The 57,671-nt window shown below is 51.8% G+C and carries 49 protein-coding genes and 1 tRNA gene (1 of these 50 running past the window's edge); 19 read left to right on the forward strand and 31 right to left on the reverse strand.

Annotation, left to right across the window (positions count from 1 at the left end; genetic code table 11):
* From NT239_07180 to NT239_07190, 3 genes are all read right to left on the reverse strand, one after another.
* Positions 1–5, reverse strand: partial view of a BLUF domain-containing protein gene (locus tag NT239_07180; GenBank protein XGA72591.1) — the 5' portion only. The gene continues 415 nt to the left of window position 1, outside the view; only the first 5 of its 420 coding nucleotides appear in the window; the start codon lies at positions 3–5; its stop codon lies beyond the left edge, outside the window.
* A gap of 10 nt (positions 6–15) precedes the next feature.
* A complete protein-coding gene (locus NT239_07185) occupies positions 16–717 on the reverse strand; it encodes a GTP cyclohydrolase I (protein XGA72592.1) in 702 nt (233 codons plus the stop codon).
* 189 nt (positions 718–906) lie between these two features.
* Positions 907–982: transfer RNA gene (locus NT239_07190), tRNA-Phe, on the reverse strand.
* 187 nt (positions 983–1,169) lie between these two features.
* Between NT239_07190 and NT239_07195 the strand changes: the two genes are divergently transcribed.
* Positions 1,170–1,649, forward strand: a complete 480-nt coding sequence (locus NT239_07195) for a DUF456 family protein (protein ID XGA72593.1) — start codon at positions 1,170–1,172, stop codon at positions 1,647–1,649.
* Positions 1,650–1,704: 55 nt separating this feature from the next.
* On the opposite strand, the gene corA is transcribed toward NT239_07195, so the two are convergent.
* The 4 genes from corA to rpiA form a co-directional block, all read right to left on the reverse strand.
* The gene (gene corA, locus NT239_07200; protein XGA72594.1) at positions 1,705–2,823 is read right to left on the reverse strand and encodes a magnesium/cobalt transporter CorA; all 1,119 of its coding nucleotides are present in this window, start codon (positions 2,821–2,823) and stop codon (positions 1,705–1,707) included.
* On the reverse strand, positions 2,772–4,265 hold the full coding sequence (locus tag NT239_07205) for a Ppx/GppA family phosphatase (GenBank protein XGA72595.1): 1,494 nt from the start codon (positions 4,263–4,265) through the stop codon (positions 2,772–2,774). The genes corA and NT239_07205 overlap by 52 nt, the downstream gene beginning before the upstream one ends.
* 136 nt (positions 4,266–4,401) lie before the next feature.
* On the reverse strand, positions 4,402–5,115 hold the full coding sequence (gene phoU / locus NT239_07210) for a phosphate signaling complex protein PhoU (protein XGA72596.1): 714 nt from the start codon (positions 5,113–5,115) through the stop codon (positions 4,402–4,404).
* Positions 5,116–5,234: 119 nt separating this feature from the next.
* The gene (rpiA, locus tag NT239_07215) at positions 5,235–5,891 is read right to left on the reverse strand and encodes a ribose-5-phosphate isomerase RpiA (GenBank protein ID XGA72597.1); all 657 of its coding nucleotides are present in this window, start codon (positions 5,889–5,891) and stop codon (positions 5,235–5,237) included.
* A gap of 338 nt (positions 5,892–6,229) precedes the next feature.
* On the opposite strand from rpiA, the gene rarD reads away from it, so the two are divergent.
* A complete protein-coding gene (gene rarD, locus NT239_07220; GenBank protein XGA72598.1) occupies positions 6,230–7,105 on the forward strand; it encodes an EamA family transporter RarD in 876 nt (291 codons plus the stop codon).
* Here the strand turns inward: rarD and NT239_07225 are convergent.
* From NT239_07225 to NT239_07250, 6 genes are all read right to left on the reverse strand, one after another.
* Entirely contained in the window at positions 7,102–7,701 is a 600-nt protein-coding gene (locus NT239_07225; GenBank protein XGA72599.1) for a MarC family protein, read from the reverse strand. The two genes, rarD and NT239_07225, sit on opposite strands and share 4 nt — an antisense overlap.
* A 52-nt stretch (positions 7,702–7,753) precedes the next feature.
* Complete coding sequence (locus tag NT239_07230) at positions 7,754–8,803, reverse strand: tetratricopeptide repeat protein (protein XGA72600.1); 1,050 nt, start codon at positions 8,801–8,803, stop codon at positions 7,754–7,756.
* On the reverse strand, positions 8,803–10,035 hold the full coding sequence (locus NT239_07235) for a diguanylate cyclase (protein XGA72601.1): 1,233 nt from the start codon (positions 10,033–10,035) through the stop codon (positions 8,803–8,805). The genes NT239_07230 and NT239_07235 overlap by 1 nt, the downstream gene beginning before the upstream one ends.
* Positions 10,036–10,168: 133 nt before the next feature.
* Positions 10,169–11,581: an FAD-dependent oxidoreductase gene (locus NT239_07240; protein XGA72602.1), complete on the reverse strand. Its 1,413-nt coding sequence runs from the start codon at positions 11,579–11,581 to the stop codon at positions 10,169–10,171.
* Between the two features lie 109 nt (positions 11,582–11,690).
* On the reverse strand, positions 11,691–16,139 hold the full coding sequence (gltB, locus tag NT239_07245; GenBank protein ID XGA72603.1) for a glutamate synthase large subunit: 4,449 nt from the start codon (positions 16,137–16,139) through the stop codon (positions 11,691–11,693).
* A 284-nt stretch (positions 16,140–16,423) separates the two neighbouring features.
* Entirely contained in the window at positions 16,424–16,744 is a 321-nt protein-coding gene (locus tag NT239_07250; protein XGA72604.1) for a hypothetical protein, read from the reverse strand.
* A gap of 186 nt (positions 16,745–16,930) precedes the next feature.
* On the opposite strand from NT239_07250, the gene NT239_07255 reads away from it, so the two are divergent.
* The gene (locus tag NT239_07255; protein XGA72605.1) at positions 16,931–17,344 is read left to right on the forward strand and encodes a BLUF domain-containing protein; all 414 of its coding nucleotides are present in this window, start codon (positions 16,931–16,933) and stop codon (positions 17,342–17,344) included.
* 56 nt (positions 17,345–17,400) lie between these two features.
* Here NT239_07255 and NT239_07260 read toward each other — a convergent pair whose 3' ends face one another.
* The 3 genes from NT239_07260 to hemF all read right to left on the reverse strand — a co-directional run bounded on the left by NT239_07260 (position 17,401) and on the right by hemF (position 24,692).
* Positions 17,401–18,864 (reverse strand): glutamate synthase subunit beta, encoded by a 1,464-nt coding sequence (locus NT239_07260; GenBank protein XGA72606.1) that lies wholly within the window; start codon positions 18,862–18,864, stop codon positions 17,401–17,403.
* Entirely contained in the window at positions 18,864–23,504 is a 4,641-nt protein-coding gene (gene gltB / locus NT239_07265) for a glutamate synthase large subunit (protein ID XGA72607.1), read from the reverse strand. The genes NT239_07260 and gltB (NT239_07265) overlap by 1 nt, the downstream gene beginning before the upstream one ends.
* A 279-nt stretch (positions 23,505–23,783) precedes the next feature.
* Positions 23,784–24,692: an oxygen-dependent coproporphyrinogen oxidase gene (gene hemF, locus NT239_07270; GenBank protein ID XGA72608.1), complete on the reverse strand. Its 909-nt coding sequence runs from the start codon at positions 24,690–24,692 to the stop codon at positions 23,784–23,786.
* Between the two features lie 243 nt (positions 24,693–24,935).
* Here hemF and dusB point away from each other — a divergent pair, with 243 nt between their 5' ends.
* The 10 genes from dusB to prfA all read left to right on the forward strand — a co-directional run bounded on the left by dusB (position 24,936) and on the right by prfA (position 36,438).
* Positions 24,936–25,937 (forward strand): tRNA dihydrouridine synthase DusB, encoded by a 1,002-nt coding sequence (gene dusB / locus NT239_07275; GenBank protein ID XGA72609.1) that lies wholly within the window; start codon positions 24,936–24,938, stop codon positions 25,935–25,937.
* Between the two features lie 163 nt (positions 25,938–26,100).
* Complete coding sequence (locus NT239_07280) at positions 26,101–26,340, forward strand: Fis family transcriptional regulator (protein ID XGA72610.1); 240 nt, start codon at positions 26,101–26,103, stop codon at positions 26,338–26,340.
* Positions 26,341–26,383: 43 nt separating this feature from the next.
* Positions 26,384–27,946 carry a bifunctional phosphoribosylaminoimidazolecarboxamide formyltransferase/IMP cyclohydrolase gene (purH, locus tag NT239_07285; GenBank protein XGA72611.1) on the forward strand — a complete coding sequence of 521 codons (1,563 nt, stop codon included), beginning with the start codon at positions 26,384–26,386 and terminating at the stop codon, positions 27,944–27,946.
* Positions 27,947–28,345: 399 nt separating this feature from the next.
* Positions 28,346–28,900, forward strand: coding sequence for a lipid IV(A) palmitoyltransferase PagP (gene pagP, locus NT239_07290; GenBank protein XGA72612.1), 555 nt, complete (start codon positions 28,346–28,348; stop codon positions 28,898–28,900).
* A gap of 47 nt (positions 28,901–28,947) precedes the next feature.
* Positions 28,948–30,222, forward strand: coding sequence for a phosphoribosylamine--glycine ligase (purD, locus tag NT239_07295; GenBank protein XGA72613.1), 1,275 nt, complete (start codon positions 28,948–28,950; stop codon positions 30,220–30,222).
* A 167-nt stretch (positions 30,223–30,389) separates the two neighbouring features.
* A complete protein-coding gene (locus NT239_07300; protein ID XGA72614.1) occupies positions 30,390–30,659 on the forward strand; it encodes a ferrous iron transport protein A in 270 nt (89 codons plus the stop codon).
* Positions 30,656–32,419, forward strand: a complete 1,764-nt coding sequence (gene feoB, locus NT239_07305; GenBank protein XGA72615.1) for a ferrous iron transport protein B — start codon at positions 30,656–30,658, stop codon at positions 32,417–32,419. Before NT239_07300 ends, feoB begins: the two co-directional genes overlap by 4 nt.
* 136 nt (positions 32,420–32,555) lie before the next feature.
* Positions 32,556–33,860 carry an NAD(P)/FAD-dependent oxidoreductase gene (locus NT239_07310; protein ID XGA72616.1) on the forward strand — a complete coding sequence of 435 codons (1,305 nt, stop codon included), beginning with the start codon at positions 32,556–32,558 and terminating at the stop codon, positions 33,858–33,860.
* 157 nt (positions 33,861–34,017) lie between these two features.
* Entirely contained in the window at positions 34,018–35,271 is a 1,254-nt protein-coding gene (hemA, locus tag NT239_07315; protein XGA72617.1) for a glutamyl-tRNA reductase, read from the forward strand.
* 87 nt (positions 35,272–35,358) lie between these two features.
* On the forward strand, positions 35,359–36,438 hold the full coding sequence (gene prfA / locus NT239_07320) for a peptide chain release factor 1 (protein ID XGA72618.1): 1,080 nt from the start codon (positions 35,359–35,361) through the stop codon (positions 36,436–36,438).
* Positions 36,439–36,525: 87 nt separating this feature from the next.
* On the opposite strand, the gene NT239_07325 is transcribed toward prfA, so the two are convergent.
* The gene (locus NT239_07325) at positions 36,526–39,360 is read right to left on the reverse strand and encodes an AAA family ATPase (GenBank protein ID XGA72619.1); all 2,835 of its coding nucleotides are present in this window, start codon (positions 39,358–39,360) and stop codon (positions 36,526–36,528) included.
* Positions 39,361–39,580: 220 nt separating this feature from the next.
* Here NT239_07325 and NT239_07330 point away from each other — a divergent pair, with 220 nt between their 5' ends.
* From NT239_07330 to NT239_07340, 3 genes are all read left to right on the forward strand, one after another.
* The gene (locus NT239_07330; GenBank protein ID XGA72620.1) at positions 39,581–41,437 is read left to right on the forward strand and encodes an RNB domain-containing ribonuclease; all 1,857 of its coding nucleotides are present in this window, start codon (positions 39,581–39,583) and stop codon (positions 41,435–41,437) included.
* An 82-nt stretch (positions 41,438–41,519) separates the two neighbouring features.
* Positions 41,520–42,104, forward strand: coding sequence for a hypothetical protein (locus NT239_07335; GenBank protein XGA72621.1), 585 nt, complete (start codon positions 41,520–41,522; stop codon positions 42,102–42,104).
* Positions 42,105–42,179: 75 nt separating this feature from the next.
* Entirely contained in the window at positions 42,180–42,560 is a 381-nt protein-coding gene (locus tag NT239_07340) for an aspartate 1-decarboxylase (protein XGA72622.1), read from the forward strand.
* A 33-nt stretch (positions 42,561–42,593) separates the two neighbouring features.
* Here the strand turns inward: NT239_07340 and NT239_07345 are convergent, their stop codons facing one another.
* The 5 genes from NT239_07345 to NT239_07365 form a co-directional block, all read right to left on the reverse strand.
* Positions 42,594–43,301 (reverse strand): transporter substrate-binding domain-containing protein, encoded by a 708-nt coding sequence (locus NT239_07345; protein XGA72623.1) that lies wholly within the window; start codon positions 43,299–43,301, stop codon positions 42,594–42,596.
* A gap of 65 nt (positions 43,302–43,366) precedes the next feature.
* Complete coding sequence (locus tag NT239_07350) at positions 43,367–43,705, reverse strand: 4a-hydroxytetrahydrobiopterin dehydratase (protein ID XGA72624.1); 339 nt, start codon at positions 43,703–43,705, stop codon at positions 43,367–43,369.
* Positions 43,706–43,707: 2 nt separating this feature from the next.
* A complete protein-coding gene (locus NT239_07355) occupies positions 43,708–44,601 on the reverse strand; it encodes a histone deacetylase (protein ID XGA72625.1) in 894 nt (297 codons plus the stop codon).
* A gap of 3 nt (positions 44,602–44,604) precedes the next feature.
* A complete protein-coding gene (locus NT239_07360; GenBank protein XGA72626.1) occupies positions 44,605–44,940 on the reverse strand; it encodes a YkgJ family cysteine cluster protein in 336 nt (111 codons plus the stop codon).
* A 150-nt stretch (positions 44,941–45,090) separates the two neighbouring features.
* Entirely contained in the window at positions 45,091–45,600 is a 510-nt protein-coding gene (locus NT239_07365) for an SRPBCC family protein (protein ID XGA72627.1), read from the reverse strand.
* A gap of 162 nt (positions 45,601–45,762) precedes the next feature.
* Between NT239_07365 and NT239_07370 the strand changes: the two genes are divergently transcribed.
* Positions 45,763–46,383, forward strand: coding sequence for a hypothetical protein (locus NT239_07370; protein ID XGA72628.1), 621 nt, complete (start codon positions 45,763–45,765; stop codon positions 46,381–46,383).
* A 94-nt stretch (positions 46,384–46,477) separates the two neighbouring features.
* Here the strand turns inward: NT239_07370 and NT239_07375 are convergent, their stop codons facing one another.
* The 4 genes from NT239_07375 to NT239_07390 all read right to left on the reverse strand — a co-directional run bounded on the left by NT239_07375 (position 46,478) and on the right by NT239_07390 (position 49,828).
* Positions 46,478–47,278, reverse strand: coding sequence for a hypothetical protein (locus tag NT239_07375; GenBank protein ID XGA72629.1), 801 nt, complete (start codon positions 47,276–47,278; stop codon positions 46,478–46,480).
* A 283-nt stretch (positions 47,279–47,561) separates the two neighbouring features.
* The gene (locus tag NT239_07380; protein XGA72630.1) at positions 47,562–47,816 is read right to left on the reverse strand and encodes a hypothetical protein; all 255 of its coding nucleotides are present in this window, start codon (positions 47,814–47,816) and stop codon (positions 47,562–47,564) included.
* A gap of 492 nt (positions 47,817–48,308) precedes the next feature.
* The gene (locus tag NT239_07385; GenBank protein XGA72631.1) at positions 48,309–48,773 is read right to left on the reverse strand and encodes a hypothetical protein; all 465 of its coding nucleotides are present in this window, start codon (positions 48,771–48,773) and stop codon (positions 48,309–48,311) included.
* A gap of 659 nt (positions 48,774–49,432) precedes the next feature.
* A complete protein-coding gene (locus tag NT239_07390; protein ID XGA72632.1) occupies positions 49,433–49,828 on the reverse strand; it encodes a VOC family protein in 396 nt (131 codons plus the stop codon).
* Positions 49,829–50,004: 176 nt separating this feature from the next.
* Between NT239_07390 and NT239_07395 the strand changes: the two genes are divergently transcribed.
* Positions 50,005–50,196, forward strand: coding sequence for a hypothetical protein (locus NT239_07395; GenBank protein XGA72633.1), 192 nt, complete (start codon positions 50,005–50,007; stop codon positions 50,194–50,196).
* 1,320 nt (positions 50,197–51,516) lie between these two features.
* On the opposite strand, the gene NT239_07400 is transcribed toward NT239_07395, so the two are convergent.
* The 5 genes from NT239_07400 to gatC all read right to left on the reverse strand — a co-directional run bounded on the left by NT239_07400 (position 51,517) and on the right by gatC (position 56,371).
* Positions 51,517–52,266, reverse strand: coding sequence for an NYN domain-containing protein (locus tag NT239_07400; protein ID XGA72634.1), 750 nt, complete (start codon positions 52,264–52,266; stop codon positions 51,517–51,519).
* Between the two features lie 86 nt (positions 52,267–52,352).
* Positions 52,353–53,795 carry an Asp-tRNA(Asn)/Glu-tRNA(Gln) amidotransferase subunit GatB gene (gatB, locus tag NT239_07405; protein XGA72635.1) on the reverse strand — a complete coding sequence of 481 codons (1,443 nt, stop codon included), beginning with the start codon at positions 53,793–53,795 and terminating at the stop codon, positions 52,353–52,355.
* A 31-nt stretch (positions 53,796–53,826) separates the two neighbouring features.
* Positions 53,827–54,570 (reverse strand): GNAT family N-acetyltransferase, encoded by a 744-nt coding sequence (locus NT239_07410; protein XGA72636.1) that lies wholly within the window; start codon positions 54,568–54,570, stop codon positions 53,827–53,829.
* Positions 54,571–54,582: 12 nt separating this feature from the next.
* Positions 54,583–56,028 (reverse strand): Asp-tRNA(Asn)/Glu-tRNA(Gln) amidotransferase subunit GatA, encoded by a 1,446-nt coding sequence (gene gatA / locus NT239_07415; protein ID XGA72637.1) that lies wholly within the window; start codon positions 56,026–56,028, stop codon positions 54,583–54,585.
* Between the two features lie 55 nt (positions 56,029–56,083).
* The gene (gene gatC / locus NT239_07420) at positions 56,084–56,371 is read right to left on the reverse strand and encodes an Asp-tRNA(Asn)/Glu-tRNA(Gln) amidotransferase subunit GatC (GenBank protein ID XGA72638.1); all 288 of its coding nucleotides are present in this window, start codon (positions 56,369–56,371) and stop codon (positions 56,084–56,086) included.
* A gap of 231 nt (positions 56,372–56,602) precedes the next feature.
* Between gatC and NT239_07425 the strand changes: the two genes are divergently transcribed.
* A complete protein-coding gene (locus NT239_07425) occupies positions 56,603–57,649 on the forward strand; it encodes a rod shape-determining protein (GenBank protein XGA72639.1) in 1,047 nt (348 codons plus the stop codon).
* Positions 57,650–57,671: the final 22 nt, after the last annotated feature.

The raw sequence follows: 57,671 nt of genomic DNA on the forward strand, positions 1-57,671 counted from the left end.
AGCATGGAAACCCTCTTAGCGTTTATTGTTAATTAAAGACAAAAACTCAAGGCGCAAATGCGTATCTTTCAAGAAAATCCCACGCATTACGCTGTTAATCATTTTAGAATCCGAGTCCTTCACGCCACGCCAGTGCATGCAAAAATGATCGGCCTCCATCACAATGGCCAAACCGTCTGGCTTAACCTTACTTTGCAATAAGTCCGCCATCTGCGTTACCGCTTCTTCCTGAATTTGCGGACGAGACATCACCCATTCAGCCAAGCGTGCGTATTTTGATAAACCAATCAAGTTCGAATGCTGGTTAGGCAAAATACCAATCCATAATTTGCCAATAATCGGGCAAAAATGATGCGAACAGGCACTACGCACCGTAATCGGGCCAACAATCATCAATTCGTTCAAATGCTCAACATTGGGAAACTCTGTTACCGCAGGCTGGGCAACGTAGCGACCACGAAAAACTTCATTGAGATACATTTTAGCCACTCGACGCGCAGTATCTTGCGTGTTGTGATCATTCTCGGTATCGATCACCAAGCTTTGCAAAACACCGACCATTTTTTCTTGCACTTCATCGAGCAATTCGGTCATTTCGCCTTCTTCGATAAAGTCGGCAATATTGTCATTCGCATGAAAACGTCGGCCCGCCTGATGCAAGCGATAACGAATCCGTTGTGACACGGGCGGCTGTACGGGAAGGTCAGATTGGCTCAAGATAAATCCTTAGCTTGATACAGAGTGAATACAGCAAAATAGCACAAGCGGCGACAGTTCACCGCTCAGACGCCTTCAGCGTACCACAAACACAGAAGGGAGAAAAACAAGCGCAATTCATCACTTTGCAGTGAGTTGCGCTACAAAGCAAAAAGCCCAATCCGAGGATTGGGCTTAGCTGAAATTCTGTGGTGGCCAATCGCGGAATCGAACCACGGACACGCGGATTTTCAATCCGCTGCTCTACCAACTGAGCTAATTGGCCACTTCTCTGACTGACGTCGATCAGCGAGAAGCGGAATTAAACACTATCTCAACAAGGCCGTCAAATATTTGCTCAGCAATTATTTCACTCTTTGCATAGAAGACTGATTTAATTCAGATTATATTTGCGAACATTTTTTCATTTTTATAGTCAAACTGGCTTCAAATCAACGAATTTAGGATGGGCCATGGATACAATTTGGTGGGTATTAAGTATTGGCCTGATGCTATTGGGCGTGGCAGGCATTATTTTGCCCCTGTTGCCATCAACCCCTTTGGTATTTGCCGGCATGATGATTATTGCTTGGCAACAAGATTTCCAAACCGTCAGCGGCTACACCATGCTAGCACTGGCGGCGATCGCCATATTTGCCAGCGCACTCGATTACATAGCAGGCGCGATGGGTGCTAAAGTCGCAGGGGCCAGCAAACAAGCCGTTTGGGGTGCGACGCTAGGCGCAATTTTAGGCATTTTTGCAGGGCCAGTTGGTTTGATTTTTGGTCCACTATTTGGCGCAGCAGCAGGTGAATATTATGCAACGCGTGAAACAGTAAAAGCCGGCAAAGTAGGCATCGCAAGTTGGCTGGGGATGATTGCGGGCGCGATTGCCAAGATTGGTCTTGTTTTTGCCATGCTGGGTATTTTCTGGCTTGCCTACTGGCTTTAACCAAGCAGTATCGGCCTGTAGCGCTTATTTATAAAGCACTACAGGCCGATACCTATCAAACAGGATCAATCCAGCGCCGCAACCAGAAAAACAACCCCAAACCCACACCCAATATACCCATCAAGGCCAGCACCGCAAAATACCCCCACTCCCAATGTAGTTCAGGCATATTGTCAAAGTTCATCCCATAGACGCCGGCAATCAACGTTAAGGGGCTGAAAATAATGGTGAATACCGTCAATGTGCGCATTTGGGTGTTCATCGTTTGCGATTGCAAAGCCAGATAAATATCTTGCAAGCCCGATACCGCCTCGCGCAAAGCCTCAACACTTTCGATCAATTGCACGGTGTGATCATACGCATCGCGCAAATACAGCTGTGTTTCATCTTTGAAAAAATCAGCATCGTCGCGTTGCAACAAATTAATCACCTCGCGCAGCGGCCATAAGCCGCGCTTCAAGGACTGCAGCGAGCGACGTAACTGCTGTACTTCCTGCATCTGGTCGGGGTTCAGCTCCTCAATAATTTCATCTTCTAAATCATCAACCCGCTCGCCAATTTGTTCAAGCACTGCAAAATACCGATCAACGATTTTATCAAGCAAGGCATAGACCAAATAATCCGCACCAAATTTACGCAGTTGCGATTCTGTATTGCGCAAGGATTCACGAATACTGGCAAACGTTCCGGTCGATTTTTCTTGGAATGTGAGCAAAAAATTTCGCCCCACCACCAAGCTGATCTGCTCAGAATCAACCACGCCATCATCATCGCGAAAGATCAGTCGTGACGTAATAAACAAATAGCCGGGATAGGTTTCCACCTTAGGGCGTTGCTGCGTATTAAGAATATCTTCCAGCACCAAGGGATGAAGATGAAAGCGACGACCGATCAGCTTGAGCAACTCTTGATCTTCTAAGCCATGCAAATTCAGCCAGTAGTGGCTGTAGGTTGGTCGAAACTCACGCCCCTGATCGAGGTCAGTGAATTTGGTTTCCAGAAACTCGCCTTCATTTTGACCAAATTCGATCAAGGTCGCCAAGGTTGGCATCGGCTCGGTAGCACCAACATATTGTAACGAACCCGGCGCTAGCCCGGCTTTGGCTGACTTAAGGTGCGCCTTTATTCGGCGGCGATGGCCTGCACTTGTAGCGTCACGCCGATGTTTTGCCATGCAATTGTTTCCTCGTTGAGCGCAAACGCAGTCAGTGGATGCGAGGCCAACCAGTTTGCATCAATCGTTAAGATATAACCTTCAGTCTGACGAATTAAATCAAATGGGGGCGGCGTTTCATCCAGCCGCGAGCGATAAAACACCACAGCCAAACGCAGCGCCAAGATGGCATCCCACTCCGCGGGCAAAATCGTTTCACCCGCTAGTTTGGTCAAACTGCCCGCATGCGCCAACACCAAACGCGCCAGCCACAACTGCTCACGCTTCGAAAAGCCCGGCATATCGGCATGCTGCAAAATATACGCCGAATGTTTGTGATAACTGGCATGGGCAATGGAGCGCCCTACTTCGTGCAAACCCGCCGCCATATGCAAATGCCGCGCCAACACGGCATCTTCGGGCACGCTTTCGCCGCGCAGCGATTCAAACAGCTGCATCGCCAAGGCGGTGACGCGATTCGCTTGCAAACCATCAACGTGGTAGCGGCGCTGAAAGAAATCGACCGTACGGTCGCGTACATCATACTGCGTTTGCCGCTGCATCAAGTCGTACAGCACGCCATCACGCAGCGCGCCATAGGTGATATTCATGCGCTCAATGCCCAGCATATCAAACGCCGCTTGCATAATTGCAAAACCACCGGCCAACACCGCGCGCCTATCATCACGCAAACCATTCAGTACGATCTTATCGACATGACCAGCGGCGAGCATTTTTTCGCGTAGCGCGGCCATCCCCGAACGAGTAATACCCAAGGGGGATAAGTCGTTCAACTCCAAGATATCCGCCAGCGAGCGGGCAGTACCCGAGGTTCCGATGGCTCGTTGCCATTCGCTGGTATGGAAATCGGGTACCAAAGGTAGAAAAGCGCCCCGCGCCGCCAGCTCAGCCGTTTCCAGTCTCTCGCGCGTAATCACGCCATCAGGGAAGTAGCGCATACTCCAACCAACACAACCGAGCTGTATGCTTTCGGTGCGGAAGGAGCGGTATTGACTACCAATAATCAATTCGGTCGAACCGCCGCCAATATCAACAACGAGGCGACGTTCGCGCGTGCTGGGCAAACTATGCGCCGCGCCAATATAGATCAGCCGCGCTTCTTCGCGGCCAGCGATAATTTCGATCGGAAAACCCAAAGCCGCTTCGGCAGCAGGCAAAAAATCAGCGACATTGCGCGCGATGCGGAAGGTGTTGGTCGCCACGGCGCGTACACATTGCGGCGGCAAGCCGCTTAATCGTTCGCCAAAACGCGATAGTGCGGCGATCAACTCGTCGATGGCGCTCTCGCTTAAGCAGCCATGAGCATCCAACCCCGCCCCCAAGCGCACCGTTTCTTTTAAAGAATCGAGAGGAAATAAAGCGCCTTCGACCACTCGGGCAACTTGCAGGCGAAAACTATTCGAACCTAAATCAACCGCAGCGATGATCGAGTTATCGCTCATTTACAAAAACAGCTCCAAAATCTAAATCAGATTATTTTGTGTAGGTGCGTCAATTTACCGTAATCTGAACAAAAAAAACACGAAAAAAAGGGGGCACGTGAATTTGCCCCCTTTTTCTAGACCGTACAATCGCCAATTAGCTCTTGGCAATCGCGTCGACTTCGGCCTGTGTTTTGTGTCGCACATCGCGGCCTTTGACCAAGTAAACGACGTGTTCAGCCACGTTCACTGCCAAATCGCCGATGCGCTCGGTCGCTTTAGCGATCCATAAGATATCCAGTGTCAAAGAAATCGCACGTGGGTCTTCCATCATCACGGTGATCAACTGACGCTGCAAGGCGCGATATTCTTGATCGAGCTGCTCATCCGATGCGATGACTTCGGCAGCCGATGCTGAATCAAGACGCGCAAAAGCATCAAGCGCGCGCGTCAACATATCAAGCGCGAGCGTGGCGATATGGTTTAATTCATGAAATTTCGGTACTTGCATCTTGCCGCTGTCAAAAATCGACTTAGCGCGCAGGCAAATTTTATGCGCTTTATCGCCAATGCTTTCCAAGTCTTCAACCGACTTAATTACCGTCATCACCAAACGCAAATCAGAAGCCGCTGGCTGGCGACGGGCGATCATATGCACGCACATATCGTCGAGTTCAAGATGCATTGCGTTGACTTTTTGTTCTTGCGCAATCACTTGATTAATGATGCCCATATCGCCCGACGCGAGTGCCTTCATCGCCAAGCGTACTTGCTCTTCAACCAAGCCAGCCATCGCCATGACTTGGGTACGAATCGCATTCAGATCGGCATCAAACTGAGTCGAAATGTGTTCTGAGAAATGTTCAGGCATGCGCAATAACTCCAATGTAATTAACCACGCACGATAGCAGCAAAATATTACAAGCATGTTTCATCTTGCCAATCTCACTGCATTCGTGCGCTATGCCAGCATTGTAGAGGCTTTGCTGCTTATTTGATGGTTTTTACACCACTGGCGGTACCCAGTAACAACACATCGGCACGACGGTGCGCGAAAATGCCGTTGGTGACCACACCAACGATTTGGTTGAGCTTGGTTTCTAGCTCGGTGGCTTGGGTAATTTTCAAGCCGTGCACATCGATAATGATATTGCCATTATCGGTCACCACACCTTCACGATAAGCTGGATGACCGCCCAGTTTAACGATTTCGCGCGCCACATATGAGCGTGCCATTGGAATCACTTCAATCGGCAACGGGAAGTTACCCAATACGTCGACCAATTTGGATTCATCCGCAATACAAATAAATTGCTCGGCCACCGCAGCCACAATTTTTTCGCGCGTCAGCGCTGCGCCGCCGCCCTTGATCATTTGCAGTTGATGATTAATTTCATCGGCGCCATCAACATAGACGGGCAATTCATCAATCGTGTTGAGCTCATACACTGGAATACCGTGCGATTTCAGGCGTGTCACGCTCGCTTCCGATGAGGAAACCGCGCCTTTGATGCGGCCTTTGATTTCTGCCAAGGCATCAATAAAGTAATTGGCCGTCGAGCCCGTGCCCACGCCAACAATGCAATCATCAGGAATATAAGCAATCGCCGCGCGACCTACTGCTTCTTTCAGTTCGTTTTGTGTCATGGTAGCTCCTAGGTAAGGGTCAATTATATATCGCGAAGTCGCTGAACGTAGCCAGCAGAATATGCCTACGATTGTGCAGATCTTAGCAGCAAGGCAACTTGCCGCGCATCAAAAGCTGTGTAATTAGCAAGAACGTCGTTTGCGCTCTAACCCAAACTTGCTCACGCAATCATCCAACATACCCAATGACGTATACACCCAAGCCCTAATTCGCATAATTGCCAGACTCATATACCCTCAAGGAGAAACTGTGTGCATCTGCGCGAGCTGCAACTGTGGCTATTGCGGCGCGATGCGCAGCCTTATACTCAAAATCCATCCATGCGAGCCCTAACATCATGCATTCAGGCCTTTTCGCTGCCGTACTGGCCTACTTAATCTGGGGCTTGTTTCCGCTCTACTTTAAAACCATCCAATTTATGCCCGCCGGCGAAATTGTTTTACACCGTATCGTCTGGGCACTGCTGTTTCTGCTGGCGATTTTAGCGGTCCGCAAACAATGGGCTTGGCTAGCGCAACTCAAAAACCGCCGCCTGATCGGCGGCTTTGCCCTAAGCGCGGTGTTACTGTCGATTAATTGGTTGGTGTATATCTGGGCGGCTAATTCAGGCCGCGTAGTTGACGCGAGTTTGGGTTATTTTATTAACCCACTGATTAATGTCGTGCTCGGTGTTTTAATCTTGAAAGAACGTCTGCGCTCGTCGCAGTGGGTCTGCGTTGCGATTGCAACCGCAGGTGTGGCTTGGTTGACCATCGCCGCAGGCCAATTGCCGTGGATCGCGCTCACAGTGGCACTGAGCTTTGGGATTTACGGCTTGCTACGCAAAACAGCAAGTTTGGGCGCACTGGAAGGGCTGACCTTAGAAACGGCGATTCTGTTTCCGATCGCCGTACTCGGCATGTTGGTTCTCAGTGCGACAGGCGCAAATCATTTTAACCATGCCCCAACAGGTATGCAGATCAGCGTTATGCTAGCAGGGCCAATCACGGCAATACCCCTACTGCTGTTTGCTGGCGCAGCGCGCAAAATCAGCATGACGCAATTGGGCTTGCTGCAATATCTTGCACCAACTGTGCAGCTTATTTTGGCGATCTGGCTGTGGCACGAACCATTTGGTGTTGATCGAATGGTCGGCTTTGGCCTGATTTGGACTGCGCTAATTTTGTTTACCGTTGAAAGCATATGGCAACGGCAGCGCTATGTAGCAGCTTAAAGCCCTGCTAAATAGGTTTTGATACCATCGAGCAGCATTTGTACCGCAATTGCGGTCAAAATTAGTCCCATCAAGCGCTCAAAGGCGGTCGTCACCTGCTCGCCCAAGACTTGACTGATTTTCTCCGAAAACGCCAAGGTCAGCGCGCAGACCAACATCGTTAAAGCCAAAGCGCCAACCCATAGCCAAAAGCCACCGGGGTCGCGCGAAACCAGCAATAGCACCGTCGCCAAGGCCGAAGGCCCGGCCAGCAATGGGATCGCGAGCGGCACAATATATGGCTCGCCCTGCTGCGTATCGCCAAACACGCCATCCGGATGAGGAAACACCATGCGCAAGGCGATCAAAAACAAAATCACGCCGCCAGCAATGCCGAGCGAGGTTTGCGATAGGTGCATCACTTCGAGAAATTGCCGCCCGAAAATCATAAACAGCAGCAGCACCAAAAAAGCGACGCTAACTTCACGAATAATCATGCGCCAGCGCCGCTCTTTGGGCACTTGCTTCATCAGCGACACAAACAGCGGAATGCCGCCGAGCGGGTCGGTCACCAGTAGCAGCAAAATAAAGGCAGAGAGAAAAGTTGGGCTATCCATTTCGCCAGTCTAGCGATGCTGCGCCTAGCCAGCTATTCGGGAATACGCTCAGCTAGCTTGACGTTTGCAGCATCTGATCCAAGACGCGCACTCGGCTACGCGCCATTAAATGCTGAATTCGGTTCATATGCGTTGGCGAGATGCTCACGGTGGCGCGATGCTCACCTTGCAAGATCCAATTGTAATGCGGCAGTGTAGCCTCTAAATCTCCCTGCTCCTCATACCAAGCAATCAGCGCCAGACTTCCCCGCTGCACCAACGGATTTAATTTCGCCTCTACGGCCATGGCATGTGCGCGCTCCAGCACTTCCCCAGCGCTTGCATCGTTGAGTTTGAGCAGCACTTCGCCCAAGGCAATCAAGGCATGGGCTTTGCCCCATAAATTCTCGTTCTGCTCGCTCAATTGGAATGCAGTTTCTAATTCCAGCTTGGCCTGCAAGCAATGCCCTTGCTCAGCATGTACGCGGCCGCGGAAATACACCACTTCAGCCGACCAAATCTTATTACTAACAGATGTAGCGAGGATTTTTTCTGCCTCCGCCACACACTGCAAGGTATAGCTATAACGCCCTAAGCGAAAAGCATCGCTCGCCACATTCAATAACGCTTCGCACTTGCGTTCAGCATGCTTTAAGCGGCGAGCCATTTCTAAAGCCAACTCATTAAAACTAAGCGCGGAATGAAAGTCGCCAAAGCCGATATAAACCTGACTTACCCCTAAATAGACCCGAGTACACTGCTCACGATCATTAATTTTGCGCGCCAACAACAGCGCCGTAGACCAGCTATCAAGCGCGCGCAAAGGCTCGCCACTTTGTAAATACGACATACCCAGCAGGATGATTGCCTCTGTTTCATCCTTGGGTCGCTGCGCCTGTTTAAAGCCTTCGATGGCCGTACTAAATGCCATTTGCGCTTTATGATGTTCGCTCAAATGCTGCCAAGCATGACCTAAAATCACACTCGCTAAGGCGGTCAGTTGAACATCGCCTTGGGCAGATTTGAGTAAATCCAAAGCCGCAGCGGGGCTTGGTGGCGAACCACAAGCTGAGCGCCGCGCAATCGCCTCAAGCTCATGCAGCAATTGTTTTCTGTCCGACATTACACTTCACCGTCCCAGCAAATTTGCTGGCTTTCATTTCTTTGCGCCAAGAACAGCGCCAAATTGGCACGTAGTTGGAAAATATCCCGCGTTTCATCTTGCTCGTAAAATGCACCACCAGCACAAATAGAAAGTGGCTCAGGCAAGTAGGCCAGCTCCAGCGCGGCGATTTGTTCTCGAATTACCGCAATCATCGCGTCGATTTCGGCTTTGGGCTGATTAATCAGTAACAACTCAAAAGCACCAGTTCCCGAAGTCATTAAAATCGCCTGTTCGGGCAAATGGGCCTGCAAAATTTGGCCAATTTGAATATACGTCGTTAGAGCCAAATCTTTGCCCAGCACCTCGCTAATGCTGGCAAATAAATTAATGCCAATACTGAGCATGCACAGGTCATTACCCGCTTCAAATTGCTCAATTAAATCGGGCCAGCGCATCACGAGATAGCGCGCATTATATAAACCCGTGATTTCATCTCTAAAGCCAGCGCTTTCGAGCTGCTGCACATGCTGATGTTGTGCAGCATTTTTTTCGCGCAGCATTTCAATTTCGATATCGCTGGTAATTTGCTGCAATTTGTATTCGATTAGCGCCAAACGGCGTGGTTTCGCTTTTTTACTCGCCGTGGCATTTGGCATGCTCAATGCCTGTTTAAAGTACGCCGCAGCATCCGCCACGCGCCCTAAACTTTGGCACGCACGCGCCAGCTCAATGGTCATTTGTCGTGCCTGATCATCGAGCAAAGGCAAATGCCGATTGGCCACCTCACACGCACGACTCAAACGCTCTGGGTGCAGACCATTAATTTTGCTATACACCATTAACAGCGCCAGACTGCACTCAGCAATAGCTAAAACGTCATCGCCATACGTTGCAATCGCCAATTCAAGCGCGGCAGCAGCCGCATCAAACTGGCTGAGTGCAATATAAATCTGGCTCAGCAACTCTTGCAAAATCGGGCATTGCTGAAGCTTATCAAATTGAAGCGCCCTGCTCAGTGCACTGCTCGCTAGCGCTGCTTGCTCTAATGCCAGCAAATCAAGGCATAAATTCATTTCAAGCAAGCTACGTAAATAGCCGTCATCCCCGACCAAAGCATAGGCGTGCTGATGCAAAGACAGGGCTCGCTGGGCATGGTTGGCCTGTCGAAATTGCGCACCGATCGCGATCCAATAGGCAATCTCATCCGCAACGGTTTCACTGCGCTCTAAACCACTTAGCCACTCTTTCATCGCGAGGCTATAGCGCCCTTTTCGCGACCAAAGCCTGCCGCTACGTATACTTTGCTCTGCTATCACCACTACACCTTTCTTACTCACATATAAAAAAAGCCCCGCACGCGGAGCTTTTTCAATTTGGCTTCGATTACCACTCGCCCAAGTAGGCAAGTATACCCTCTGCCGCGTTGCGACCTTCATAAATCGCACGTACAACGAGATCTGCGCCACGAACTTGGTCACCACCGGCGAAAATTTTCGGGTTTGTCGTTTGGTGTTTGAATTCTTGCTTCTCAGCCGCAATTGTACGACCCCAGTCGTCGGTTTTCACGCCTTGCGCGTCAAACCAAGCTTCTGGTTCAACCGAGAAACCAAACGCCACGATCACGTGATCGCAGTTGATGACACGTTCAGAACCTGGCACCAATTCTGGACGACGACGGCCTTTTTCGTCCGGTGCGCCCAATTGCGTTGATACCAAGGTCAGCGCCAAGCTGCCATCGGCATTTTGCTCGATTTTCACTGGCTGGCTGTTCCACGCGAATTCAACGCCTTCTTCTTTGGCGTTCGCAACTTCGCGTTTTGAGCCTGGCATGTTTTCTTCGTCACGACGGTAAGCACAAATCACGCTTTCAGCGCCTTGGCGAATCGAGGTGCGGTTACAATCCATCGCCGTATCGCCACCGCCAAGCACAACCACGCGTTTGCCCTTCATGCTTTGGAATGGTGTATCGCCCAAAGTACCGAGCGTATTGCGCACGTTATTGATCAGGAACGGCAAGGCTTCGAGCACGCCTGGCAGGCTCTCACCTTCAATATCGCCCTTCATGTACTTGTACGCGCCCATGCCCATAAACACAGCATCGTAGTTCGCGAGCAATTCGTCGATTGATACGTCTTTACCGATTTCGGTATTCAGACGGAATTCAACGCCCATGCCTTCCATAATCTGGCGGCGAGTCGCGATCACGTCTTTTTCGAGTTTGAACTCAGGAATACCAAAGGTCAGCAAGCCGCCAATTTCTTCGTAGCGATCAAACACTACAGGTTGTACGCCATTGCGCACCAAGATGTCAGCACATGCCAAACCCGCAGGACCAGCGCCGATCACGGCCACTTTCTTGTCGGTTTTGATCACGCTCGACATATCTGGGCGCCAGCCCGCTTTGAACGCTTCGTCGGTGATGTATTTTTCAACCGAGCCAATTGAAACCGCGCCAAAACCGCCTTGGTTCAGCGTACACGCGCCTTCGCACAAGCGATCTTGCGGGCAAACGCGGCCGGTAATTTCTGGCAAAGAGTTGGTTTTGTGGCTTAATTCAGCCGCTTCAAACAATTTGCCTTCGTCAACCAATTGCAACCAGTGTGGAATGTGGTTGTGCACCGGACATTCCCATGAGCAATATGGATTACCACAGGACAGGCAACGGCCAGCTTGCTCGCCAGACGTTACTTTATCCAATGGGCTGTAGATTTCTTTAAAAATGAATTTACGCTTTTCAACCGCAACTTTGTCGCCAGGGTTGCGCGCTACATTCAGAAACTGAAACACGTCTGACATGGGTATAAACCTCAATGCGAATCAGATAGTGACTTACGGGCACATACCCTGCACTTCTAAATCAAAACTTATTCTGTAGCGCCAGCTCTGCCGGCGCTACCTCATACTCTTAGTCTTTCAACAAGGCATCGAGCTTGGCGACTTTTGGTTTCACCAACCAGAAGTAATCCACGGCTTCGTCGAAGTTCGCCAGCAGCTCAGCCGCTTTGCTAGAACCTGTCAGATCAGCGTGCGCTTTGATCTTGTCTTTCAAGAACGCACGAATCGCGCCATAAGCTTCGCCATTGATCAGATTCGTGTCGATCAATTCGTTGTTGTAGCGGTAAGCGAATTTCTGCGTTGGATCGTAAACCAGCGCAAAACCGCCAGTCATACCCGCGCCGAAGTTGTAGCCGGTTTCACCCAGTACCACTACGCAGCCGCCAGTCATGTATTCACAACCATGGTCGCCCACGCCTTCAACAATCGCTGTCGCGCCTGAGTTACGCACCGCGAAACGCTCGCCGGCCATACCTGCGGCGTACAACTCACCGCCGGTCGCGCCGTACAGACACGTGTTACCAACGATGGTTGCTTCGTGCGACGCAAACTCGCTGCCTTTTGGTGGGTAGATCACGACTTTACCGCCGTTCATACCTTTACCAACGTAGTCGTTAGCATCACCCGCCAATTCGATCGTCAGACCTTTGGCATTCCACACACCCAGCGATTGACCAGCAGAGCCATTCAGTTTGATGTGCAATGAACCATCAGCCAAACCCGCCGCGCCGTGCGCTTTAGCGATCTCGCCTGACAAACGCGCACCGATCGAGCGGTGAATATTGCGTACATCGTATTCAAAGCTCTGCTTAGTACCGGCTTTGATACCTGCCAATGCATCACGCACCATTTCTTCAGCCAACTCGCCTTTATCGAACGACGGGTTGCTCGCTTCAACGCAGAAGCGTGGCACTGAATCTGGCGTTGTACCTTGGCTCAGCAAGGCGCTCATCGCCAATTTTTTCTGTTTCTCAGTCGCGCCTTCGATCAAGCCGAGCAATTCAGTGCGGCCAACCAAGTCTTCGAATTTGCGGATACCCAAGGCAGCCATCAATTCGCGAGTTTCTTGCGCGATAAAGGTAAAGTAATTCACGACCATTTCTGGCAAACCGATGAAGTACTTGCTACGCAGTTTGATTTCTTGCGTTGCAACGCCGGTCGCGCAGTTGTTCAAGTGGCAAATCCGCAAGAATTTACAACCCAGCGCCACCATCGGGCCAGTACCGAAGCCGAAGCTCTCAGCACCCATGATCGCCGCTTTCACCACGTCCATACCGGTTTTCAGGCCACCATCAGCCTGAACGCGTACGCGGCCACGCAGACCATTAGCACGCAATACTTGCTGCGCTTCGGTCAAGCCCAACTCGAACGGCGAACCTGCGTATTTCACAGAGGCCAGAGGCGACGCAGCAGTACCGCCGTCATAACCCGAAATCGTGATCAAGTCAGCGTAGGCTTTCGCTACACCAGCCGCAATCGTACCCACGCCAGGCTCGGCAACCAGTTTCACCGATACCAGCGCTTCAGGATTTACTTGTTTCAAGTCGAAAATCAGCTGAGCCAAGTCTTCGATCGAGTAAATATCGTGGTGCGGCGGCGGAGAAATCAGGCTGATGCCTGGTTTGCTGTGACGCAGTTTCGCGATCAATGGCGATACTTTGTCGCCTGGCAACTGGCCACCTTCACCCGGTTTTGCACCTTGCGCCACTTTAATCTGCAGTACTTCAGCATTGACGAGGTAGTGCGGTGTAACACCGAAACGACCTGACGCAACCTGCTTGATTTTTGACATTTTCGGTGTGCCGTAGCGAGCTTCGTCCTCACCACCTTCACCCGAGTTAGAGCGCGCGCCCAAACGGTGCATACCTTCAGCCAAGGCTTCGTGCGCTTCAGGGCTCAAGGCACCCAAAGACATACCCGCCGAGTCAAAGCGCTTCACGATGCTTTCAAGCGGCTCAACTTCATCAAGCGAAATTGATTTGGCAGGGTCGATTTGCAGCGCCATCAGGTCGCGCAACATCGCCACTGGGCGTTTGTTCACCAGATCAGCGTATTGTTTGTACGCTTTGTAGTCGCCGTTTTGGACTGCCTTTTGCAGCGCCATCACCACGTCTGGGTTGTACGCGTGGTATTCCTCGCCGAACACATACTTGAGCAAACCACCTTGCGCCAATGGACGCATTGGGTTGAAGGCCAGCTTGTTCAATTTAGCTTGGTCGTCTTGGAAATCGCCGAAGTTCGCACCAGAAATACGCGATACCGTGCCAGTTAAGCACAGATCGATTACTTCTTCACCGATGCCTACGCCTTCAAACAATTGCGAGCCGCGGTATGAAGCGATGGTCGAAATACCCATCTTCGACAAGATCTTCATCAGACCTTTGTTGATACCTTTGCGGAAGTTATTCGCCGCTTTTTCCAGCGAGTATTCGATCTGGCCCATTTCGATCAATTCTTTGATCGTCTGGTAAGCCAAATATGGAACAACAGCTGTCGCACCGTAACCGATCAAACAAGCGAAGTGGTGCGGATCGCGTGTCGTCGCGGTTTCAACAATGATATTGGTTTTGCAACGCAAACCGGCGTTGATCAAGCCGTGGTGAACCGCGCCCACTGCAAACAGCGCAGGAATCGGCAAGCGGCCTTTAGCGATGTTTTTGTCTGACAACACTACAATCACGGTGCCGTCGTTTTTCACGCTAGCGAGCACATCAGCAGTCAATTTTTCAATCGCCGCTTTCAGCGTCAAGCTGGCTGCATCAAAACAGATTTCAAAACGCGCAGCTTTGAAGTCTGGGTCGTTCTGGCCAACGATGGCGTCGAATTTATCAGTCGACAAGACTGGCGACGTCACTTCCAAGCGTTTTGCATGGCTTGGGCCGTCTTCAAACAGATTGCGCTCTGGGCCAAAGCAAGTGTTCAGCGACATCACAATCGCTTCACGGATCGGGTCGATCGGTGGGTTGGTTACTTGCGCGAATTGCTGACGCAGGTAATCGAATGGAGAACGTACTTTTTCTGACAATACCGCCATTGGCGTGTCGTCACCCATCGAGCCAATCGCTTCTTGGCCATCTGCCGCCAAGACGCGCAGAATTTGGTCGCGCTCTTCAAACGTCAATTGGAATTGTTTTTGGTAGGTCAACAAAGTTGCCTTATCCATTTCTTCCAATGGTTTGTTGTCTTCAGCCATTTCCAAATGGTTGGCGTGCTCTTTGAGCCATGTGCGGTATGGCTGAGCAGATTTGAGTTTATTGTCGATGGTTTCGGTATCGATAAACTCGCCTGTTTTCAGGTTAACAGCAACGATTTGGCCCGGTTTTACGCGGCCTTTTTTCACTACGTCTTCAGGTTTGTAACCCCAAACGCCAATTTCCGATGCAATCGTGATGTGGCGATCTTTGGTGATTACATAGCGCGCTGGGCGCAAGCCGTTACGGTCAAGCGCACAACCAGCGTAGTCGCCAGCGGCCCAAACGATACCAGCTGGACCATCCCATGGCTCCATATGCAGCGAGTTGTATTCGTAGAACGCGCGCAGATCACGATCATTCGAGTCTACGTTTTGCCAAGCTGGAGGCACCAGCAAACGGAAGGCGCGGAATACATCCACACCGCCGAGCACGAGGCTTTCGAGCATATTGTCCAAACTCATCGAGTCTGAACCATTAGTTTGTACGATAGGGCGGATCGCGTCCATGTCCAGCTTATCGCTATCCATGATCGCTTCACGCGCTTTAGCCCACGCGCGGTTACCCGTCAGCGTGTTGATCTCGCCGTTGTGTGCGAGGAAACGGAATGGCTGAGCCAATTTCCATTGTGGCCAAGTATTGGTCGAGAAACGTTGGTGGTATACCGCCAAGCTTGAAGCGAAACGCTCGTCTTTCAAGTCGAGGTAGAACACAGGCAGGTTTTCAGGCGTCACCAAGCCTTTGTATGACATCACGTACGGGTTCAGCGTCGGGATGTAGAAATCTTTGTCGCCCGCGTTGGCTTTTTCGGCCAAGCGACGCGCTTGATAGAGTTTGCGCGCAAATTCCAGCTCATCCAGACCCGCTGGGGCATTCACGAAAATTTGCTTGATCGATGGCAATGAGGCCATCGCGGCTTCGCCGAGCGCATCTAGGTTCACAGGAACGTCACGTACACCTGCTACAGTCAGGCCTTGACTTTCAACCGCAGACACCAAGTTCGAAATTGATTGTGCACAGGTATCTTTATCCAGAGCAGCAAATACAAGGCCTGCAGTAAATTGCTCAGCCAGGGTATAGCCATTGTCTTGAGCTACGGCTTGCAAAAAACCTGTCGGCTTGCGGAACAAAAGACCACAGCCATCACCTGACTTGCCATCAGCAGCAACCGCACCGCGGTGTGTCAAACAGGCCAGAGAATTAATCGCAGTCGATACCAGCCAATGCGACGGTTTATCATCCATCTGCGCGATCAAACCGAAGCCGCAGCTATCTTGCTCGAACTGCGGGCGGTACAACGTGCCTTCTAACCAGCTTTGTCTATCCATCACAACGGAACCCTTAAAAGCCAAAAAACAAACCCACTAGGGATTGACCCTAGTCAAGCGAAAGGGCTTGATTCTAGCTTTTAAGAGTGCTAAACGCAACCCAAGAGAAGTCAAACTGGACAATCGGGAAAAACCCTGAACGGCTTTGAGATTTACTTTTACACACAAAGTAATAAATAGCGACAGCCCAGGTTAAGCCAAGCATCTACGACCGATCAACGCTAGGCAATTAGAGTTAAAACAAACACATCAAAAAAACAAAGCCCCCTTGCGGGGGTCTAGTTTTAGCGACGCTTAGTCGCTTCGCTGCGCTCAATCGCAATCGCGATCAGGTAATGCACCAAATCTCGATCGTGCCCGATCACATCCACACAGGCTTGGCGTAGGCGATCGACCAAAAATTTCTCAGGCGAATCGATCACGCGCTTGAAGCGGTTGTATTTGAATTTTGAATCGCCAACGATTTCTTCCAACTGCGCCAAACGCTCGGGCTGATTATTACGCAAGCGGTACAGCTTACTTTTGGCCGCCACTTTGCGATCGTGATTCGGGCGCAGAATCACATGCCAATTTGCAGGGATTTCTTGCTCTGTTTGCTCTGTCATTATCTTTACTCAATAGCGTTGATTAAGCATGTTACTTGATTCAACCCGACAAAAATAGCCTCAAAAATCCAGCAGCTCGATCATCCACGATACACCTGAAAGAATTCGGCTGAACTTAGTGTGAATTCAACTATGCTGTAATTCACCTACGGCAACCATACCATCTAGCGTTAGGGGACGATCAAAATGTATTTAATGCGTTTAATTTATGTCAGCCAAATCTCTGAACACTTTAAGCCCGAAGATATTGAGCATATTTTGCATAGCGCCAGAAAAAACAATGCACAATTTAATATCACTGGCGCTTTGTTTTTCAACCCAAAATTCTTTTTACAGTGCATTGAAGGTTCTCGCTCATCGGTCAACAAAACCTACAAAAACATCCTTAACGATGAACGGCACTGCAATATAATTCAGTTGCAATATCAAGAAATTGAACATCGCGATTTTTCGGCATGGTCAATGGGATATGTACCCGACTCAAGCAGACTCGCTCCCATCATCGCAAGCTACTCAAGTGGCAACGCACTTGACCCCTACACCATGAGCGGCGCAAGTTGCTACCAGCTATTGCTCGCCTTGAAAAACGCCATGTCATAAGCCATCTGGTAATAAAAAAGCGGGCATTCTGCCCGCTTTTTTCTGCGCCGCACCAATTAGCGGGGCAAATTACTGCTCCCCATTAAATAGGCATCAACCTCACGCGCAGCCTGACGGCCTTCACGAATCGCCCACACCACCAGCGATTGACCACGACGCACGTCACCCGCAGCGAATACTTTCGCGACGCTGGTTTGATAGCAACCCGCACCGTCCGTTGTCGCCTTGGCATTGCCACGTGCGTCTTTTTCCACACCGAAGCTATCGAGCAAACTCGTCACTGGATTAGTGAAACCCATCGCTAGGAACACCAAATCAGCTTTCAGTTCAAACTCGCTACCAGCGATTGGCGTCGGCTTGCCGTCTTTCCATTCCAAACGAACCAATTTCACCGCTTTCAGTACGCCATTCTCGCCAACGAACTCTTGCGTTTGCACGGCAAAATCGCGTTCAACGCCTTCTTCATGGCTGCTTGAGGTACGCAGTTTCACCGGCCAGTATGGCCACACGATGGATTTGTTTTCTTGCTCGGGCGGCATAGGCATCAGTTCAAGCTGAGTTACGCTGGCTGCGCCGTGGCGGTTGCTCGTACCCACGCAATCGCTCCCGGTATCACCACCACCGATTACGACAACATGCTTGTCCTTCGCATTGATCGGGTTCGCCGCGCCACCGACGTTTTGCTTGTTTTGCGCGATCAGCAATTCCAGCGCGAAATGCACGCCTTTGAGTTCACGACCCGGCACCGGCAAATCACGCGGCACTTCGGCACCACCGGCCAAAATCACCGCATCAAATTCAGCTTCCAACTCAGCAGGAGTAACGACCGTTTTAGCATCATTAACAATACCCTTAGGTATATCGTTAGAGCCAACTACCGTATTAGTCTTGAAGGCAATACCTTCGAACTGCATTTGCTCGATACGGCGATCAATCACTTCGGCTTCCAGTTTGAAATCCGGAATACCATAGCGTAGCAAGCCACCGACCGCGTCGTTTTTCTCGAAGACGGTCACCGAATGCCCCACGCGTGCAAGCTGCTGCGCTGCGGCCAAGCCAGCCGGGCCAGAGCCAACAATGGCAACCTTCTTGCCCGTTTTTACTTTGGCTGGCTGCGGCGTAATCCAGCCGTTTTCCCAGCCTTTGTCGATAATTGCGCGCTCGATCGACTTAATACCGACCGGATCAGCATTAATACCCAAGGTACAGGCCGCTTCACACGGAGCTGGACACACACGACCGGTAAATTCGGGGAAGTTATTCGTCGATAGCAGCACATTCAGCGCATTTTGCCAGTCTTGTTGATACACCAGATCGTTAAAATCGGGGATCACATTATTGACTGGACAGCCGTTATTACAGAACGGGATCCCGCAATCCATACAACGCGCGCCTTGCAACTTGGCCGATGCGTCATCGAGGGCCGGAACAAATTCGCGGTAGTGCTTTAGGCGCTGCGCAACGGGCTCGTAGCTGTCTTTTACGCGTTCGATTTCCAGAAAACCTGTTGGCTTACCCATTATGCGATCTCCTTCTGGGCAGTTTGTACTTTGGCTGCAGCCATTTCTTTCAGTGCGCGGCGATATTCGTTCGGGAATACTTTAACGAATGCGGTGCGGCTCTCAGCCCAATTCGCCAAAATCTCAGCGGCACGCACGCTACCTGTTAAGGCGGCGTGTTTTTCGATCAAGGCTTTGAGCTGAACTTCGTCGGCTATGCCATTGTGGAAAGGTTGCTCTTGGGCCTCAGCTAGCAACACACTTTCGAGTGCCACTTGCGCCATATTGCAACGACCTGCAAACACACCTTCCGGATCGTAAACGTAGGCGATACCACCCGACATCCCCGCCGCAAAGTTGCGGCCAGTATTGCCCAACACCACCACCGTGCCGCCGGTCATGTATTCACAACCGTGATCGCCTAGGCCTTCAACGACGGCCGTGGCGCCAGAATTGCGCACCGCGAAACGCTCGCCGCCGACACCAGCAAAGAACGCCTCACCCGCAATCGCACCGAACAGCACAGTATTGCCGACGATGATGTTTTCCCACGTTTTACCAACAAAGCTGGCGTCTGGGCGAATCACAATACGACCACCCGACAGGCCTTTACCCACGTAATCGTTGCCTTCGCCAGTCAGCGTGATCGTGATACCCCGGGCAAGGAATGCCCCGAAACTCTGACCAGCCGTGCCTTGCAGGGCAATACGTAGCGTATCTTCCGGTAAACCGGTATGGCCGTAACGGCGAGCCACTTCACCGGAGAGCATCGCACCAACGGTACGGTTGATGTTTTTGACGGCTAAGCTGATTTGCGTCACTTCACCACGCTCAAGCGCAGGTTTCGCTTTCGCAATCAATTCTTGGTCAAGTGCTTTGACTAAACCGTGATCTTGCGTTTCCGCATGCAGACGAGCGACCTCGGCTGGCATCTTCGGTTGATAGAAGATCTTGCTGAAATCGAGCCCCTTGGCTTTCCAATGCTCAACACCAGCTTGCTTATCGAGCAAATCAGAACGGCCGATCAAATCGTCAAACTTGCGAATACCCATTTGCGCCATAATTTGGCGCGCCTCTTCGGCAACGAAGAAGAAGTAATTCACCACATGCTCAGGCTGACCTGAGAAGCGCTGACGCAATACGGGGTCTTGCGTTGCGACACCGACCGGGCAGGTATTGAGGTGACACTTGCGCATCATAATGCAACCCTCAACGACCAGCGGCGCTGTCGCAAAACCGAACTCGTCAGCGCCGAGCAGTGCGCCGATCACCACGTCGCGACCGGTTTTCATTTGGCCATCGACCTGCACACGAATCCGGCCACGCAGTTTATTCAGCACCAGCGTTTGCTGCGTTTCAGCCAAGCCCAACTCCCACGGTCCGCCGGCGTGTTTAATCGACGATTGTGGTGAAGCGCCGGTACCACCATCATGGCCCGCAATTACTAAGTGATCGGCTTTGGCCTTCGATACACCGGCCGCTACCGTGCCAACACCGACTTCGGCAACTAGCTTGACGGAAATTGAGGCAACTGGATTGACATTTTTCAGATCGTGAATCAGCTGTGCCAAATCTTCGATCGAGTAAATATCATGGTGCGGCGGCGGCGAAATCAGGCCGACACCTGGCACTGAGTGACGCAATTTACCGATGTATTCCGAAACCTTATGGCCAGGCAGCTGACCACCCTCGCCCGGTTTCGCGCCTTGCGCCATCTTGATCTGGATTTGATCGGCATTCACAAGGTATTCAGTCGTAACGCCAAAACGGCCCGACGCCACCTGCTTGATCGCCGAGCGCAGGCTATCGCCTTCTTTAAACGTATAGTCGCGTTCAATGCGGTTTTTACCGATCACTTCGGATAGCGTTTGGCCTGCCTGCAGCGGCTTAAAGCGCGTTGCATCTTCACCGCCTTCACCGGTATTGGATTTACCGCCAATACGGTTCATCGCAATTGCTAGCGTTGAGTGCGCTTCGGTCGAGATCGAACCGAGCGACATCGCGCCAGTCGCAAAGCGTTTGACGATTTCGGCGGCAGATTCCACTTCTTCCAAAGGTACTGGCGCACCAGCTGATTTAATCTCGAACAGGCCTCGCAGCGTTAAGTGGCGTTTGCTTTGATCGTTAATCAGCGCCGCGTATTCTTTGTACGTTGAGTACGAATTGCTGCGCGTTGCGTGCTGCAATTTGGCGATTGAATCTGGCGTCCACAAATGGTCTTCGCCACGAATACGGAAGGCATATTCGCCGCCGGCGTCGAGCATATTCGCCAGCACTGGGTCTGCGCCAAATGCGGCGGTATGCAAGCGCACCGCTTCTTCAGCGACTTCAAACAAGCCAATACCTTCAACATTGCTAGCCGTGCCAGTGAAGTATTTCTTCACAAATGATTTTTGCAGGCCAATCGCCTCAAAAATCTGCGCGCCGGTGTACGACATATAGGTCGAAATACCCATCTTCGACATTACTTTCAGTAAACCTTTGCCAACGCCTTTGATGAAGTTTTTCTGGTATTTGCTCGCCAGCTCTGCGTCACCCTCGGCCAAATCTGCGAGTGTCGCGAGAGTTAGGTATGGATACACTGCTTCGGCGCCATAACCACCGAGCAAGGCAAAGTGGTGCGTCTCACGCGCCGAACCGGTTTCGACCACCAAACCAGTGCTAGTACGCAGGCCGCGTTTCACCAAATGCTGGTGCACGGCTGAGGTTGCCAGCAGCGCAGGAATCGCTACATGCTCAGCATCCATTTTGCGATCCGACACGATCAGGATGTTTGCACCTGATTTCACCGCGTCTTCCGCTTCGGCCACCAAGGACGCCAAACGCGCTTCAACGCCATTCTTGCCCCAAGCCGCTGGGTAGCAAATATCCAGCTCGTGCGAGTAGAACTTGCCGCTGGTGTATTGGCCGATATGGCGGATTTTTTCGAATTGCTTGCTGCTCAAAATCGGCTGCGCCACTTCCAAGCGAATCGGCGGGTTGATGTCGGTCGTGCCGAGCAGATTGGGTTTCGGGCCGATGAAAGACACCAGCGACATCACCATATCTTCACGGATCGGGTCGATAGGTGGGTTGGTCACCTGCGCAAACAACTGCTTGAAGTAGTTGTATAGCGGCTTGTCTTTGCGCGACAGTACGGTCAACGCGGCGTCATTGCCCATCGAGCCAGTTGGCTCTTCACCACTCTTGGCCATAGGCTCGAGGATGAATTTAATGTCTTCTTGCGTGTAGCCAAACGCTTGCTGCAAATCGAGTAAATTACCGCTTGGCAATTGCGCTACAGCGTCTTCGGATTCGATGTCGTCCAATTTGACGCGGATTTTTTCGATCCATTCGCGATACGGTTTAGCATTGGACAGGCTGTCTTTCAGCTCTTTGTCATCAATAATGCGGCCTTGCTCCAAGTCGATTAGGAACATTTTGCCTGGCTGCAAACGCCATTTTTTATTGATGCGCTCGTCCGCAATTGGCAATACGCCCGATTCAGACGCCATCACGACCAAATCGTCGTTGGTCACCAAGTAGCGCGCTGGGCGCAGACCGTTACGATCGAGCGTCGCGCCGATTTGACGACCATCGGTAAACGCCACTGCGGCGGGGCCATCCCATGGCTCCATCATCGCAGCGTGGTATTCGTAGAAGGCGCGACGTTTTTCGTCCATTTCGCCGTTCTTTTCCCACGCTTCGGGGATCATCATCATCATCGCTTGCGCGAGTGAATAGCCGCCCATCACCAACAATTCGAGCGCATTATCAAACGAGGCCGAGTCAGACTGGTTTGGATAAATTAGCGGCCAGATTTTATCGATGTCTTTACCCAACACTGGCGAGCTAATCGCTTTTTCACGCGCGCGAATCCAGTTCACATTACCGCGCAGCGTGTTGATCTCGCCGTTGTGCGCGATATAGCGGAATGGGTGCGCCAAATCCCAAGTTGGGAAGGTATTGGTCGAGAAGCGCTGATGCACCAAGGCCAGCGCCGAGATACAGGCAGGGTCTTGCAGATCGAGGTAGTACTCGCCGACTTGATCAGCGAGCAGCAAGCCTTTGTAGTTCAGCGTGCGTGCCGAGCAAGATGGAATGTAATACTCGCCGCCGTGTTTGAGTTTGAGCGCGCGAATCGCGTGTGAAGCGCGTTTGCGAATGATATACAGCTTGCGTTCTAGCGCATCGGTCACCAGCACATCGTTGCCACGACCGATAAACAGTTGGCGAATCACTGGTTCGCTCGCCTTCACTAGCGGCGACATCGGCATCTCGTGATTCACTGGCACATCGCGCCAGCCCAAGACGATTTGCTTCTCGGCGCGCACCGCACGCTCAATTTCTTCTTCACAAGCTGCACGCGCAGCAGGCTCTTGCGGCAAGAAACACATCGCCACGCCATAGTCGCCTACCGGAGGCAGAACAATACCCTGCCCCTGCATTTCTCTGCGCAGCAGAGTATCAGGAATTTGGATCAAGATACCCGCACCATCACCCGCCAATGGGTCAGCACCGACCGCGCCACGATGGTCAATATTTTTTAGAATGAGCAAACCTTGCTCAATAATGCTATGGCTTTTTTGACCTTTGATGTGGGCCACAAAACCCACGCCACAGGCGTCGTGTTCATTCGCCGGGTCGTACATGCCCTGCGCGTCTGGTCGCTGTTCTAACATCCGCTCGTTTCCTCTCTGCAATCGTGCCTACGATGGGCTGTGCAAGCTGCACAATATCGTTAGTAGAAAAGCAGTTTGCCAGAAACTTGGGAAGTCAATTGGGGAAATTCACGAAAATTTAATCCAAGTCAGACTGAAGCTGACGGATTTACTGGCGTTCAGCGGCAAGCAGCGGATTGGAACGTTGTAATTACACCTACAGTGCGAACATCGCTCATGCTGCATTGCGCAAAAATCTTCACGCTAGCGACGGCCAAAGCCAGCCGCTAGCGCTGGAAATCAAGCCAGCCAATCGCGATGCGGCAGAAAATCAGTATAGAGCGCCGCTTCTGGGCTCCCCGCCTCTGGATGGTAGTCGTAACGCCAATTGGCCACTGGCGGCATCGACATCAAGATCGATTCGGTACGCCCGCCCGATTGCAAGCCAAACAGCGTGCCGCGATCCCAGACCAGATTAAATTCCACATAGCGGCCACGACGATACGCTTGCCAATCTCGCTCACGCGCGCCGTACTCACAATCTTTACGGCGCTCAACAATCGGCACATAGGCTTTAAGGAAGGCATCGCCCACCGATTGCAACATCGCAAGTGAGCCATCAAAACCCAATTCAGAAAAATCATCAAAGAAAATTCCACCGACGCCGCGCGCTTCATTGCGGTGTTTCAGGAAAAAGTATTTATCGCACCAGTCTTTGAATTTGGGATACAACGCTTCACCAAATGGATCAAGCGCGTCTTTGCAGCTTTGGTGGAAATGTTTGGCATCTTCATGATGCCCATAATAGGGAGTCAGATCCATACCGCCGCCGAACCAAAATACTGGTGCTTCATCACTACCGTCATGCGGCTTGGCGATAAAAAAGCGGACGTTCATATGTACGGTTGGAATGTAGGGATTACGCGGATGCAGCACCAGCGACACGCCCATCGCTTCCCACGCGCGACCTGCCAGCTCGGGGCGATGTGCGCTGGCCGATGGCGGCAGTTGCGCGCCCATCACGTGCGAGAAATTCACCCCGCCACGTTCGAATAGATTGCCACCTTCGATCAAACGGCTAATCCCGCCTCCGCCTTCAGGGCGCTGCCAGCTATCGCTGCGAAAACATTGCCCATCCAAGGTTTCCAAAGTAGCGACAATATTTTGTTGCAAAGTCAGTAGATAATCTTTTACGGCGGTGATATTCATGCAAGGCTCCCATCCAATGGGCGCATCATACTCGCGCTCTTTTCGCTACGCCAAATTTGCAACGGTAAGCCGCCCTTGTTACAAAAATTAATTCGCATGGTATAGCCCAGCAATTCAGCCCTAATTTCGCCTACCACGCCATACCCAGCCACTACAAAAATCTAGCGCTTTTTTGCGTTTGCCTATTTTTTAATCAAGCGGTACAATCCGCGCCTCTCTCGATCTCCCCCACTTTAAGCCGCCATGCGTATTGGCCCGTATCAGCTAAAAAATAATCTGATCGTCGCGCCGATGGCGGGGGTGACGGATAAGCCTTTTCGCCAGCTTTGCAAAAAGTTTGGCGCAGGCCACGCCGTATCTGAAATGATCACCAGCGATCAGTCGCTGCGCGCTGCTAAAAAATCAATCAATCGCGCCAATTTCGACGGTGAACTCGCGCCGATTTCAGCGCAAATTGCCGGCTCTGATCCTTCTGCGTTAGCTGACGCAGCCCGCTATCAAGTCGCCAATGGCGCGCAAATTATCGACATCAATATGGGCTGCCCGGTTAAAAAGGTCTGCAATAAGCTCGCTGGCTCGGCGCTATTGCAAGACGAAAAGCTGGTGGGTGAAATTTTGGATGCCGTGGTCGATGCAGTGGACGTACCCGTTACGCTCAAAACCCGGCTTGGCTTTGCCAATGGCGCAGAAAACATCATCCGTGTGGCCCAGCGCGCCGAGCAAGCCGGCATCGCCGCGCTCGCAATTCATGGCCGCACACGCGAAGACATGTACAACGGCAACGCGCGCTACGAGCTGATTCGCGCCGTAAAACAAACGATTTCAATTCCAGTGATCGCCAATGGCGACATTGATAGCCCGAAAAAAGCCGCACACGTACTGCAGCAGACCGGCGCCGACGCGATTATGATCGGCCGCGCCGCACAAGGCCGCCCGTGGATTTTCCGCGAAATTGCGCACTACCTCGCCACCGGAGAAGAACTCCCTGCGCCTGAGGTGATTGAGATTCGCGATGTACTGCTCGGGCACCTGAGCGATTTGTATACGTTTTACGGCGAGTATTCGGGCTGCCGCATCGCGCGCAAGCATATCGCCTGGTACACCAAAGGTCTGCATGGCAGTAATGAGTTTCGCCAAGCGATGTACGCCGAAGAAAGTACCGCTGCGCAAGCGGCGTTTACCACCCAGTTTTTTAACGATTTGCTGCAATTTGGCGATCGCCTACAGTACAGCGAAGCCATGTAGCAGATCGAAAAAGGCGCTGAGCGCCATAGCAGCAATAGATGCCTAGCGCATCAGTAATGAGGAGCCAGCAAGGTGTAGCGTGAAGGCCGAGAGTCCTGCAAATCAGGAAACTCAGGGCATTCACAGTCATCTTGCAGCTCTAATAATAACAATCGGGAGTTTTATGACTGCATCAACCGATGTCATCGCGGTAGCGATCAAAGAATCGCTTAACCAGTATTTCAGCGATCTGGACGGTGAGCCACCGAGTGCCTTATACGACATGGTATTGGGCCGCATGGAAAAGCCGTTACTAATTGAAGTATTGGAACGGGTTGGGGGTAATCAGACCCAAGCCGCAGAAATGCTGGGCATTAACCGCAATACCCTGCGCAAAAAATTACAAACTTACGATTTACTCTAAACGGTAAATTGTTCTTTTTCGTGTGATCTTTTTAGGAAAGACGATGAGCAAAATCACTCGTGCGCTAATTAGCGTATCTGACAAAACTGGTGTACTTGAATTCGCCCAAGCCCTGGCTGCGCAAGGCGTTGTAATCTTGTCAACTGGCGGCACCGCCAAATTGTTCGCCGACAATGGCGTACCTGTGATTGAAGTAGCCGATTACACAGGCTTTCCAGAAATGCTGGATGGCCGCGTAAAAACGCTGCACCCAAAAATCCACGGCGGTATTTTGGGTCGTCGCGATTTGGACAGCCACGTTGACACAATGAAAGAGCACGGCATCGGCAATATCGACTTGGTATGCGTAAATCTGTACCCATTCGAAGCGACGATTGCTAAACCAAACTGCAGCTACGAAGACGCGATCGAAAACATCGACATCGGCGGCCCAGCAATGGTGCGCTCAGCAGCGAAAAACCACGCGCACGTCGCGATCGTGACTGATGCAGCCGACTACAGCGATTTGATCGCTGAAATGAAAGCCAACGATGGCGGCTTAACTTTAGCCACCCGCAAAAACTTGGCGAAAAAAGCCTTCAGCCACACTGCGGCATACGATGGCGCGATTTCAAACTACCTAACCGCTTTGACGGCTGAGGGTGAAAAAGCAGCGTATCCAAACCGCCTGAACTTGCAGTTCGAAAAAGTGCAAGACATGCGTTACGGTGAAAACCCGCACCAGTCTGCTGCGTTCTACCGCGACCTCGATCCTGCTGCCGGCAGCTTGGCGAACTACAAGCAATACCAAGGTAAAGAGCTCTCGTACAACAATATCGCTGACTCAGACGCAGCGTGGGAATGTGTGAAGCAGTTTGAAGAGCCAGCCTGTGTCATTGTTAAACACGCTAACCCATGCGGCGTAGCGGTAGCAAAAGACACTTACACTGCGTATCGCATGGCGTTTGCGACTGACACCACCAGCGCATTCGGCGGCATTATCGCTTTCAACAAGGTCGTTGACGTTGACACAATTGAAGCGGTTTCTGCGCAATTCTTGGAAGTATTGATCGCCCCAGGCTACACGCCAGAAGCTCTGGCGCTGGTAGCGAAAAAACAAAACGTGCGTGTACTGGAAGTAGCCATCGAAAGCGGCGAAAACCGTTTTGATCTGAAACGTGTTGGCGGCGGTTTGTTGGTGCAAACACCAGACGTACACGCGCTGACTTTGGCCGACCTGAAAGTCGTGACCAAATTACAGCCGAACGATCAGCAATTGAAAGACCTGCTGTTCGCATGGAACGTGGCGAAGTTTGTTAAATCAAACGCCATCGTGTTCTGCGGTAAAGGCCAAACCTTGGGTATCGGCGCGGGCCAAATGAGCCGTGTTGATTCAACCAAAATCGCCGCCATCAAAGCGCGCGGCGCTGGTTTGGAATTGCGCGGTTCGGTTGCCGCGTCGGATGCCTTCTTCCCGTTCCGCGACGGTGTGGATGTGATTGCTGAAAACGGCGTTTCTGCGATTATTCAACCAGGTGGTTCTTTGCGTGATGAAGAAGTGATTGCAGCTGCGGATGAACATGGTATTGCGATGGTGATGACGGGCATTCGTCACTTCCGTCACTAAAATTATCGGCTGCGATGCGTTTGGGCATCGTTATCGGATCGCTCGTGTACTTGATGTACACGTCGCAACCCGATTCCTTGCCCATACGCATTCGCTCGCTAATTAATTGACGACTATGGCTGGTTTAGGCCGAGTCGCTTCGGGGCTCGTATACGTGTGAGTAAACGTCTTCCCTTTGCTACTTGCCCAAGCAGCTCTCGCAAGAATGAATACAGCATGGTCCGATTCGACGGGCCAGCTCTTTAGAGCCAAACTCGATTTACTTTATGTCACCTGATTAAAGTACTCGATGTAGTAAAATTGCTTTTCAATAAAAGCCACATCAATACAGACTAGATGTATATCGATACAGCGTAATTCAGCATTGCCCCGTATCGATATACCTTTAATGGAATTACTATGTTTAAAAAACTATTGGCTCTTGCTGCCACTTGTTCGGCCCTTTCCATGCCTGCCCAAGCTGTTGATTGCGACAGCTGGGTGTGGGGTTTTGATGCTGCTTGTTCACATATTAAAGGCACGTGGAACGAAGGCACCGGTGGCCTGTATTTAACGGGCTATGCTTGGCACAATCGTTCAGCATACGATGCCGATAAAATTGATAACTACAATGAATTCGCCTATGGCGGCGGCTTGGGCTATCACCGCCCAATCGGTAATCGTAATGAAGAAATGATTTACACGATTGCATTTGCCGATTCGCACGAAGAGCCGCAAATTCACGCTGGCTACGCTTATATGTGGTATTGGGATATTGCTGGCCCATTGCGCGCTGGCGCGGGGGTAACGGGCGGATTTTTCTTTCGCAATGCCGATTACAACTACCTACCCATGCCCTTTGCGCTCCCAATGCTGGGCGTGAAGTACGATAAAGCCAATTTTTATGCCACCTACATTCCCGGCGGCAAAAACAACGGCAATGTGCTGTTTTTGTTCTCCCGATTTGACTACTAATTAGCAATTGGACGGGCGATACACTGCCCGCCTCATTCGGAGTAATTATGAATATTTTAGTAATTGGTTCTGGCGGCCGCGAACACGCCCTCGCTTGGAAACTGGCCCAATCTGAACGTGCATCTAAAGTTTTTGTCGCACCAGGCAACGCAGGTACTGCGCTAGATCGCAATCTAACCAACGTCAACATTACTGACATTGCTGCTTTGGTTGAATTTGCCAAAGCCGAAAACGTCATGCTCACCGTGGTGGGCCCAGAAGCGCCACTATCACAAGGCGTAGTCGATGCATTTCGTGCCGCAGGCCTAAAAATCTTCGGCCCAACGCAAGCCGGCGCACAACTGGAATCATCGAAAGACTTTGCCAAAGCGTTTATGAAGCGCCATGGCATTCCAACGGCTGATTACGAAACCTTCGCTGATGCGGCCAAAGCGCACGCCTACATCGACGCCAAAGGCGCGCCGATTGTGATTAAGGCTGATGGTTTGGCGGCAGGTAAAGGTGTGGTTGTGGCAATGACCTTGACCGAAGCACACGACGCGGTTGACGCGATGCTGTCGGACAACAAACTGGGCGACGCTGGCGCGCGCGTGGTGATTGAAGAATTCCTCACCGGCGAAGAAGCGAGCTTTATCGTGATGGTCGATGGTAAAAACGTTTTGGCGATGGCATCTAGCCAAGACCACAAACGTTTGCTTGATGGCGACGAAGGCCCAAATACAGGGGGTATGGGTGCATATAGCCCAGCACCAGTAGTTACGCCAGAGATACATGCCAGAGCATTGCGTGAAGTGATTATTCCTACCGTGCAAGGCATGGCTAAAGACGGCATCACTTACACCGGTTTCTTGTACGCAGGCTTGATGGTATCGGAAGACGGTTCACTCAAAACGCTGGAATTTAACTGCCGCTTTGGCGACCCAGAAACTCAGCCGATTATGCTGCGCCTAAAATCTGACTTCGTCACGCTGATCGAACACGGCGTGAATGGCACGCTCGATCAAATCGAATGCGAATGGGATCGCCGCGTCGCATTGGGCGTAGTGATGGCCGCAGCCAATTACCCAGAAACGCCACGCAAGGGCGACGTGATTACTGGTCTGCCAGGCGAGCTGGAAGACGGCCATGTGTTCCATGCCGGCACTGCACTCAATAGCGAGGGCCAGCCAGTCACCAGCGGCGGCCGCGTGCTCTGTGTGACCGCGTTTGGCGAAAACTACAAAATGGCGCAAAAACGCGCGTATGAAATCTTAGAAGGCATCCATTTTGATGGTGCACAATTCCGTAGCGATATTGCCTGGCGAGCCATTAGCCGTAAATAAACGGATAACGCTCGGCAAAAAGCGGCTTCGGCCGCTTTTTTTTCGTGCTACGTTTCTGCCAGATTAAACATTGTTAATCCAGATCAAATCCGGCACAAATAGGATTGATTTTCAGTTAAGCGAAGAGGATCATTTCTACACCTTAATGAAAACCAGTCTCGTTTATTATGAATTTAGCGCAAATCACCTTAGGGCAAAAAGCCGTCGTGCACGCATTAAATGTCCCAGCCGATTTGGCACAACGCCTTGCTGCGCTGGGTTTACGACCAGATAGCGAGGTAACCGTACTACGACGCGGCTGGCTAGGTGGCCCATTACAATTGCGGGTGGGCAATACTGAATTGATGCTAAGACGCGATGCTGCTACCGGCATTGAAGTGGCGCCACTGCAAGACCCGGCATTCGATCAATGCGCCATGGCAGAGGTGCGCCCATGAAACGCGTCGCCTTGGTTGGCATGCCCAACACTGGAAAATCGACCCTATTTAATCGTCTCACAGGTGGCACAGCACGGGTGGCGAATTGGCCCGGCCTAACGGTGGAGCTTGCGTCCAGCCGAATTTTGCTCGGCGCAAATATGGTACAGGTCTTTGACCTACCCGGAATTTACGACCTCACTGGTGGCGCAGAAGACGAACAAGTGGCACAGCGCTTTTTAAGTGAAGCCAAACTCGATGCGGTACTCTTAATCCTAAATGCCTGCCAGCTGGAGCGTCAACTCGCGCTAGCCCTGCAGCTAAAAGCTTTAGGCGCACCCTTACTGATCGCACTCAATATGGTTGATGAGGCCAAACGTGCCGGCATTACCGTCGATGTAGCCGCCTTGAGCGAAGCGCTCAATGCCCCTGTGCAGCTCATTAGCGCAAAATATGGTCAGGGAATGGCGGAATGCAAGGCCTTACTCACAGGTATATTTAGCAACGAATCGCACCAAATAGACTTCAGCAATATACCTAGTGCAAGTACTTTACATCAAACGGAAAAGCAACTCTTTCAGCGCAGCGTCCATCAGCCGCCCATTCTCAACCAAAGCGCCACCGATAAGCTCGATCGCTTTGTCTTGCACCCCTGGCTAGGATTTCCGCTATTTGTGTTAATGATGCTGGCCTTGTTTCAGCTCACCTATACCTTGGGCACGCCACTGCAAGATTATCTTGAAGCGGGGTTAACTTGGTTTAAAGACGGGCTACTTGTGCCGGCTACGGCCAATCTGCCGCAGTTTTGGCAAGGCTTAATCGTAAGCGGCCTGTTTGATGGCGTGACAACGGTGCTGACATTTGCGCCGATTATCTTTTTGTTTTTCTGCCTAATGGCGGTGATCGAAGATTCAGGCTACTTTGCCCGCGCCGCCTTTATGATGGACGGGCTGATGAGCCGCCTCGGGTTGGACGGGCGTGGTTTTGTGATGCTGATGATGGGTTTTGGCTGCAATGTGCCAGCCATTATGGGTACGCGCGTGATTCGCGACCACAAGGCTCGCTTGCTGACGATGTTAACGATTCCGTTTTCACTGTGCTCGGCGCGTTTGCAGATCTTTTTATTCCTCAGCGGTGCGCTGTTTAGCCCAACCCAAGCTCCTTGGGTCGTTTTATCGCTGTATCTGGCGAGTATTTTGATTGCAATGTTGACGGCGCTGCTGTTCAAATCCAAGTTCAAATCAAGCGAGCCATTTGCACTCGAATTGCCACCGTATCGGCTTCCCCTGCTCTCCCACATTTGGCGCCGTGGCTGGGGCGAAGCGCGAGATTTTTTACGGCTAGCCACCACAATGATCGTCTTGGGCGTCGTGCTGGTTTGGTTGCTAACCAATTATCCAACTCAGCAACACAGCTACGCCGAATTGATTTCTAACCTCCTCGCACCGGTACTCAGCCCGATTGGCATTGAATCAACGCTATCGATTGCGCTGATTTTCGGTTTTGTCGCCAAAGAAGTCGTACTGGGGGCGCTGTCGGTCATTACCGGCCACGAAGGCCAAGCCTTAGCTACGCAACTGGCGCATACGCTTGACCCAGTCTCGGCGTATAGCTTTATGCTGTTCTCACTCATTTATATTCCGTGCGTGTCTGCGATTGCGGCGATCAAAAAAGAATCCAAATCCAATCTCTACACCGCCTTTTCAATGGCCTGGTCACTCGGCTTGGCATGGATGGTATCGTTTATCTTTTACCAAAGCGCCCGCTTATTCGGCTTTTAAAGCTTTTTCCTCTGGCCCGTTAGTGAATGCTAACGGGCTTTTTGCTATTGATTGCTGCTAATATCAATGCATCTCAATCGGTTGATCTTCTCGCTCACAAAGCGAGCGGATTCCATCACCCAAAAGGTAACGCAGAATGAGTCAAAAGCTGCACAGAATCGTGATTGTCGGCGGCGGTGCTGGTGGTTTGGAATTGGCAACCAAACTTGGGCGTGAATTAGGCTGCAAAAAACACGCTCATATTATTCTGGTCGACGGCTCGCCCACGCATATCTGGAAACCGCTCCTGCATGAAGTAGCAACCGGCGCGCTCAATACCGGCGAAGATGAGGTCAATTACTTTGGCCACGCTTATCGCAACGGCTACCAATTTGAATTTGGCTGGATGAAAGGCCTTGATCGCGAACGAAAAACCATTCAACTAGCGAGCGTGTGTGATGCCAATGGCGACATTTTAACTGGCGAGCGTGATATCGCTTACGACACCTTGGTGCTGGCACTGGGCGCGATCGCCAATGATTTTGGTACGCCCGGTGCGCAAAAGCATTGCATGTTTTTAAATACGCCGAACGATGCCGAAAAACTGCGCCGGCGGATTTTGGATCTATCATTTGCCGTTGGCACCAGCGGCCATGGGGCAAGTAAATTGACCATTGGTATTGTTGGCGGAGGCGCCACGGGTGTTGAGTTAGCGGCCGAAATCGATCACACAATTCGTGAAATGCATAACTACGGTGCCAATCTCAATCCAGCCCAACTCGAAATCACGATTATCGAAGGTGCGCCACGCATTCTATCGGGCGCGCCCGAATCGCTATCGCACTATGCGACGGAAGAATTAGTCCAGCGTGGCATTATGGTTGCGTGTAACGCGCGGGTGGCCGCGGTGAGCGAGACTGGCTTTCAACTCGCCGACGGTCAACAAATCAACGCCGCAATTCGCGTCTGGGCCGCGGGGGTAAAAGCGCCAGACTGGTTAGCGAACCTAGGTTTAAGCACCAATCGCAATAACCAAATTGAAGTCACCACGTGCCTGCAAACCCAAACTGACCCCAATATTTTTGCGATTGGCGATTGCGCCGCGGCGCCCGATGGAGAAGGCCGGCCACAATTATCCGCCACCGCGCAAGTGGCGCACCAGCAAGCCAGCTGGCTGGCCGAGGCGCTGATCAAGCGCTTAAACGGCAAGGCCATCACTCCGTTTGTGTTTAAGCCACAAGGGATGATGGTGTCACTCGGGAAGCACACTGCGGTCGGCAGCTTGGCCGCCGTCGTTGGCCCAAAACGCAATTATTATGTAGAAGGACGCGGTGCTAAGCTGATTTACGCCTCGCTGTATCGGCTACATCAAGCTGCGGTCCATGGCTGGGTATTGGCGGTTTTGTTGTGGATAGGTGATAAATTGCGTCGCGTGGGCCGCCCAACGCTGAAACTCCATTAGTGATCAGCCCAGCGGCTAAGCCATTAGAGGTAGTCGCGGCTTCACTGCCGCGACATTCATCCCAAAGGCTTGATTTCAGGTTAAAATAGCGCTCTTTTGCTTAAAATTTGCTCAGTTTTGCTACCGCCTAGCGGTGAAACTGCACTGAATCCATTCTATGAATCTTGTCGTTTTAGGGCTTAACTACCAAACTGCGCCGGTCGCAGTGCGGGAGCGGCTTGCCTTTAATCCGGACGAGATGAACGAGGCGCTATCCGAATTGGTGGCGCTCAAAGGTGTTTTTGAAGCGGCGATTGTCAGCACCTGTAATCGCACCGAGCTGTATTGTCACGCGCGCGATTTAGACACCATCAAGTATTGGCTGGCAAACAATCGCCAGCAAGACGTTCATAGTATTACCCCTCACCTGTATACCTATCAAGGCAGCGAAGCCGCACGCCACGCTTATCGTGTCGCCTGTGGCCTTGATTCCATGGTCGTCGGTGAGACGCAAATTCTCGGCCAGCTCAAAGACGCCGAACGCGCAGCGCGCGAGGCGGGCACGATGGGCACTTTGCTCAACGCCGTTTTCCAACGCGCGTTTTCAACCGCCAAAGACGTACGTACGCAAACTAAAATTGGCGCGGCGTCGGTGTCAATGGCCGCCGCTTCGGTGCGTTTGGCCGAGCGCATTTTTCCGACGATCGCTGAATGCAAAGTACTATTTATCGGCGCGGGCGAAATGATCGAGCTATGCGCGACACATTTTGCCGCGCAATCGCCCTGTAAAATGGTCGTCGCCAACCGCACTTTGGAGCGCGGTCAGGCCCTCGCCCATGAACTCGGTGGCGAGGCGATTTTGCTCAGCGATTTACCCGAACGCATTCATGAATTTGACGTCGTCGTCACCTCGACCGCAGCGCCCTTGCCGATTGTTGGCAAGGGCATGATCGAGCGCGCAATCAAGCAGCGCCGCCGCCGGCCGATGTTTATCGTTGATTTGGCCGTACCGCGCGATGTTGAGAGCGAAGTTGGCCTCTTGCCCGACGCGTATTTATACACCGTCGATGATTTAGCCCAAGTCGTGCAAGAAGGAATGGCTTCGCGCAGCGCCGAAGTGACCAGCGCTGAGGCGATGGTGAACGACAAAGTCAAAGAATTCAATACCTGGCTCGCCAGCCGCGCCATGGTGCCAACGATCCGCGATTTACGTGATCACGCCGACCGTATCGCGCGTGGCGAAGTGCAAAAAGCGCAGAAAAAACTCGCCAATGGCGAAGATCCGCTCTTGGTAATCGAGCAACTTGCACAGCAAATGAGCAATAAATTCCTGCACGCGCCCCTCGCGGCACTCAATAGCGCCCCCGCCGATGAGCAAGAAGCCTTGGTTGGCCTTGTTCGTCGCCTGTATCGCCTGCAAGACATTCATTAGCGGCGCTTGCGCGCTGATACCCCCGCTAGCAGCACAATTCCCCTATTATTTGACGGCCCATAGGCATGGGCATGAAATGGAAAAACCATGAAACCATCTATTCTCGCCAAATTGGCGCAATTAGCTGACCGCCTTGAGGAAGTCGGCGGTCTGCTCGCTTCGGAAGAAGCAACGCGCGATATGGATCAATATCGCAAACTGAACCGCGAACACAGCGAACTAACCCCCGTCGTTGATCTGTGGCACGAATTTAACCGCATCAACGCCGATATCGAAGCCGCGCAAGAGATGCTGTCTGACCCGGACATGAAAGAAATGGCCGAAGAAGAAATCAAATCGGGCAAAGCGCGCATCGAAGAGCTCGATTTAGACCTACAAAAAGCCCTACTACCGAAAGACCCGAACGACGAGCGCAATATTTTCTTGGAAATCCGCGCGGGTACTGGCGGCGATGAGTCAGCGCTATTTGCAGCCGATTTATTCCGTATGTATAGCCGCTACGCTGAACGCAATCGCTGGCAAGTTGAGATTATGTCGGCCAGTGAATCCGATTTGGGTGGTTACAAAGAAATCATCGCGCGTATCGCCGGCTTTGGCGCCTACTCGCGCCTCAAATTCGAATCGGGCGGCCATCGCGTGCAGCGCGTACCAGCAACCGAAACGCAAGGGCGGATTCACACCTCAGCGTGTACCGTTGCGGTGATGCCAGAAGCGGACGAGCTGGAAGAAATTAATATCAACCCAGCTGACCTACGCATCGACACCTTCCGTGCCAGTGGCGCGGGTGGTCAGCACATTAATAAAACCGATTCGGCGGTGCGGGTGACGCACATTCCAAGCGGTATCGTCGTTGAATGTCAGGACGATCGATCGCAGCACAAAAACAAGGCGCGCGCCTTAGCGGTATTATCGGCACGGATTAAAGACGTGCAAATGCGCGAGATTCAAGCCAAAGAAGCGGCAGAACGTAAATCGCTGATTGGTTCGGGCGATCGTAGCGAACGGATTCGCACCTACAATTACCCGCAAGGTCGGATGACCGATCACCGCATTAATTTAACGCTATATAAGCTCGATTACATTATGGACGGCGACTTGACCGAATTGACGCAATCACTGATCAACGAGCATCAGACTGAGTTGCTGGCACAATTGGGCGACGCCTAATACCTATCTCAAGTATTAACCTACAATCCATTACTAAATTGACCTAGCAACCTATACCCAGCGCCGTCTCGTATCTGGGTATAGGTCTTAGCCCTTTACCTTATTTAAAAACTCACCATATTCGCGCCGTAAGTAGGCCACATAACCCAGCGCACCCCATGCCTCATATTGCTCAATTGCTAAGCGTAGCATTTGCCTTGCATGATGAAATTGTGAGGCCCTCAGCAAAAAGCGCGCGTAATACAAAGCCGCCATCCCATACTCATGATGATGCTGTTGGTGGCGAGCCATCTCAATGGCTTGCAAATAATAGTGCTGCGCCACTTCAAATTGTTGTTCGGCATTCGCAGCTTCGGCCTGTAACAGCGCACACTTACAGCCAAATAGACTGGGATTATCTGCCGCCCAAACGCTATAGCGCTCGATAGTCTGACGAATTTTTCGACGCCCCCACCAGTGGCGCTTTTGTGGCAAGACGCAGTGATTGAGCGCCGACAAGAATTCAAACAGCGCGGCAATCACCGATCCTTTAACCGCACTGGCATGCTCTTGAGCCTGTGAAATAAAATCTATCGCCACATCAGGCGCATAACACATCGTCGCGGAATAGGCTTGGCATAAGGCATGGTTAAATAAGCTAAACGCATCACTCCGTTCGACTAAGTCAGCAAGGGTGTCTTCACTAAAATACTGGCCAGTGCCTTGCCATGGTAATTGGTCTGCAGAGCTGTTGGTAGCCTGATGAAGAAATTGGCGGAAAGTACCTGACAAGGGCAATAAATGCTGCTGATGCGTATGGCGCAAATCCTCTTCAATTTTCGCCGCTTCTTTGTCTAAATGCGTTAATGGGCTGCCATTTAACACCGAATGACCAAGATAAAACATCCCAGCATAACCTGCATATTCAAAATCCCCCTGCGCATAGGCATTTTGCTGCCAACGCCAGATATCTGGCAGCAATTGCTGCAAATTGCTGTACCACGGCTGCACAAAACCAAAATCTAGAATCGGAGCGCGATGGCGCTGTTTGTCATTTTTTTGTTGCAGCGAAATGTACTGCGAACGCGCAGCATATTTCCATGCGCGGGTTTTCATCCCCAAACTGCTGTAAATCAACGCCGCGCAAATAAAGGTACACGCTGCACTAGGGCTTAAACCATGGCGATGCCCTAGCGCCAATTGCTTGAGGGTAATCGCCACCAGCATTTGGGGCCGCGAAAAGAAACAGGGCCCAAACAAATTGGACAGCACTTCCTGCGCGGCATTAATGTGCTCTAACTGACAATCGTGGACGGGCGCTTTTTTAAATAGGCGCACTCCCTGCCACTCCAGAAATAAAGTCGCAATCTGCCATCGATCACCAGCCATTGTCATCGGCACATGTAAAATATTCAGCGCCACTTCGGCGGCCAAAAATGCCCGTTGATAATCATGGCCGAGCAAAGCCAAACGCATATGCGTTGCCGCCAACAGATACATAACACGTGGGCTAGCATGTTCGGGTACGCAACGCTGCAAGGCTTGTAACTCAGCCAATTGTTCAGCTTCTTGCAGTGTGGCGCACCAGGCCTCGATAATGCGCTCACTTAACTCGGGATACTCAGACCACAGCGCGTCGCCAATTACCGCAAGTAGCTGATCGAGAATTTGCCCAGCTAACAGCGGGCTGCCTTGCTGCGACATTTGTTCGGCAATCAGCAAAGACTGATCGGCAAATTGCACCCGCTCGGGCAGGGTAAAAATATCTCCGGCGCGCTGGGCATGGCGTAAGGCCGCTAAAGCAAAATTGGGCCACTGCATCATCCGCTTCGCGAGCCGCGCATTTAATTCGGCCTCGCTATGGGCATCTAATGTCTGCGCCGCAAGGCGCAATAAATTAGGATGCACAAAACGCCACAACTCCGCAGTAATCATCTCAATCAGGTTGTATTGGCGCGCCAACTCCAGATGCTCTTGTACCGCAGGCAGCGGTAAATAATCGTGCAGTAGCCGAGCGTCAAACTCCAAACCAATCAGGCTGGCACTTTGTAATATTTCTAACCCAGTCTCAGTGAGGGCCAGCAATTTATCGCGAAAAAAAGATTCTGCTTCTGGGGTGCGTAGTTGCAGCGCGATTTGCTGTACACGTTGGTTCCACTGGGATTCAGGCACTACCCCCAGTAAATCGTGCGCAGCCAAGCTATCGAGTAAAAAGCGGCAAAGCTGCAAATTGCCTTGGCATGTTTGCTGTAAAAATGGCGCTATTTCAGCGGCCAGTCGCGGATTTAAATTCTGCTCTTCAATCAACCAGGCGACGGTATCGCGTACGCTAAATGGCGACAAGCGCAAGGTTTGGCATAGGCTAAGCTGTTGCCAGCGTTGCAAGGAAGGATGATGCTCGTCGCGAACGCACAGCAGCAACATCAAATAAGGGCTAAGTCGATGTTCAATTACATAATCGAGCACCGCCAAGGCATCTTGATCCAGTAAATCAAGGTCATCGACAATCCAAACCAAAGGCCTAAACTGCTCGCTCGCATAAGCCAACAACTCTCCCACCAACAGATGCAGCTTTAAAGCCTGAGATAAATCCATCTCTTGCGGGCCTTGCTCCATCAAACCCAAGCGCCGCGCCAGATCCAGAAAACACTCCTGCCCAGTTAAACTCGGATTGCCAACTTGTTTACTCAGGGGCAGGCTAAGTTGGCTTAATCCCAGCAGCAAACTATCAAGCGGCTGGCTCCAATTGAGCGACTCGACACGGCTTTCAATCAGCATACCGCCGCGCTGACGTACCAATGGCAGCAAGTCTTGCGCCAATTGGGTCTTGCCTGAACCCGCTTCACCAAGCAAAACAGTGAGCTTACAACCACCAGCCGCCGTTTCCGCCAAAGCAAAGCGCAACTCATTGCCGACAGCTCTTCGATCCAGCAAAGGCTGCATTTCGGTCTCTGGCAAAGCTTCAATTGGAGCGACAATCGACTGCGACACGGAAGGCAAAATAAGGGGTTCTCAATAAATTTGTACGATTGTGGCTGATTTGATATCAGATTTCTATTTTCACACCAAAAACTAGCTCAACGCGACACAGCAACAAACGAGGGCAGAGGACAAAGTCCTTTGATATAATTGGCGGTTTTGGTCTTGGCATAGCGGTTAATCGATGGCGATGAATGTTTTTTACGAAGAAGATGGTAGCTTTAAAGTCGCCAGCATCAATGACGAGCAAGCAGCCAGCATGCAAGTTGAAGACGCGCGCGGCAAACGCAGCAAAATTAAATCTGCCAACGTCTTGTTGCGCTTTGATCGCATCAGCCTCGACGATTTTTACAAAACCGCTCAAAGCCTAGCCGCTGAAGTTGACGTCAACTTCCTGTGGGAATGTTGCGGTCAAGACGAATTTGGCTTTGCCGAAATCGCCGCCGAATACTTTGGCGCCAATCCAAACCAAACCCAACAAGCCGCCGCCGCCATCGCATTGCACGGCGCGCCGATGTATTTCTATCGCAAAGGCAAAGGCCGCTATAAAGCCGCACCGGAGGAAAACCTGAAAGCGGCGATCGCCGGCCTAGAGCGCAAAGCGCGCGAAGCCGAACAAATGGCCGCGTGGGAAGCCGATCTTTTGGCGGGTATCTTGCCGCAAGCTTTGCAGGACAAGATCGCCAGACTAATACATCGCCCAGATAAAAATAGCCTTGAATACAAAGCGCTGGCGCAAGCGGCCGAGAGCGCGCAAATGTCGACGCTGCGCCTGTTGGAAAAAGTCGGTGCGATTCCCGATATCGCGCAATATCATCTCGATGGCTTTTTGGCCGAGCATTTCCCGAAAGGTCGCGGCTTTCCTGCGACTGAAGCGGTCTTTGCGCCTGAAGATCTGCCGCTTGCCGACGTGCAAGCATTCTCGATTGACGACGCAACGACGACCGAAATTGACGACGCCTTCAGCTTGAAAAAACTCGCCAACGGCAACTGGCAAGTCGGCATCCACATTGCCGCGCCAGTGCTCGGCATTTTGCCGGGCTCGACACTCGATCAAGTCGTACTCGATCGCTTGTCGACCGTGTATTTCCCCGGCGACAAAATCACGATGCTGCCGGACGATGCGGTTGAGGTATTCACACTACAGGAAGGCGCGGCGCGCCCTGCGCTATCAATGTATTTGGAAGTCTCACCGGGCTACGATGTACTGAGCCACCACTCGCTGATCGAGCGCGTGCCGGTCGTGGCCAATCTACGCCACCACGATATCGAGCCGTTTTTTAATGAAGAAACGGTCGGCCAAGACGGGCCAGATTACGCGTGGAAGAGCGAGCTGACTTTCCTGTGGCATTTGGCTGGCGCACTCGAAGGGCGGCGTGGCAAGGCGGATCAGCCTGGCCCAGTGCGGCTGGATTACAGTTTTTATATTGATCGTGAGGATGGCCAGCCTGAGCGCGTGCGCATCGTGCCGCGCAAACGCGGTGCACCGATGGATAAACTGGTCGCAGAGCTAATGATTCTGGTCAACAGCCTGTGGGGCGCGAATTTGCGCGACGCGCAAATTGCTGGCATTTACCGCTCGCAAGGTGGTGGCCGCGTAAAACTATCTACCCAAGCAACGGCGCACGCCGGTTTGGGCGTCGATTGCTATATGTGGTCTAGCTCGCCGCTGCGCCGCGCGGTCGACTTCATCAACCAGCAACAATTAGTCGCGATGATTCGCAATGAAAAACCGCGCTATCAGAAAAACGACGCCGAGCTTTTTACCGCGATTTCGTCTTTTGACGCCGCTTACGCCGCTTATGCAGATTTTCAGGACAAAATGGAGCGCTATTGGTGCATCCGTTATCTAGAACAAGAAAATATGCGTGAATTTACTGCGCAGGTGATTAAAGAAAATCTGGTTCGTGTAGACGGAATGCCTCTGGTCTTGCGCGTGGGCGGTTTGCCTGAACTTCCCTCCGGCATGACCGTCTCACTGCAGTTAATTAAGGTTGATTACCTTGAGCTCACAGTCGAAGCGCGAATCGCCACGATTTAATAATGCACGCCAATCGGGTTGGCAACGCAGCCAACCCTGTGCTCTGCGCCGCAGAGCAGCATGAGTAGAAGGAAAAGCCACAATGCAGCCTAACCGCCGCCTGAATGAATTTCTGCCGATTAAATTTGCCAATGGCCAAGAGATCAAGCAATTTTCCAAGCCCTGCGTGTCTTGTGGCACGATGCTGCACGCCAAAGATATGCATGGCGTGGCACGTTTGGTTGAAGACCATATTGCGATTGCCGCCAAAGCGCATTGCCATTCTTGCGGCAGCGATTTTGGCGTTGCGTGTGTGATCAATTCGCAAAAACAGGTCAAGCGCGTTGTCCTGCCCCGTTTCTTGTTTAGCTTGTATTTACGCAACCTACCGCCTCAAGCCAGAGAAACAGCACCACAGGCTCAGGTTCGCCCTTTCCCTTTACCCGAAGAGCGTGATGCACGCGAAGACGCCGCTGCGATTGCCCAAATGCGCCCACCGGTAAGCGGCTTTCAGCCAAAAGACATTGTTCGCGCCGAAGAAACGCTGGGGCGCTTTCAGGAAAAACCAATTCCGGCTTGGCTGATTTTAGATGGCCAGCGCTTTGATTTTGACCGGATTGCACCTGATGCGCGAGTGAAAGAGGGTGAATATTTGCTCGATGGTTGTTTGATCTATCGGATCAATTAATCAATTTAGACTTGGCTTTTTAATTCAAAGTTTTATAATCGCGCCTTTGGGTCTGGCCCCGCGCGGGAGAACACCATGCAAAGAAATATGCTCAAATCAAAATTACATCGTGTAACGGCTACGCATGCTGAGTTGCACTACGAAGGCTCCTGCGCCATCGACGAAAATTTGCTTGAAGCAGCCAATATTCGTGAATACGAAGCGATTGATATTTGGAATATCAATAATGGCGCGCGTTTCTCAACGTATGCCATCAAAGGCCAGCGTGGTTCTGGCATTATTTCGGTGAACGGCTCTGCCGCCCGTCATGCGCAAGTGGGCGATTTGCTGATCATAGCGACCTTCGCTGATTACAACGAAGAAGAGCTGAAAAATCACAAACCTTCTTTGGTGTATGTCGACAGCAATAATCGCATCACACACAGCAGCAACGCGATCGCCACACAAGAACTGTAATCCAAACTGAATACCGTTAAAAAACCCGCTTAGTTAGCGGGTTTTTTGTTGTGCATGCAAAGCCTGATTGAAGCGTGCCATTCGCTCGCTGCTGCCTGCGGCATGAATCGGCATTAATAAATGCAAAGTTTGCCGATCCACCACGCCACCCAATGCGATAGGCTTAGGTAATTCGGCGGCTAATTGATGGGTAGCCTCCTCACCTTGCACCAAATCGGTCACCGTAAAATCGACTTTCTTCAGCGCAATCAGCTTCATGCACGAGCTCATATCATTGGGGCTAACAATGGTAATTTCTTTATTCTTTTGCATCCGGGCAAAGATAGGCAGTAAAGCCCAACCCAAAGGCATGCAATAGCGGCTTCCTGTTAGCGTTTTTGGCTGTGCACCATCAAAATTTCGCTCGGGCAAAGCAAAAACATACGCTTTAATTTCAAACAGCGGCTCAGAAAACAAAAACACTTTTTCGCGCTCGGCGGTGCGGATATACGGAAAAGTGGCCGCGAACTCACCCGCCAGCGTTGCTTGATAACCATTGGCCCAAGGGCGCCACGACAACGCCAAATTCCACCCGGCGCGTTGCAGCGTTTTACTCACTAATTCCGTCACAAGTCCACCATTGGGTAACTTTGGGTCGGTATAGGGTGGGTAGTCTGGGCCGGTGACCACTTTCAGTGTGTCAGCCACAACCGTGACGCTGAGCAAACACACCACAACACTGAGCAAGGGTTTAATCATCATGCGCCCTCCTTTGCTTACAGCCTAGAAGAGTGCGAAAGCAATCAAATAAGAATCAGATATTCGGTTTAGCGCAGCGCATCGGTGCGCGCTGCCAATTCAAAATCCAGCCGATGTAAACCGCGAATTTTATGCGACCACCAATTGACTTGCAGTCGCCCCCATTCCAGCAGCAAGGCAGGATGATGACCTGCTTCTTCAGCTAATGCTGCGACGCGATCACACATGGCCCAGGCTAGGGCAAAATTGCTAAATTCGTACACGCGCTGCAATTGCAACACGCCATCAACCACGACAGGGGTCCAATCGGGGATAGCTCGGATGAGTTCGGCTAGCTCTTCATCACTTACTTGCGGTGCACCGGCGCGGCAGGCTTCACATTTTTGCGCTAATTCATGGTTTTCCATTTTCATGCTCCAAAGCGTTTTACTGCTGCTTGCACGGTAGCGGTTTGAATCGCTACGGTATCTTCAATCGGTTCAGCATAGCCGCCGCCCATGGTCACCGCCACTGGTACGCCAAAACGTAGGCAGTGCTCGAACACCAGCTCATCGCGCGCCAGCAGCCCCGCCATGGTCAGATTCAGTTTTCCTAAACGATCACCCGCATAGGCATCGGCCCCTGCCAAATAAATCACCAAGTCAGGCTGCGACAGCGCAAATAGTTGCGGCAAAGCCCCCGCCAATTCGGTCAAGTAACTTGCATCATCGCAAGCATCGGGCAGCTCAATATCCCAATCGCTTAGCTGTTTATCAAATGGAAAGTTATTCGCGCCATGCATCGAAAAGGTAAATAGACTTGTCTCATTGGCCAGCATCGCGGCGGTGCCATTACCTTGATGTACATCCAGATCAATCACCAAAGCGCGCTCGATGAGCCCTTCGGTGCGCAATAATTTCAGCGCCACGGCGCTATCGTTAAACACGCAAAAGCCACTGCCGTGATCAGCAAAGGCATGGTGTGTGCCACCCGCCAAGCTCACGCCACAACCCTCGCGCACAGCGGCGCGACAGGCCGCAATCGTCGCCCCCGTTGAGGCACGCGAGCGGAGCACTAAGGCTGGCGACCAAGGCAGTCCAATCACGCGCTGCTCCGCCGCGCTTAAGCGCCCTTCGCTTTGCTGGGCGATATATTCTGCCGTATGCGCCATTGCCAATTCGGCATCAGTTGCCAATGGGGTATCTTCAATTAGATCAAAAGCAAATTGAGCTACAGACCGATACAGCATAGGGTATTTGTGCGCAGGAAAACGATGCCCTGCCGGTAAGGGCAACGGATATTGGTCGGAACGAAAAATCTTCATGCGCTATTCAAAACCGACCAAATCAGCCTTGCTCAGCGGTGGCAAACCATATTTGGCGCGCGCTTTATTGCAGCGCTCGTCCGCTGCTTGCAGCTCTTTACACGAGCTAGAGCGCAGCTCATAAATGCCGCAGCAAGCGCTTTGCCCCACCGTACCCACCAATGAGGTACAGCGCGGATTAGGCTGATTGGTGCCGCGCATCGCCACATAAAACGGGCTAATCGGCTCGACGAGGTCATCTGGCACCGTACCGCCCTCGGTTGCATCGCTTTCACCAAAATAAAACGACACACGGTAATGCGCACAGCAGGCGCCACAACTTAAACAGGGGTGACTCATGATGAATAATTTTGTATCAGAAGCGGGCGAGTTTAATCAAAAACCCGCCACAATGCATTGCCCTGTCGCCAATCGTAGATAGCAGGTAAAACACACCAGATGTATCAGCCTGCAAAGTTCATCTTGAATAGCAATCCTGCATACACCCTATTAGGCTTGTGATTGCATATAGTCTATCAACTGCTGCAAGGCCTTACCCCAACCCTCTTCAAAGCCCATCGCCGCATGCTGCGCTCGCCCAGCTGCATCACGATGTTGCACAGTCGCGGTATAGCGGGAGCCTGTTGCAATCGGCTCAAGCTCAATGCTGGCTGTAAACGGAAAATCGCCGCAGCTACTATCGGCAAACGATGGGTTGGGCCGAAAGCCCGGCAATAACGCATTGGTCCAAACCAAACGCCGATTGGGGATTAGCTCCAAATAACACCCCACGCCTGAAAAATGCTGTTCCGGCTCTGGGCCTTGCATCTCGGTGAGGAAAGCGCCACCAATGCGCAAATCAATCTGGCACTTCGTCGTGCGCCATGGCGCCGGCGTAAACCAATGCACAATATGCTCAGGCGTTGTCCATGCAGCCCAGATCAACTCTGGCGGCAAGGGTACATCGCGGATAAATTGCAAATCTAATTCAGGCTTTAAAGCGTCACAATTTGTATACATCGTCTACCCCATCACGATAAAGCTAGCCCTCTTTGTAGCAGTCATTCCTTTGAGTGCAATTAAAATCAGCAGCCCTCAACTTTGAAAAACAAGGCAATTCTTTCATTTCAATTTCCCTAGCATGACGTGTACCATTTGGATATCAAACTTGGGGGCAAAAAAATGAAAACTCAACGTCACTCACTACTCAGTACCCTCATCGCAGGGGTACTCGTCATCGCACCTGCGTATCTGGCCATTCTGCTTGTCATTAAAGCGGTAGGATCTCTAGTTGGTCTAGTTAAGCCAATTGCGCTACTGCTGCCCAATTGGCTCCCCGCGGAGCAATTAATCGCACTGCTACTTTTGCTCGCATTGTGTCTATTTGTGGGGTTTGCCATCCGCACCACGGCTGGCCGAGCGGCTCGGGATCGAATTGAAAAGCGTTTGTTTGCCCGCTTGCCCGGATATGCCCTGCTACGCAGTTTGACGCAAAGGATGGCGGGACGTGAAACAGAAGAAAGTTGGCAACCCGCGATGATCTCAATGGACGATGGAATGGTTCCGGGCTTTTTAATTGAGGAATTGGAAAATAGTTTATCGACCGTCTTTATTCCATCAATACCGACGCCATTTGCTGGCGCAGTTTATGTTCTGGAAAGCCATCGCGTGCATCCAGTTGACCTCCCCTTCCAACAAGCCATTAAAGTCATTTCCCGCTGGGGCAATGGTGCAGGCGAGATGGTCAAGGCGATGCGCAAGCCAGAATCCGCTATCAGCACGCATCAGCAGTCGAATCACTAGCTATGTGATCGGTACATTGAGCAGCGTGCCCTGCAAGCGTTTATCCCGCTTTGAAATTCGCAGGGCACCGTGTTCAGCGCGGTGGAAATGACAGTTACTTTGGAAACAACAAAGTCAGCGCCATTCTAAAGCTCCAGCCCGAAGGCCCATTATCAAAGCTTTCGGCGTAATAGCGCGGCCCCGCCGTCACCTGCATTAACTGCCCACCCGCATTAAAGAGCTGCCCAACCGTCAGTCCAATGGGAACCGACCATTCATCACTGTCCCAATTGCGACTGGCTTCGGCCTGCAAGGTAAAGGTGGTCGCCTTCGGCGTGGTATAACTAAAGAATGGTTGAATCAGCGTCATATTAATGTCGGCACGCTGATCATCTCCAGCAAAAGACCATAAGTGATTCGCCAGCATGCCATATGTCAAGGGGCCTGACTGTTTCAAAGCCACGGCAGTAGGACCTGCCGCCCATTGATCTGCCCCGGTTAGCTCATCAGTGGCTGTTGGCAATAATAAAACCGGCCCAGCCCCCCAAATCCAACCACTTTCTGTTGCCGCTTTGGGTGAAAAAAACAGGCTTTGCACCGTATCGCCCAAACCAAATTGCTCGCCAGCACCAGGGAAGATTTCGTCTTGATTCACCACCGGCACAATCGTGCGGGAAATCATATTCCACTCGTCCGCGATATCGATGGGGACCACGGGTTGAATATTCATGGTCAGGCGCTCACCCTCTTTCAGTGGGCCGATATTTTGATCGTAATTAGCCTGAAAAGGCACACTAATCAAAGCCGCAACCGGGTTAGCCAACTGTTTAGCCAGCTCGGTATTATCCACCGCCAATGCCATATTCGATGCCACAATGGCACAAGCGCCGAACATCCCCCAAATTTGCTTCGTCATTGATGACTCCCTATCAGCTAAATGACCTTTAGGATGCGTACATTTGCTAACGTAACAAGCTAGCAAGCCCATCAACCGCATGGCAGAGTAGCCAACGTCAGCACCCATTTCCCAAGCAAAATCTTACCATTTATTACGCATGCATAATTATATACTTACCAATAAATTATAAAATTGATAGAAAACCATCGCCAAGCAGAGATCGACTTCACCCATGAAGCAAATCCTTTACCATGTATAAGCCAACAAGCCATATTTAAAATAAATTTAAAGCAAATACCCCCTAATCAATCAACAAACCCGCCGCCGCAAAGCGAGCCTTGACCATCGCCAAATCGCCTTCGTACTCCCAATACAATTGCCGCCCATGCGACGAAGTAACCAACACATACTGCTCGCTAATCGACTGAATGCGTTCCAGCGCGATCAACTTCTCCACGAACGGCTCGCCCTCAATGGTCTCAATTATCTCGCTGTGATCAGCCGCATAGCCATGCATCACCAAGGCATTGCGTACGCGTAAAGCAATAAACTTCATGATTTTCTCCTCAATTAATCTGGCTGCTAGCGTAACAGTTGCGGAGTTGTGGCTGTAGATACAGCGCGAGGGGTTACAGTTTGACCGCTATCGATAATGCCCTGGTCTGCTTGTTGAGGGCTACAAATCTCGGACAGCAAATTAATACGCTGTTTTTCCGTAATGGAGAGCGCTAGCGGCCTTGCGCTCGTCTGCAGCAAGGGCATTTGCCTAGCAAAACTTGAGGAGGAGGAGGTCGCCTTTCTTTGCTGATTGCTTTGCCGAAGCCAAAAAAGTGAGTGCCGCCGCACAGCCGCCAATGCCCGTTGATTGAATGTTGCCGGCCAAACCGCCAGGTTTGGCGGTTTCTTCATCAGTCTGCAGCAAAATGCCCTTGGCAATTAGGCCCTACGCCGCAACCAGCGCAGGGGTATATTAGGCCAAATCAATAAGGATATTACCTACAGAGCAACACCCATATATGTATACACGGCAAGTCGACAGCTACACAGCTCAGTTAGCCGAATATGCAGCTTTCTTGGCGGAATGGCGACGAAGCAGAAAGGCGACAGAACCAGCAACAGCAACAATGCTGCTTAGTACGCCGATAGAATTAAGTGCCACGCCAGTATAGCGCCACACTTCAGACGGCCACATACTCACGTCGTGAGTAAAAGCACCGAAAATAGCCACCCCAGCGGCAGGGACACCGATCAGCGACAAAAGCGCATACAGCACAGCAGAAAAGCGAAGCCCCAGCGCCAATAGCAGCGCAAACACGCCCAAAGCAATCGCAGCAGTCAGCGAGGCAGTGGGCCCCAAGGGTTGCAGGTTTTGTTCAATCCGCTGCACCCCCACCACATTCCACATAATTGCCCCAACCGCCCACAGCAATTGCACAATCAGCACGATGCGCAATGGCTTGGCCGCTTCGCTCCACTGGGGAATAAGACTCAGCGCCTGATTTTTCGTCATCATATTTTTTCCCGATTTAAATGAATCTTTAAACACATTAAAAACAGGCAACTCATGCACCGCTGAGTTAGCGCAACACCACAAAGACCCGCGCCAATCAGCTAGTTTTAGCTAAACATTCTTGTATGCTGCAGCAATGAGAATTAGCCTGCTACGCAGCCAGCGAACCGGCAGCCTCACCCGCCAGACGAGCAAGGGGTGATGGAGCTAAACACTTTAGTATCTTAGCGAAGGTCGTAACTTAAGGCCAGTGTCAGCATTACCTACTCCTTGCAACCCTAACGCGCCCGATCGCCGCGAAACCCGCTTGAAACAGCCACGGCGAGGCACAGCATCAACTCGCCACGCGCTAACGGCGCGTCTCTACGGGCCATCCGCTCCACTAAACAACAGGGGTATATCAAGAAAGAGCTATAGAATATTAAACTTCAGAGCAATACAACGGCACGTATAAGCCTCGATGGTCAGACGATGGTTTTGAATTCCCGTTAAAGCGAAGGCCGAGAAGTGAGCGCCGTGGCGTACAGCCGCCAATGCCGGTTGATTGAATGTTGCAGGTAGAAAAAACACCGTAGGGCGCGGTTAGCCGAAGACGTAACCCGCCAATCAGAATCAATATCCACAAACATCAATCAGCGCGGGTCACTACCTGCCCTACACGGCTATCCAACGGTTGGTGGCGTGTTACACACCACCGCCAATTTATTGCCCACCGGATCACGCACATACGCCGCGTACCAGTGCGGGCCATAATCACGCGGGCCGGGCGCGCCCTCATCCTTGCCACCATGTGCCATCGCTGCGGCATAAAACTGCTCGACCTGCTGCTGCGTTTGCGCCGGGAAGGCCAGCATAGTGCCATTGCCCGCTGTGGCGGCTTGGCCATCAAACGGCGTCGCCACCCACACTACAAGCCCTTCACCACTGCTACCGAGCGAATACGCTTTCCAGCCCGGAAACGTCATATGCGAGCCCCAACCCACCGTAGCCAGCACCGCATCATAAAACGCACACGAAGCCGCATGGTCGTTCGCGCCTAAAGTGACATAGCTTTGCATACTCCACCCTTTTAAGTTCAGAAAGAAACCGCAGCTTAGCACAAACAGAACGAACGTTCTATTTGTTTTTAAAGCCACTGTCCCCCTAGATGTCCAAAGCAAAAGCAGCCTTGTTAGATTTGCCCGCTGTTCGCGACTCAAAGAAGTAGTCACACACAAACAAACGGAGATGAACAATGGGAATTAGCGGCTGCACCTCCTGCCAACTCGGCGGCACTGAAGCACTCAAAGCCTATGATCGAGCGTATCAACTCAAACTCAATGAAGAAGCCAAACAGCAAGCAGCACAAATACAAAAACCCAATGAGGGTATTAATCAACCAGAGATTGGGGCGATTGTGGGCGGGAGTATTAATTTAAAAATTTAACTCATTTGCTCAAATTTTTGGCTTCAATAGTTTTCTCATGCGAGGCCTAGCCTGCTAGCGCAGGCGGTAAAGGCGGCTTCGCCCAGCTAACGACGTAACTGCGCTTGGCAGTTTTGCCACCAATGTCGGTTGATTGAATGTTGCCAGCCAAACCGCCAAACAAGGCGGTTTGCTCATGCGTTGCCTAGCCTGCTGGCGCAGGCGGTAAACCGGCGGTTTCGCCCGCCTGACGAATCAGGGGCAGTCTTGCCTTGCCCCTGATAACCCTAACGCGCCCGATCGCCGCGAAACCCCGCTTGAAAAAGCCACGGCGAGGCGCCGCTACAACTCGCTTCGCGCTAACGTCGCGAAGCTCAAACACTACGCGGCTTAAAACCTCGCCGTAACTTTTTCAAACGGCGCGTCTCCACGGGCAATCCGTTCTAATGAGCGACAGGGGTATATCAAGGAAGATCAAATAGGTATTTAACTTTAGAGCAACACATGGGCATGTATATGCCGCAATCGTTGGTCTGCGGGCTTTCCCCTGTCATCAAGCCGAGCGAGGAACAGGCGGGGCGGGGTTTCGGCGAGGACTGTTTGAGCGCGTAGCGCGAGTTCCGCAGCCGCCGCCTCGACTGTCCGCAGCGAGGCGTGACGGAGCTTGGCAACTTGTTGCCTTAGCGTAGTCCGTGGCCTAGGGCTAACATTTTGCGTAGCAAAACTTGATGAGGGGCGGCCTTCTTTGGCTTACCTTTCTTGGCCGTTCAAGAAAGGTAAGTGCCGCGGCGCATAGCCGTCAATGCCGGTTGATTGAATGTTGCAGGTAGAAAAAACACCGTAGGGCGCGGTTAGCCGAAGACGTAACCCGCCAATCAGAATCAATATCCACAAACATCAATCAGCGCGGGTCACGACCCGCCCTACACGGCTCCCTCGGCGATGGGCGACATGGGATTAAAGCCCCAGACCACAGATCGCGGCCTTATTCTGCATGGGGTATATCAAGAAAGAGCAATTCAATATTCATCTTCAGAGCAACACCATAGCAGGTATATGCCGCGATGGTCGGGCGATGGTTTTGAATTCCCGTAAAAGCGAAGGCCGAGTGAGGAGCGAGACCTAGGCTCGCGACGAGTGAGGGAACGGCGGAGCCGACTTCGCCTCGGGTCGCCTTCTCTTGCTTACTTCTCGTGGCGAAGCAAGAGAAGTAAGTGCCGCGGCGCATAGCCGCCAATGCCCGTTGATTGGATGTCGCAGCAAAGAAAAACCGCCAAAAATGGCGGCTTTATTTATCTCGGTGAACGTTGGGCTTCATTTGATTCAGCCCAATCTACTGCGTCATGAGGTTGAAGCATTCAATTTCAGTTTAATCATTGGACCATGCTTTCCACGCTGAGCAGCTTTAAATTCAAACCATCCTGTCTTATTTATTAATTCTGAAAGCTTTTTAACTCCATAATTACGTGGATCAAAATCTGGAAACCATTTTGTAATCAAGTTGCCAATACCACCAAGATCGGCCCATCCATCATCATCGCATGAAGCATCAATTGCCTTCTTGAATGTGGCCCGAAGCTTTTTATCAGGTGTTAAGAATTGTTTAACTACTTCTTTGTTCTTGGTGCTTTCCTTATCATTAACTACCTGCAGCGAATCATCTTCAAGCGTTAGAAACTCAATATAAACAAATTTACTGCATGCATTAACAAATGCATTTGGCGTCTTTTGCTCACCAAAGCCTAAGACTTCGTGACCATTCTGCCTGATTCTTATTGCCAATCGGCTGAAATCACTGTCGCTTGATAAAATACAAAACGAGTCGTACCGCTTAGAGTGCAGCAAATCCATTGCATCAATGACCAAAGCAATATCCGAAGCATTCTTTCCTTTTGTGTTTGGGAATTGCTGTATTGGCTCTATTGCGTGTTTTGCACAAAGATCCATCCACTTTTCATAGTTTAAATGGAAATTGCCATATACTCGTTTTAAAGCAATAACCCCCAGCGCACTAGCCTCACGCAATGCGATACTGACCCATTCAGGTCTTTGGAAATTATCTGCGTCAATCAAAACTGCAACATTAGCCATTTGTAGTCCAGCACAAATTCAACGGAGTGGATTTAAATATTAAGCACTACAGAATAAAAACGGGCTGATTTGCAGCCCGTTTTTATTTACCCCACCTTCTTCTTCAACAACTCCAACGCCATCCCTGGGTTGGCCTTGCCGCCTGAGCCTTTCATCACTTGGCCGACCAAGGCGTTCAGCGCCTTCTCCTTCCCGCTGCGATATTCTTCAATCGCTTTCGGATTGGCCGCGAGTACCGCGTCGACAATCGCTTCGATCGCGCCGGTGTCCGACTCTTGTTTCAGGCCGTCGCGCTCGATAATCACATCAGCTGCGTCGCCCGACTCCCACATTTTTTTCAAAACGTCTTTGGCGGTTTTGTTGTTGATGGTGTTGTCGGTAATGCGCTTAATCAAGCCAGCCAAGGCTTCAGCGCTCACTGGGCTATCGGCGATGGTTTTCTCTTCGCGGTTTAGCGTGGCGGAGATGTCGCCCATGATCCAGTTGGCGGCGAGTTTGGCATCGGCACCAGCGGCGACGGTGGCCTCGAAGAACGCGGCCAGCTCTTTGCTGGCGGTCAGTGTGCGGGCGTCGTAGGCTGACAAACCGTATTGCTCGGCGAAGCGCGCTTGCATGGCGACGGGCAACTCGGGCAATTCGCGCTGTACGCGCTCAATCCATTCTTCAGAAATTACCAATGGTGGCAAATCTGGATCAGGGAAGTAGCGGTAGTCGTGCGCGTCTTCTTTGCTGCGCATCATGCGGGTTTCGCCGCTGTCTGGGTCGAACAGAATCGTGGCTTGCTGGATTTTGCGGCCGGATTCGATTTCGTCGATCTGCCATTGCACTTCGTACTTGATCGCCTGCTCGATGAATTTGAACGAGTTTAAGTTTTTAATCTCGCGGCGCGTGCCGAACTCGGCTTGACCTTCTGGGCGCACCGACACGTTCACGTCGCAGCGGAAACTACCTTCCTGCATATTGCCGTCGCAAATGCCGATCCATGTCACCAAGCTATACAAAGCCTTGGCGTAGGCCACGGCTTCGGCGGCCGAGCGCATTTCTGGCTCGGATACGATTTCCAGCAGCGGCGTGCCAGCGCGGTTCAAGTCAATGCCCGAAGCGCCGTGAAAGTCTTCGTGCACTGATTTACCGGCGTCTTCTTCCAGATGCGCGCGCGTCAGGTTGATCACTTTTTCGTACGGATCGCCCTTGGCGGGTTGTACCTGAATCGTGATCGCGCCGCCTTCAACGACTGGCAGCTCAAACTGGCTGATCTGATAGCCTTTGGGCAGGTCTGGGTAGAAATAGTTTTTACGCGCAAAAATTGATTTGCGGTTTACTTTGGCGCCGATGGCCAAGCCAAACTGAATCGCACGCTCTACCGCGCCACGGTTCATCACCGGCAGCGCGCCGGGCAGCGCGATATCAACAACGGCAGTTTGCGTGTTCGGTGCCGCGCCAAACGCGGTGCTGGCGGCGGAGAAAATTTTTGATTTCGTGGTGAGCTGGGTGTGAACCTCAAGCCCAATGACAACTTCCCATTTCATGGTTTTGTCTCTCTTGTTTTAAATGGCGCCGTCAGACTTGCTGGCGGCGATACCAATATGGATATTGTTCGGTAAAACCCAATTGCGCATACAGCTTGATCGCTGGCGTATTGGCAACGATCACTTGCAGCAAAGCCTGCTTGGCCCCTTGCGCATGCGCCCAAGCCAGCAAATGTCCCACTATACGACGGGCATAGCCTTGGCGGCGTTGCTCAGCAAGGGTTACCACGTCATACAGTAGTACCGTATTAAACTGCAGCACCGCCAAAGCGCACGCTACTGCCTTGCCTTCGTGATACAGCGTGGCAAATTGCGTTGGGCAAGCGTAGCTAGCCAACATTTGCCGTGCGCTGGCCTGCTGCGCAGCGGGGACATTATTTAACGCGGCAAATTGCGCAAACCACGCGTCGCTGACTGTATCGCTGCTTTGCACTGCGGCATCGAAAGCAAAATCACCCGCTTGCAGTGGGCGAGTTTGCACCGAGCTTGGATCGACTACCTCATAGCCGCGCGCAGCGAGTGCATCATCGAGCGTTTGCGACGCCGGCGAGAGCTTGAATACTGCAGGCAAACCTTGCTGCTGATAACGCTGCTCGCAATACTCGAGCTTTTGCAGCATAGGTAAAGCACCTTGCCACAATGGCGTGACCGAATTGGCGCGCTTGGTGTAGCCGGCGGCAAAGCGCAGCACCCAGCCGTCGAGATACTCGCTAGAGAGCGCTGGCCACGCACCGGTGGTCAGGCTTTCAAAATGGGTGACTTCGCTCAGCTGCATACGCGGTGTGCTTTACAGCGCTGGCGACTTGCAGTGCCAATCGGTGACTTGCTGGTATTGGTGCGCTACGCCGAGCATTTTGGCCTCGCTAAAATAATTACCAATAATTTGCAGACCGATTGGGTGGCCGTTGCTGGCAAAACCAACGGGTACGCTCATGCCTGGAAGGCCAGCCAAGTTCACGCCCAGCGTGTAAATGTCTTCCAAATACACGGCGATTGGGTCGGCGTTTTTCTCGCCGATATTCCACGCGGTGGTTGGTGTCACTGGCCCCATGATCACATCGCACTGGGCAAATGCGGCTTGGAAATCGTTGGCGATCAGGCGGCGGATTTTCTGCGCTTTGATGTAGTACGCGTCGTAGTAGCCGTGGCTGAGTACATACGCGCCGGTCATAATGCGGCGCTTCACTTCGGCGCCAAAACCTTCGGCGCGTGTTTGCTCGTACATATCGTCCAAGCTACCCGTTTTCGCGGTGCGATGGCCGTAACGTACGCCGTCAAAACGCGACAAGTTACTTGACGCTTCGGCCGGAGCAATCACGTAATACGACGGAATCGCGAGCTTGGTATTGGGCAAGCTGATGTCAACAATCGTTGCGCCCAGTAGCTTGTATTGCTCAACCGCAGCAGTAATCGCGGCGGCGACTTCTGCGTCCAGCCCTTCGGCGAAATATTCGCGTGGCAAGCCGATTTTCAGGCCGGCAAGCGGCGCGGCCAGATCACGCGTGTAGTCTTCTTTGGCGCGCTCTAGGCTAGTTGAATCACGCTCGTCAAAGCCCGCCATTACGTTCAGCATTAGCGCGCAGTCTTCGGCGGTTTTGGCCATTGGGCCGCCTTGATCCAAGGAGCTCGCGAACGCCACCATACCAAAACGGCTAACAATGCCGTACGTCGGCTTGATACCGGTAATGCCGCAGAACGCTGCCGGCTGGCGGATCGAGCCGCCGGTGTCGGTACCGGTGGCAACGGCTGCAAAACCTGCAGCGACCGCAGCGGCTGAACCGCCCGAGCTGCCGCCAGGAACAGCTTTCGTATCCCACGGGTTTTTCACCGCGCCGTAGTAACTGTTTTCATTGGCCGAACCCATCGCAAATTCGTCCATATTGGCGCGACCCAACACGACAAAGCCTGCCGCATCGCAGTTTTCAGCGACTTGCGATGAATACGGCGCGATAAAGTTGTCGAGCATTTTACTGCCGCAGCTGGTTTTCCAGCCTTCGTGGCAAAAGATGTCTTTATGAATCAGCGGCACGCCAAGCATAGGACGGGTGTCGCCTGCCGCGCGGGCGGCATCAGCAGCGGCAGCGGCGGCCAAGGCTTTGTCGGCATCGACCGTCACCAACGCGTTCAATTCGCCATTGTGCGCTGCGATTTGCGCCAGACATTCGGTGACCAGTGCAACCGAAGTCGTTTGGCCAGCGGCCAGCGCGTCAATCTGTTGTTTTAAGGTTTTCATTTAATTCTTTGGGCGAGATAGCATCAACGCTGAATCGCCGCACTCCTCACTAAAATCACTCGATGACTTTCGGTACCAGATACAGGCCGTTTTCCACGCTAGGTGCAACGGCTTGGAACGCCTCGCGGCGGTTTGGCGCGGTGGCAACATCGTCACGCAGACGCAACATCACGTCCTGCGCGTGCGCCATTGGCTCGATACCGTCAGTATCTACAGCGCGCATTTCTTCAATCAGCGTAAAAAGTTGATTCAGCTGAGACTGGCTTGCTACCACCTCATCGTCGCTGACCGCAATGCGGGCCAAGCGTGCAATGCGGCGTACATCGTCCTGTGACAAAGACATGGTCGTATTTACCCCGTAAAACCTTCAATAACGTCAACACAATAGGGTATCATATCGGGTTTGTTTCTCCCACTCGCGAACTAAACGGGTTGGAAACAAGACAAAGCTTGGCTTGCACGCGATGAGCACCATACCGCAGTGCAGCATTAGCCCCCCTAATTTCAGGGTATTGCTGAGCAAAACACCGTCATCGATACCGCTTTATACCGCTTTTGACACGTGAGATTCGCCATGTTTGGACTTCTTTCCGGCTATTTTGCCAACGATATCGCCATCGATTTGGGCACCGCTAACACTTTGATCTATATGCAAGGCAAGGGCATCGTTTTGGACGAACCTTCGGTGGTTGCGATTCAACAAGAAGGCGGCCCTTCCGGTAAGAAGACCATTTTGGCCGTAGGCGCTGAAGCGAAAAAAATGCTGGGCCGTACACCGGGCAATATTAACGCGGTGCGTCCGATGAAAGACGGCGTGATTGCCGACTTCACGATTACCGAGCAAATGCTCAAGCAGTTTATTAAGAAAGTAAATCCAAGCCGCATGTTCTCTTCGCCTCCGCGCATCGTGATTTGCGTTCCTTGTGGTTCGACCCAAGTAGAGCGCCGTGCGATTCGTGAATCGGCCTTGGGCGCTGGCGCGCGTAAAGTGGAATTGATCGAAGAGCCAATGGCTGCGGCGATCGGTGCTGGCTTGCCAGTGGAAGAAGCAACTGGCTCGATGGTGGTGGATATCGGTGGTGGCACGACCGAAGTCGGCGTAATTTCTCTGGGCGGTATTGTTTACGCATCGAGCGTACGCGTTGGTGGTGACAAATTCGACGAAGCGATCATCAACTACATCCGTCGTAACTACGGCATGTTGATCGGTGAAACTACCGCAGAAGAAATCAAAAAACGCATCGGCTCGGCCTTCCCTGGCGCTGAAGTGCGCGAGATGGAAGTGAAAGGTCGTAACCTTGCAGAAGGTATTCCACGTTCATTCACGATTTCTAGCAACGAAATCTTGGAAGCCTTGACTGACCCACTCAACCAAATCGTTTCAGCGGTTAAACAAGCGCTGGAACAAACGCCACCAGAACTCGGCGCCGACATTGCCGAAAAAGGCATGGTACTGACTGGCGGTGGCGCATTGCTGCGCGACTTGGATCGTTTGTTGATGGAAGAAACCGGCCTGCCAGTGATTGTGGGCGAAGATCCGCTGACTTGCGTAGTACGTGGCTCAGGCAAAGCACTAGAGAAGCTCGACAAGGGCAGCATCGGCATCTTCACTAACGACTAAGAGTTATATGGGTATACAACGA

The sequence above is a fragment of the Chitinibacter sp. SCUT-21 genome, from assembly GCA_041874755.1.
Classification (GTDB): Bacteria; Pseudomonadota; Gammaproteobacteria; order Burkholderiales; family Chitinibacteraceae; genus Chitinibacter.

Bases quoted from the DNA above. Each gene is read 5' to 3' on its own strand.
- NT239_07230 (XGA72600.1), bottom strand. From the start codon at position 8,803: ATGTCGGACAGAAAACAATTGCTGCATGAGCTTGAGGCGATTGCGCGG.
- corA (XGA72594.1), bottom strand. From the start codon at position 2,823: ATGGCAAAACATCGGCGTGACGCTACAAGTGCAGGCCATCGCCGCCGA.
- NT239_07360 (XGA72626.1), bottom strand. From the start codon at position 44,940: ATGAGTCACCCCTGTTTAAGTTGTGGCGCCTGCTGTGCGCATTACCGT.
- NT239_07350 (XGA72624.1), bottom strand. From the start codon at position 43,705: ATGGAAAACCATGAATTAGCGCAAAAATGTGAAGCCTGCCGCGCCGGT.
- NT239_07375 (XGA72629.1), bottom strand. From the start codon at position 47,278: ATGACGAAGCAAATTTGGGGGATGTTCGGCGCTTGTGCCATTGTGGCA.
- NT239_07340 (XGA72622.1), top strand. From the start codon at position 42,180: ATGCAAAGAAATATGCTCAAATCAAAATTACATCGTGTAACGGCTACG.
- NT239_07400 (XGA72634.1), bottom strand. From the start codon at position 52,266: ATGGCTAATGTTGCAGTTTTGATTGACGCAGATAATTTCCAAAGACCT.
- NT239_07425 (XGA72639.1), top strand. From the start codon at position 56,603: ATGTTTGGACTTCTTTCCGGCTATTTTGCCAACGATATCGCCATCGAT.
- hemF (XGA72608.1), bottom strand. From the start codon at position 24,692: ATGAATATCACCGCCGTAAAAGATTATCTACTGACTTTGCAACAAAAT.
- NT239_07235 (XGA72601.1), bottom strand. From the start codon at position 10,035: ATGAAAGAGTGGCTAAGTGGTTTAGAGCGCAGTGAAACCGTTGCGGAT.
- gatA (XGA72637.1), bottom strand. From the start codon at position 56,028: ATGAAAACCTTAAAACAACAGATTGACGCGCTGGCCGCTGGCCAAACG.
- NT239_07280 (XGA72610.1), top strand. From the start codon at position 26,101: ATGACTGCATCAACCGATGTCATCGCGGTAGCGATCAAAGAATCGCTT.
- purD (XGA72613.1), top strand. From the start codon at position 28,948: ATGAATATTTTAGTAATTGGTTCTGGCGGCCGCGAACACGCCCTCGCT.
- NT239_07260 (XGA72606.1), bottom strand. From the start codon at position 18,864: ATGGGTAAGCCAACAGGTTTTCTGGAAATCGAACGCGTAAAAGACAGC.
- gatC (XGA72638.1), bottom strand. From the start codon at position 56,371: ATGTCTTTGTCACAGGACGATGTACGCCGCATTGCACGCTTGGCCCGC.
- rarD (XGA72598.1), top strand. From the start codon at position 6,230: ATGCATTCAGGCCTTTTCGCTGCCGTACTGGCCTACTTAATCTGGGGC.
- NT239_07325 (XGA72619.1), bottom strand. From the start codon at position 39,360: ATGCAGCCTTTGCTGGATCGAAGAGCTGTCGGCAATGAGTTGCGCTTT.
- dusB (XGA72609.1), top strand. From the start codon at position 24,936: ATGCGTATTGGCCCGTATCAGCTAAAAAATAATCTGATCGTCGCGCCG.
- NT239_07365 (XGA72627.1), bottom strand. From the start codon at position 45,600: ATGTATACAAATTGTGACGCTTTAAAGCCTGAATTAGATTTGCAATTT.
- rpiA (XGA72597.1), bottom strand. From the start codon at position 5,891: ATGACACAAAACGAACTGAAAGAAGCAGTAGGTCGCGCGGCGATTGCT.
- NT239_07355 (XGA72625.1), bottom strand. From the start codon at position 44,601: ATGAAGATTTTTCGTTCCGACCAATATCCGTTGCCCTTACCGGCAGGG.
- gltB (XGA72607.1), bottom strand. From the start codon at position 23,504: ATGTTAGAACAGCGACCAGACGCGCAGGGCATGTACGACCCGGCGAAT.
- NT239_07345 (XGA72623.1), bottom strand. From the start codon at position 43,301: ATGATGATTAAACCCTTGCTCAGTGTTGTGGTGTGTTTGCTCAGCGTC.
- NT239_07330 (XGA72620.1), top strand. From the start codon at position 39,581: ATGGCGATGAATGTTTTTTACGAAGAAGATGGTAGCTTTAAAGTCGCC.
- NT239_07395 (XGA72633.1), top strand. From the start codon at position 50,005: ATGGGAATTAGCGGCTGCACCTCCTGCCAACTCGGCGGCACTGAAGCA.
- NT239_07380 (XGA72630.1), bottom strand. From the start codon at position 47,816: ATGAAGTTTATTGCTTTACGCGTACGCAATGCCTTGGTGATGCATGGC.
- NT239_07300 (XGA72614.1), top strand. From the start codon at position 30,390: ATGAATTTAGCGCAAATCACCTTAGGGCAAAAAGCCGTCGTGCACGCA.
- gltB (XGA72603.1), bottom strand. From the start codon at position 16,139: ATGGATAGACAAAGCTGGTTAGAAGGCACGTTGTACCGCCCGCAGTTC.
- purH (XGA72611.1), top strand. From the start codon at position 26,384: ATGAGCAAAATCACTCGTGCGCTAATTAGCGTATCTGACAAAACTGGT.
- NT239_07310 (XGA72616.1), top strand. From the start codon at position 32,556: ATGAGTCAAAAGCTGCACAGAATCGTGATTGTCGGCGGCGGTGCTGGT.
- pagP (XGA72612.1), top strand. From the start codon at position 28,346: ATGTTTAAAAAACTATTGGCTCTTGCTGCCACTTGTTCGGCCCTTTCC.
- gatB (XGA72635.1), bottom strand. From the start codon at position 53,795: ATGAAATGGGAAGTTGTCATTGGGCTTGAGGTTCACACCCAGCTCACC.
- NT239_07390 (XGA72632.1), bottom strand. From the start codon at position 49,828: ATGCAAAGCTATGTCACTTTAGGCGCGAACGACCATGCGGCTTCGTGT.
- NT239_07370 (XGA72628.1), top strand. From the start codon at position 45,763: ATGAAAACTCAACGTCACTCACTACTCAGTACCCTCATCGCAGGGGTA.
- NT239_07240 (XGA72602.1), bottom strand. From the start codon at position 11,581: ATGTCAGACGTGTTTCAGTTTCTGAATGTAGCGCGCAACCCTGGCGAC.
- NT239_07255 (XGA72605.1), top strand. From the start codon at position 16,931: ATGTATTTAATGCGTTTAATTTATGTCAGCCAAATCTCTGAACACTTT.
- NT239_07250 (XGA72604.1), bottom strand. From the start codon at position 16,744: ATGACAGAGCAAACAGAGCAAGAAATCCCTGCAAATTGGCATGTGATT.
- NT239_07225 (XGA72599.1), bottom strand. From the start codon at position 7,701: ATGGATAGCCCAACTTTTCTCTCTGCCTTTATTTTGCTGCTACTGGTG.
- feoB (XGA72615.1), top strand. From the start codon at position 30,656: ATGAAACGCGTCGCCTTGGTTGGCATGCCCAACACTGGAAAATCGACC.
- NT239_07335 (XGA72621.1), top strand. From the start codon at position 41,520: ATGCAGCCTAACCGCCGCCTGAATGAATTTCTGCCGATTAAATTTGCC.
- phoU (XGA72596.1), bottom strand. From the start codon at position 5,115: ATGCCTGAACATTTCTCAGAACACATTTCGACTCAGTTTGATGCCGAT.
- NT239_07205 (XGA72595.1), bottom strand. From the start codon at position 4,265: ATGAGCGATAACTCGATCATCGCTGCGGTTGATTTAGGTTCGAATAGT.
- hemA (XGA72617.1), top strand. From the start codon at position 34,018: ATGAATCTTGTCGTTTTAGGGCTTAACTACCAAACTGCGCCGGTCGCA.
- NT239_07195 (XGA72593.1), top strand. From the start codon at position 1,170: ATGGATACAATTTGGTGGGTATTAAGTATTGGCCTGATGCTATTGGGC.
- NT239_07410 (XGA72636.1), bottom strand. From the start codon at position 54,570: ATGCAGCTGAGCGAAGTCACCCATTTTGAAAGCCTGACCACCGGTGCG.
- NT239_07385 (XGA72631.1), bottom strand. From the start codon at position 48,773: ATGATGACGAAAAATCAGGCGCTGAGTCTTATTCCCCAGTGGAGCGAA.
- prfA (XGA72618.1), top strand. From the start codon at position 35,359: ATGAAACCATCTATTCTCGCCAAATTGGCGCAATTAGCTGACCGCCTT.